At 69.4% G+C, this 56,173-nt stretch carries 56 protein-coding genes and 1 riboswitch; of the genes, 28 read left to right on the top strand and 28 right to left on the bottom strand.

The genetic code is table 11. The features are described 5' to 3' along the window. Positions 1 to 202: 202 nt before the first annotated feature. Positions 203 to 1,258: a class I SAM-dependent methyltransferase gene (locus HKK74_RS32535; protein ID WP_222723001.1), complete on the top strand. Its 1,056-nt coding sequence runs from the start codon at positions 203 to 205 to the stop codon at positions 1,256 to 1,258. Between the two features lie 87 nt (positions 1,259 to 1,345). Here HKK74_RS32535 and HKK74_RS32530 read toward each other — a convergent pair whose 3' ends face one another. The 7 genes from HKK74_RS32530 to HKK74_RS32500 form a co-directional block, all read right to left on the bottom strand. Further along, on the bottom strand, positions 1,346 to 2,377 hold the full coding sequence (locus HKK74_RS32530; RefSeq protein WP_187247231.1) for an ABC transporter ATP-binding protein: 1,032 nt from the start codon (positions 2,375 to 2,377) through the stop codon (positions 1,346 to 1,348). Then, positions 2,374 to 3,243, bottom strand: coding sequence for an ABC transporter permease (locus HKK74_RS32525; protein WP_187247230.1), 870 nt, complete (start codon positions 3,241 to 3,243; stop codon positions 2,374 to 2,376). The genes HKK74_RS32530 and HKK74_RS32525 overlap by 4 nt, the downstream gene beginning before the upstream one ends. A 108-nt stretch (positions 3,244 to 3,351) precedes the next feature. Further along, positions 3,352 to 4,146 carry a molybdate ABC transporter substrate-binding protein gene (gene modA / locus HKK74_RS32520; protein ID WP_187247229.1) on the bottom strand — a complete coding sequence of 265 codons (795 nt, stop codon included), beginning with the start codon at positions 4,144 to 4,146 and terminating at the stop codon, positions 3,352 to 3,354. Positions 4,147 to 4,164: 18 nt separating this feature from the next. Next, complete coding sequence (locus tag HKK74_RS32515; RefSeq protein WP_187247228.1) at positions 4,165 to 4,566, bottom strand: TOBE domain-containing protein; 402 nt, start codon at positions 4,564 to 4,566, stop codon at positions 4,165 to 4,167. Between the two features lie 217 nt (positions 4,567 to 4,783). Then, positions 4,784 to 5,512 carry an SDR family NAD(P)-dependent oxidoreductase gene (locus HKK74_RS32510; protein WP_187247227.1) on the bottom strand — a complete coding sequence of 243 codons (729 nt, stop codon included), beginning with the start codon at positions 5,510 to 5,512 and terminating at the stop codon, positions 4,784 to 4,786. Between the two features lie 62 nt (positions 5,513 to 5,574). After that, entirely contained in the window at positions 5,575 to 6,513 is a 939-nt protein-coding gene (locus HKK74_RS32505; RefSeq protein ID WP_187247226.1) for a hypothetical protein, read from the bottom strand. A gap of 282 nt (positions 6,514 to 6,795) precedes the next feature. Beyond that, positions 6,796 to 7,878 carry an MGDG synthase family glycosyltransferase gene (locus tag HKK74_RS32500; RefSeq protein WP_187247225.1) on the bottom strand — a complete coding sequence of 361 codons (1,083 nt, stop codon included), beginning with the start codon at positions 7,876 to 7,878 and terminating at the stop codon, positions 6,796 to 6,798. Between the two features lie 29 nt (positions 7,879 to 7,907). Here HKK74_RS32500 and HKK74_RS32495 point away from each other — a divergent pair, with 29 nt between their 5' ends. The 8 genes from HKK74_RS32495 to hpnH all read left to right on the top strand — a co-directional run bounded on the left by HKK74_RS32495 (position 7,908) and on the right by hpnH (position 17,577). After that, positions 7,908 to 8,642 carry a polysaccharide deacetylase family protein gene (locus tag HKK74_RS32495; RefSeq protein ID WP_187247224.1) on the top strand — a complete coding sequence of 245 codons (735 nt, stop codon included), beginning with the start codon at positions 7,908 to 7,910 and terminating at the stop codon, positions 8,640 to 8,642. 323 nt (positions 8,643 to 8,965) lie between these two features. After that, positions 8,966 to 9,850, top strand: a complete 885-nt coding sequence (hpnC, locus tag HKK74_RS32490) for a squalene synthase HpnC (protein WP_187247223.1) — start codon at positions 8,966 to 8,968, stop codon at positions 9,848 to 9,850. After that, the gene (gene hpnD / locus HKK74_RS32485; protein ID WP_187247222.1) at positions 9,847 to 10,704 is read left to right on the top strand and encodes a presqualene diphosphate synthase HpnD; all 858 of its coding nucleotides are present in this window, start codon (positions 9,847 to 9,849) and stop codon (positions 10,702 to 10,704) included. Before hpnC ends, hpnD begins: the two co-directional genes overlap by 4 nt. Next, the gene (gene hpnE / locus HKK74_RS32480; protein ID WP_187247221.1) at positions 10,701 to 12,035 is read left to right on the top strand and encodes a hydroxysqualene dehydroxylase HpnE; all 1,335 of its coding nucleotides are present in this window, start codon (positions 10,701 to 10,703) and stop codon (positions 12,033 to 12,035) included. Before hpnD ends, hpnE begins: the two co-directional genes overlap by 4 nt. Then, positions 12,035 to 13,048 carry a polyprenyl synthetase family protein gene (locus HKK74_RS32475; RefSeq protein WP_187247220.1) on the top strand — a complete coding sequence of 338 codons (1,014 nt, stop codon included), beginning with the start codon at positions 12,035 to 12,037 and terminating at the stop codon, positions 13,046 to 13,048. Before hpnE ends, HKK74_RS32475 begins: the two co-directional genes overlap by 1 nt. A gap of 1 nt (position 13,049) precedes the next feature. Beyond that, the gene (shc, locus tag HKK74_RS32470) at positions 13,050 to 15,080 is read left to right on the top strand and encodes a squalene--hopene cyclase (RefSeq protein ID WP_246492193.1); all 2,031 of its coding nucleotides are present in this window, start codon (positions 13,050 to 13,052) and stop codon (positions 15,078 to 15,080) included. Further along, a complete protein-coding gene (gene ispH / locus HKK74_RS32465; RefSeq protein ID WP_187247219.1) occupies positions 15,077 to 16,573 on the top strand; it encodes a 4-hydroxy-3-methylbut-2-enyl diphosphate reductase in 1,497 nt (498 codons plus the stop codon). The genes shc and ispH overlap by 4 nt, the downstream gene beginning before the upstream one ends. Before the next feature lie 5 nt (positions 16,574 to 16,578). Then, entirely contained in the window at positions 16,579 to 17,577 is a 999-nt protein-coding gene (gene hpnH, locus HKK74_RS32460) for an adenosyl-hopene transferase HpnH (protein ID WP_246492192.1), read from the top strand. A gap of 21 nt (positions 17,578 to 17,598) precedes the next feature. On the opposite strand, the gene HKK74_RS32455 is transcribed toward hpnH, so the two are convergent. Beyond that, positions 17,599 to 19,392 carry a thiamine pyrophosphate-requiring protein gene (locus tag HKK74_RS32455; RefSeq protein WP_187247246.1) on the bottom strand — a complete coding sequence of 598 codons (1,794 nt, stop codon included), beginning with the start codon at positions 19,390 to 19,392 and terminating at the stop codon, positions 17,599 to 17,601. A 233-nt stretch (positions 19,393 to 19,625) separates the two neighbouring features. Here HKK74_RS32455 and HKK74_RS32450 point away from each other — a divergent pair, with 233 nt between their 5' ends. From HKK74_RS32450 to HKK74_RS32435, 4 genes are all read left to right on the top strand, one after another. After that, positions 19,626 to 20,096: an SPW repeat protein gene (locus HKK74_RS32450; RefSeq protein ID WP_187247217.1), complete on the top strand. Its 471-nt coding sequence runs from the start codon at positions 19,626 to 19,628 to the stop codon at positions 20,094 to 20,096. A 209-nt stretch (positions 20,097 to 20,305) separates the two neighbouring features. Then, complete coding sequence (locus tag HKK74_RS32445) at positions 20,306 to 21,406, top strand: enolase C-terminal domain-like protein (protein ID WP_187247216.1); 1,101 nt, start codon at positions 20,306 to 20,308, stop codon at positions 21,404 to 21,406. Positions 21,407 to 21,648: 242 nt separating this feature from the next. Then, positions 21,649 to 23,001 carry a sensor histidine kinase gene (locus HKK74_RS32440; RefSeq protein WP_187247215.1) on the top strand — a complete coding sequence of 451 codons (1,353 nt, stop codon included), beginning with the start codon at positions 21,649 to 21,651 and terminating at the stop codon, positions 22,999 to 23,001. Positions 23,002 to 23,071: 70 nt separating this feature from the next. Beyond that, positions 23,072 to 23,503 (top strand): DUF4240 domain-containing protein, encoded by a 432-nt coding sequence (locus tag HKK74_RS32435; RefSeq protein ID WP_187247214.1) that lies wholly within the window; start codon positions 23,072 to 23,074, stop codon positions 23,501 to 23,503. A 109-nt stretch (positions 23,504 to 23,612) separates the two neighbouring features. On the opposite strand, the gene HKK74_RS32430 is transcribed toward HKK74_RS32435, so the two are convergent. Continuing rightward, positions 23,613 to 23,804 (bottom strand): DUF397 domain-containing protein, encoded by a 192-nt coding sequence (locus tag HKK74_RS32430; RefSeq protein ID WP_187247213.1) that lies wholly within the window; start codon positions 23,802 to 23,804, stop codon positions 23,613 to 23,615. Further along, positions 23,792 to 24,598, bottom strand: a complete 807-nt coding sequence (locus HKK74_RS32425) for a helix-turn-helix domain-containing protein (protein ID WP_187247212.1) — start codon at positions 24,596 to 24,598, stop codon at positions 23,792 to 23,794. The genes HKK74_RS32430 and HKK74_RS32425 overlap by 13 nt, the downstream gene beginning before the upstream one ends. Before the next feature lie 126 nt (positions 24,599 to 24,724). Between HKK74_RS32425 and HKK74_RS32420 the strand changes: the two genes are divergently transcribed. After that, entirely contained in the window at positions 24,725 to 25,255 is a 531-nt protein-coding gene (locus tag HKK74_RS32420) for an ATP-binding protein (protein ID WP_187247211.1), read from the top strand. Further along, entirely contained in the window at positions 25,252 to 25,827 is a 576-nt protein-coding gene (locus HKK74_RS32415; protein WP_187247210.1) for a hypothetical protein, read from the top strand. Before HKK74_RS32420 ends, HKK74_RS32415 begins: the two co-directional genes overlap by 4 nt. 33 nt (positions 25,828 to 25,860) lie before the next feature. On the opposite strand, the gene HKK74_RS32410 is transcribed toward HKK74_RS32415, so the two are convergent. From HKK74_RS32410 to HKK74_RS32400, 3 genes are read right to left on the bottom strand one after another with little or no spacing between them, the layout of a single operon-like run. Then, on the bottom strand, positions 25,861 to 26,559 hold the full coding sequence (locus tag HKK74_RS32410) for a DUF6082 family protein (RefSeq protein ID WP_187247209.1): 699 nt from the start codon (positions 26,557 to 26,559) through the stop codon (positions 25,861 to 25,863). Further along, positions 26,556 to 27,131 carry a DUF6879 family protein gene (locus HKK74_RS32405; protein WP_187247208.1) on the bottom strand — a complete coding sequence of 192 codons (576 nt, stop codon included), beginning with the start codon at positions 27,129 to 27,131 and terminating at the stop codon, positions 26,556 to 26,558. The genes HKK74_RS32410 and HKK74_RS32405 overlap by 4 nt, the downstream gene beginning before the upstream one ends. After that, positions 27,131 to 27,370: a hypothetical protein gene (locus HKK74_RS32400; RefSeq protein WP_187247207.1), complete on the bottom strand. Its 240-nt coding sequence runs from the start codon at positions 27,368 to 27,370 to the stop codon at positions 27,131 to 27,133. Before HKK74_RS32400 ends, HKK74_RS32405 begins: the two co-directional genes overlap by 1 nt. Before the next feature lie 273 nt (positions 27,371 to 27,643). Here HKK74_RS32400 and HKK74_RS32395 point away from each other — a divergent pair, with 273 nt between their 5' ends. Next, positions 27,644 to 29,521, top strand: a complete 1,878-nt coding sequence (locus HKK74_RS32395; RefSeq protein WP_187247206.1) for an AAA family ATPase — start codon at positions 27,644 to 27,646, stop codon at positions 29,519 to 29,521. Between the two features lie 23 nt (positions 29,522 to 29,544). Here the strand turns inward: HKK74_RS32395 and HKK74_RS32390 are convergent, their stop codons facing one another. From HKK74_RS32390 to hisS, 6 genes are all read right to left on the bottom strand, one after another. After that, positions 29,545 to 30,021, bottom strand: a complete 477-nt coding sequence (locus tag HKK74_RS32390) for a hypothetical protein (protein WP_187247205.1) — start codon at positions 30,019 to 30,021, stop codon at positions 29,545 to 29,547. Positions 30,022 to 30,208: 187 nt separating this feature from the next. Then, the gene (locus HKK74_RS32385; RefSeq protein ID WP_187247204.1) at positions 30,209 to 31,873 is read right to left on the bottom strand and encodes a DUF262 domain-containing protein; all 1,665 of its coding nucleotides are present in this window, start codon (positions 31,871 to 31,873) and stop codon (positions 30,209 to 30,211) included. A gap of 9 nt (positions 31,874 to 31,882) precedes the next feature. Next, a complete protein-coding gene (locus HKK74_RS32380; RefSeq protein ID WP_187247203.1) occupies positions 31,883 to 32,827 on the bottom strand; it encodes a hypothetical protein in 945 nt (314 codons plus the stop codon). After that, entirely contained in the window at positions 32,817 to 34,088 is a 1,272-nt protein-coding gene (locus tag HKK74_RS32375) for an AAA family ATPase (RefSeq protein ID WP_187247202.1), read from the bottom strand. Before HKK74_RS32375 ends, HKK74_RS32380 begins: the two co-directional genes overlap by 11 nt. A gap of 158 nt (positions 34,089 to 34,246) precedes the next feature. Further along, positions 34,247 to 34,582, bottom strand: a complete 336-nt coding sequence (locus HKK74_RS32370; RefSeq protein ID WP_187247201.1) for a transposase — start codon at positions 34,580 to 34,582, stop codon at positions 34,247 to 34,249. Between the two features lie 651 nt (positions 34,583 to 35,233). After that, complete coding sequence (hisS, locus tag HKK74_RS32365; RefSeq protein ID WP_187247200.1) at positions 35,234 to 36,550, bottom strand: histidine--tRNA ligase; 1,317 nt, start codon at positions 36,548 to 36,550, stop codon at positions 35,234 to 35,236. Positions 36,551 to 36,648: 98 nt separating this feature from the next. On the opposite strand from hisS, the gene HKK74_RS32360 reads away from it, so the two are divergent. Next, the gene (locus HKK74_RS32360; protein ID WP_187247199.1) at positions 36,649 to 37,113 is read left to right on the top strand and encodes a hypothetical protein; all 465 of its coding nucleotides are present in this window, start codon (positions 36,649 to 36,651) and stop codon (positions 37,111 to 37,113) included. A gap of 176 nt (positions 37,114 to 37,289) precedes the next feature. Beyond that, complete coding sequence (locus HKK74_RS32355) at positions 37,290 to 39,233, top strand: SUKH-4 family immunity protein (protein WP_187247198.1); 1,944 nt, start codon at positions 37,290 to 37,292, stop codon at positions 39,231 to 39,233. Positions 39,234 to 39,409: 176 nt separating this feature from the next. Here HKK74_RS32355 and HKK74_RS40480 read toward each other — a convergent pair whose 3' ends face one another. After that, the gene (locus tag HKK74_RS40480) at positions 39,410 to 40,693 is read right to left on the bottom strand and encodes a D-alanyl-D-alanine carboxypeptidase family protein (RefSeq protein ID WP_312882005.1); all 1,284 of its coding nucleotides are present in this window, start codon (positions 40,691 to 40,693) and stop codon (positions 39,410 to 39,412) included. An 88-nt stretch (positions 40,694 to 40,781) separates the two neighbouring features. On the opposite strand from HKK74_RS40480, the gene HKK74_RS40475 reads away from it, so the two are divergent. From HKK74_RS40475 to HKK74_RS32330, 5 genes are all read left to right on the top strand, one after another. Next, positions 40,782 to 40,976 carry a hypothetical protein gene (locus tag HKK74_RS40475; RefSeq protein WP_246492190.1) on the top strand — a complete coding sequence of 65 codons (195 nt, stop codon included), beginning with the start codon at positions 40,782 to 40,784 and terminating at the stop codon, positions 40,974 to 40,976. 108 nt (positions 40,977 to 41,084) lie between these two features. After that, positions 41,085 to 42,026 (top strand): D-2-hydroxyacid dehydrogenase family protein, encoded by a 942-nt coding sequence (locus HKK74_RS32345; RefSeq protein WP_187247196.1) that lies wholly within the window; start codon positions 41,085 to 41,087, stop codon positions 42,024 to 42,026. 182 nt (positions 42,027 to 42,208) lie between these two features. Next, positions 42,209 to 42,278: riboswitch (guanidine-III (ykkC-III) riboswitch) on the top strand. Between the two features lie 35 nt (positions 42,279 to 42,313). Next, positions 42,314 to 42,634 (top strand): DMT family transporter, encoded by a 321-nt coding sequence (locus tag HKK74_RS32340; RefSeq protein ID WP_187247195.1) that lies wholly within the window; start codon positions 42,314 to 42,316, stop codon positions 42,632 to 42,634. A 105-nt stretch (positions 42,635 to 42,739) separates the two neighbouring features. Beyond that, a complete protein-coding gene (locus HKK74_RS41675; RefSeq protein ID WP_187247194.1) occupies positions 42,740 to 43,891 on the top strand; it encodes a CobW family GTP-binding protein in 1,152 nt (383 codons plus the stop codon). Between the two features lie 129 nt (positions 43,892 to 44,020). After that, the gene (locus HKK74_RS32330; RefSeq protein ID WP_187247193.1) at positions 44,021 to 44,329 is read left to right on the top strand and encodes a GNAT family N-acetyltransferase; all 309 of its coding nucleotides are present in this window, start codon (positions 44,021 to 44,023) and stop codon (positions 44,327 to 44,329) included. A gap of 126 nt (positions 44,330 to 44,455) precedes the next feature. Here HKK74_RS32330 and HKK74_RS32325 read toward each other — a convergent pair whose 3' ends face one another. Both HKK74_RS32325 and HKK74_RS32320 read right to left on the bottom strand, forming a co-directional pair. Continuing rightward, entirely contained in the window at positions 44,456 to 45,832 is a 1,377-nt protein-coding gene (locus HKK74_RS32325; protein WP_187247192.1) for an alanine racemase, read from the bottom strand. Beyond that, the gene (locus HKK74_RS32320; RefSeq protein ID WP_187247191.1) at positions 45,829 to 46,056 is read right to left on the bottom strand and encodes a hypothetical protein; all 228 of its coding nucleotides are present in this window, start codon (positions 46,054 to 46,056) and stop codon (positions 45,829 to 45,831) included. The genes HKK74_RS32325 and HKK74_RS32320 overlap by 4 nt, the downstream gene beginning before the upstream one ends. A 218-nt stretch (positions 46,057 to 46,274) precedes the next feature. Here HKK74_RS32320 and HKK74_RS32315 point away from each other — a divergent pair, with 218 nt between their 5' ends. Further along, positions 46,275 to 47,570, top strand: a complete 1,296-nt coding sequence (locus HKK74_RS32315; protein WP_222722999.1) for a PP2C family protein-serine/threonine phosphatase — start codon at positions 46,275 to 46,277, stop codon at positions 47,568 to 47,570. Between the two features lie 23 nt (positions 47,571 to 47,593). Here HKK74_RS32315 and HKK74_RS32310 read toward each other — a convergent pair whose 3' ends face one another. Beyond that, entirely contained in the window at positions 47,594 to 48,700 is a 1,107-nt protein-coding gene (locus HKK74_RS32310) for a carboxylate-amine ligase (RefSeq protein ID WP_187247190.1), read from the bottom strand. Between the two features lie 179 nt (positions 48,701 to 48,879). Between HKK74_RS32310 and HKK74_RS32305 the strand changes: the two genes are divergently transcribed. Together HKK74_RS32305 and HKK74_RS32300 are read left to right on the top strand one after the other, a co-directional pair. Next, positions 48,880 to 49,479, top strand: a complete 600-nt coding sequence (locus tag HKK74_RS32305) for a GVDTG sorting domain-containing protein (RefSeq protein WP_187247189.1) — start codon at positions 48,880 to 48,882, stop codon at positions 49,477 to 49,479. A 218-nt stretch (positions 49,480 to 49,697) separates the two neighbouring features. Then, positions 49,698 to 50,162: a class F sortase gene (locus tag HKK74_RS32300; protein ID WP_222722998.1), complete on the top strand. Its 465-nt coding sequence runs from the start codon at positions 49,698 to 49,700 to the stop codon at positions 50,160 to 50,162. A 203-nt stretch (positions 50,163 to 50,365) separates the two neighbouring features. Here the strand turns inward: HKK74_RS32300 and HKK74_RS32295 are convergent, their stop codons facing one another. The 5 genes from HKK74_RS32295 to HKK74_RS32275 all read right to left on the bottom strand — a co-directional run bounded on the left by HKK74_RS32295 (position 50,366) and on the right by HKK74_RS32275 (position 54,167). Further along, positions 50,366 to 51,025 (bottom strand): response regulator transcription factor, encoded by a 660-nt coding sequence (locus HKK74_RS32295; RefSeq protein ID WP_187247188.1) that lies wholly within the window; start codon positions 51,023 to 51,025, stop codon positions 50,366 to 50,368. Continuing rightward, positions 51,022 to 52,515, bottom strand: a complete 1,494-nt coding sequence (locus HKK74_RS41670) for a sensor histidine kinase (protein ID WP_187247187.1) — start codon at positions 52,513 to 52,515, stop codon at positions 51,022 to 51,024. Before HKK74_RS41670 ends, HKK74_RS32295 begins: the two co-directional genes overlap by 4 nt. Beyond that, positions 52,436 to 52,780 carry a hypothetical protein gene (locus HKK74_RS32285; RefSeq protein ID WP_187247186.1) on the bottom strand — a complete coding sequence of 115 codons (345 nt, stop codon included), beginning with the start codon at positions 52,778 to 52,780 and terminating at the stop codon, positions 52,436 to 52,438. Before HKK74_RS32285 ends, HKK74_RS41670 begins: the two co-directional genes overlap by 80 nt. 113 nt (positions 52,781 to 52,893) lie before the next feature. Further along, positions 52,894 to 53,610 carry a DUF8692 domain-containing protein gene (locus tag HKK74_RS32280; RefSeq protein ID WP_187247185.1) on the bottom strand — a complete coding sequence of 239 codons (717 nt, stop codon included), beginning with the start codon at positions 53,608 to 53,610 and terminating at the stop codon, positions 52,894 to 52,896. Positions 53,611 to 53,657: 47 nt separating this feature from the next. Continuing rightward, positions 53,658 to 54,167, bottom strand: coding sequence for a hemerythrin domain-containing protein (locus HKK74_RS32275; RefSeq protein WP_187247184.1), 510 nt, complete (start codon positions 54,165 to 54,167; stop codon positions 53,658 to 53,660). Between the two features lie 313 nt (positions 54,168 to 54,480). Between HKK74_RS32275 and ldtCP the strand changes: the two genes are divergently transcribed. Then, a complete protein-coding gene (gene ldtCP, locus HKK74_RS32270) occupies positions 54,481 to 55,335 on the top strand; it encodes a protein-sorting L,D-transpeptidase LdtCP (RefSeq protein WP_312882002.1) in 855 nt (284 codons plus the stop codon). 165 nt (positions 55,336 to 55,500) lie between these two features. After that, on the top strand, positions 55,501 to 56,148 hold the full coding sequence (locus HKK74_RS32265; RefSeq protein ID WP_187247183.1) for an APAP(6x)LPVTG-CTERM sorting domain-containing protein: 648 nt from the start codon (positions 55,501 to 55,503) through the stop codon (positions 56,146 to 56,148). Positions 56,149 to 56,173 lie beyond the last annotated feature (25 nt).

Genomic DNA, 56,173 nt, shown 5'->3' with positions numbered 1-56,173 from the left:
GTAAGTGCGACGTGCATTCTAGAATGCTTTTCTAAAACCTGGCCAGACCTGGGCCGCGGGACGGCGCGATGTCACTCACCATGATCGAGATATCACGCGGCGCAGCGCGGTAACGCATCGCAGGTTCGAGGCCGAATCGCCATTTCTGCTGGTGATTTCGAGCTGATTGGCGGGATCTATATCGCCTGTGCATCATGTAGAGATGTCTGATGAGGCGGTACCGCGAGGGCAGGCGATGACCGATGCGCAGTCCGGCCGGTGGGAGGAGGTCCTGGCCGCGCTCGCCGGGATGCTCCCGACCGGTGCCGCGTGCGTGGTGGTCGACGGTGCCGGTGACCACGCCGCCCAGGTCGCCGACCGGCTGGCGCACGCCCTGTCGTCCGACGGACGCCTCTGCACCCGCCTGACCGGCGGAACATCGCCCCCGTCCGATGACACCTGGCACGCGGACCGATCCCCCGGCGCGGTCACGCTCGCCGATGGGCCGCGGCTGCGCGCCCGGCCGCCGGCCACCGGGTGGGACGTCGTCGTCTGGCTGTCCTGCCGGCCGACCGGCCACTCCCCGAACGTGGGCGGGGAACGTGACGCCGACATCGTGATCGACCTCCGGGACGAGACCTGGCCCGTGATCCGCCACGTTGCCCGCCGGCTGGCCGGGCACAGCCGCTGGTACATCACCGAGAGCCGGGCCTTCTTCGCCACCCGCGCCGCCACCTGGGACACCAAGTTCGGCGACGACATGCCCGCGTACACCGCCGCCGTCGACGAGGCCGGCATCCCGGTCGGCGCCGCCGTCATCGACGTGGGCTGCGGCACCGGCCGTGCCCTGCCCGCCCTGCGCTCGGCCGTCGGCCCCACCGGAGTCGTGATCGGCCTCGACCTCACCCCGCAGATGCTCGCCGTCGCCAAGGCCGGCGGGCGCGCACAGCACGCCGCCCTGCTCGTCGGCGACGCCCGCCACCTGCCGCTCGGCGACGCCAGCGTCCACACGGTCTTCACCGCCGGCCTGGTGAACCATCTGCCCCACATCGGCGAGGGTCTCGCGGAACTGGCCCGCGTCGCCCGTCCGGGCGGACGGCTGGTCATCTTCCACCCCTCGGGACGAGCCGCGCTCGCGGCCCGGCACGGGCGCACCCTCGACCCCGACGAACCCCTCGCGCGGAAACGTCTCGGCCCGCTGCTCGCCGGTGCCGGCTGGCACCTCGACGGGTACGACGACGCGCCCCACCGGTTCCTCGCCCTGGCCACCCGCCGGTGACCGCATCTCGCCGATTCGCCCCATCCCCCCGGCCGGGTGGCGCGTAACGGAGAGGGACGCGTGCCTCAGGCCGGGTAGGCATGCGTCTCAGGCCGGGTAGGCGTGCGTCTCGGTCGCCTTGACGGCCGCCCAGATCCGCTGCCCCGGGGTCAGATCGAGGTCGGCGACGGCGGCCGGGGTCACGTCGGCGGCCACCGCGATCGACCCGTCGAGATGGATGCGGACGTTGTCACCGTGCCGCTCGATGCCCTCGATCGTGGCCTCCCACAGATTCCGCGGAGTGCCGTCCGGCCGGGACCGGTAGAGAGCCACCGCGGCGGGTGAGAAGGCGAGGAACACCGGCCCCCGCAGATCCTCGGCGACGTTGAAGAGCACGTCGCCCACCGTGACCTTCCGCCCGTCGGCCGTCCCGCGATGCAGGTTGAGCCCCACGAGCCGCGCGACGTAGTCGGTGCGCGGCCGGCGGGCGACCTCGGCGGGTGTTCCCTGCTGGACGACCGTGCCGGATTCGATGACCACGAGCCGGTCGGCCAGCACCATCGCCTCCAGCGGGTCGTGTGTGACCAGGACGGTCGCCCCGTCGAACTCGGCAAGGTGACGGCGCAGCTCGGAGCGGACCTGGAGCCGGGTGTGGGCGTCGAGGGCGGCCAGCGGTTCGTCCAGCAGCAGCAACCGTGGCCCGGCGGCGAGCGCGCGGGCCAGTGCGACACGCTGGGCCTGGCCTCCGGACAGCCGGCGGGGCTTGGACCCGGAATGCTCGGCCAGGCCGACCCTCCGCAGCCAGGACGCGGCCGTCGCGCGCGCGTCCGACTTGGACGCGCCATGGCAGCGTGGCCCGAAGGCGACGTTGTCCAGTGCCGACAGGTGCGGGAAGAGCAGGTAGTCCTGGAAGACCATGCCGATGGGGCGGTCTTCGGTGGGGAGCGTGTGCAGGGGCGTGCCGTCCAGGTCGATGTGACCGCCGGTCAGGGCCACCAACCCGGCCAGAGCGCGCAAGGCAGTGGTCTTGCCCGCGCCGTTGGGGCCGAGCAGGGCGACGACCTCGCCGGCGTCGACGGCCAGGCCCAGGTCGAGGCGGAAACGAGGGCGTTCGACGACGAGGCGTGCCTGCAGGGTCATGGGCTGGTGACCCACCTGTCGCGCAGGCTGGCCAGGACCAGGATGGAGACGGCGAGCAGGACCAGGCTCAGCACGATCGCGGCCTCGGGCTCGGTCTCGAGCGCGAGATAGACCGCCAGCGGCATGGTCTGGGTCCGGCCAGGGAAGTTGCCGGCGAACGTGATAGTGGCACCGAACTCGCCCAGCGCCCGGGCCCAGCACAACACGGCCCCGGCCACGACGCCCGGCGCGATCAGCGGCAGCGTGACCCTGTGGAACACCGTCCAGCGGGAGGCGCCCAGGGTGGCCGCGGCCTCCTCGAACCGCAGGTCCGCCGCCCGGAGTGCCCCTTCGACGCTGATCACCAGGAACGGCATGGCCACGAACGCCTCGGCCAGCACCACGCCGGTCGTGGTGAACGGCAACGTGATCCCGAATGCGGAGTCCAGCCACTGGCCGACCAGCCCGCGCCGGCCGAGTACGAGCAACAGCGCGACGCCGCCCACCACCGGCGGCAGCACCAGGGGAACCGTGACCAGCGCCCGGACCAGGCGCCGACCGGGGAAGTCGACCCTGGCCAGCACCCACGCCAGCGGTACCCCCAGCAGCAGGCACAGCACGGTGGCCAGGGTCGCGGTGACCAGCGACAGCCGCAACGCCGTCAGCACCTGGGGCTCGGCCAGCCGCGTGGCCAGCGTCGACCACGGTGCCCGTACGAGCAGCCCGGCCAGCGGTGCCACCAGGAACACGAGCGCGACCAGGGCGGGCACCACCAGAACCCACGGAACACGGCCGGCCGGGCCGGAGTCGCGCCGCGCACGACCCCGGCCCGCTGATCCCTTCGACCCCGCCGAGCCCGAGCTGGAGCCCGGCCTCGGTGTCAGCATGCTTCCAACCAGGGGCATCCGATCAAGAGGGTCTTCCGGCCAAGGGCGCTTCCGGCTCCAGGGTCTCGGGTCGGCGAGGCCGGAGGCAAGGTGCGATCAAGGACTGGGTCAGGGGACGTCGAATCCGGCCTTGGCCATCACGCTCTTGCCCTGGGCAGACAGCACCAGTTGGACGAACTGCCGGGCAAGGTCGGCGGCCGGCGCCTTGGACAGGGCCGCGATCGGGTAGTCGTTGATCGCCTTGTCGGCCTCGGGGAAGCCGATGCCCTTCACCTTGCCGCCCGCGGCGAGCACATCGGTCCGGTAGACCAGCGCGGCGTCGACCTCACCGAGCTCGACCTTGGTGAGAGTGGCCTTGACGTCCTGCTCGAGGGTGACCGGCTCGACTTTCAGCCCGGCCGCGTCGAGTGCCTTGGCCGCCGCCGCGCCACAGGGGACCTGCTCCGCGCACAGCGCCACCTTGACCTTCGAGTCGGCCAGATCCCGCAGGTCGTCGACCTTCGCCGGGTTGTCGGCGGGAACGGCGATCTCGAGCCGATTGCGTACGAACGTCGCCGGGGCGGTGGCCAACGACGCATCGGTCACGGTCTTCATCGTCGCCGGACTGGCCGCCGCGAAGACGTCCGCCGGGGCACCTTGGGTGATCTGCTGGGCCAGCGTGGCACTGGACCCGAAGTTGAACCTCACCTTCGTGCCCGGGTGAGCGGATTCGAATGTCCGGCCCAGCTCGGTGAAGGATTCGGTCAGTGACGCGGCGGCGAACACCGTCAGCGTCTTACCGCTTCCGCCGGAAGCGGCGCCGGAAGCGCCTCCGGAGTCGTCGCCGCCGCAGCCGGACAGACCGGCCGCCAGGGCGAGGGTGAGCGGGACCGCGACGGTCCACCGGGACAAGCGTCTGAACACCAGGGCTCCTTTACCGACTCACCGCGTGAGTACCTCACTGATCTCCACGACGACATTGGTGGACTTGATCACAGCGACCGCCACCACCCCGACCTCCAGGCCCAGCTCATCGGCGGCCTGACGGCTCATCAGCGAAACCACCCGGAACGGCCCGGCCACGATCTCGACCTGGGCCATCACCGAATCCTTGATCACCGCGGTCACGATCCCCCGGAACCGGTTCCGGGCCGAGGAGACGCCCGACCCGTTCTCGGCGTCGATCCGGTCCCGCGCGAACCCGGCCAGATCCGCACCCGCCACCATCCGGTGGCCGTGCTCGTCGCGTTCCGCGGGAAGCCGACCGCCGTCGACCCATCGCCGCACGGTGTCCGGGCTGACGCCCAGCACCGCCGCGGCCTCGCTGATGCGAAACATCGTCACGATCAATCACCATACCCTCGCATAATCCGGTCAGGACAGATCCTCTCCCTGGCAAGCACGGTCCATATCTGCCATCAGCGCTCGCATTCGCGCGACGCCCGATGCCGGGAAGATCCAACCGGCGCGGGCCGACGTTGACTCGTGGCGTGTCGGGGCTTCCAGGTGCTTGGGAAGCCCGACACGCCACGAGTCAACGAACTGAAGGAACCCGAACGGCTCAGCCGAGCCGCCCGGCCAGCGTCCGGAAGACCTTCGGCGCGGCACCTCGCACGCGGGCCGGCAGCCGGAGCCAGCCCGGCACGTACGCCTCCGTGAGGTCGCGCTCGACCACGGACACGATGGCGCGCGCGACACGCTCGGCGGCTATCGGCGCCGGCCGCCGGCGACGATAGGGCGTTCCACGCCGGTCGAAGAACGGCGTGTCGACCACGCCGGGAAGCACGACCGACACGCCGACCTGGGACAGTTCGTGCCGTAGCCCCTCGGCAAAGATGATCAGACCTGCCTTGGTCGCGGAGTACACGGCCTCGTCGCGCACCCCTACCGCGCCGGCGATCGAGGCGACGAAGACGACATGGCCTCGGCCTCGCTCGATCATGCCGGGCAACAGCAGCCGGGTCAGCACGATGTGGGCGGTCAGGTTCACCGCGATCAGCCGCTCGATCGTGTCGTCCGGCATCTCCGCGAAGGGTCCGGCCCATCCCACCCCGGCGTTGGCGACCAGGACGTCGACCGGCCCGGCCATGGCCGCGAGCTCGGCGGCGCCGGTCGCCAGATCGGCCGTTAGCACCTGACCGCCGGTGCCGGCGGCCACCGCGTCGAGCCTTGGGCGGTCGCGCCCGGCCAAGACCGGCCGCGCCCGAGCCCTGGCCATGGCCCGGGCGGTCGCCGCTCCGATCCCGGAGGACGCACCAGTGATCAGTACACGACTGCCCGCAAGCCTCATGATCCGTTCAATTCCCGGTGGGCCGGGCCCGACACGGTCCACGGCGCAGGGCCCGGCCCGACCTACTGGGATCCCGACTTGCTCTCCGGCTGCCACGTCAGCCGGGCGATGGGAGGCTCGGCGGCGGGCAGGGTGCTCTTGGTCACCGGGCGGCCGAACTCGTACTCGACCCGGTGCATCTTCCACACGCCTCCGCCGGTCTCCAGCGTCTCCGAGTAGACGGGCAGCCGGGTCTCGGGGTCGATGTAGCGGACGATGTCCAGCGCTGACCCGCCACTGGCCAGGTAGCCGTACGGGTGAGTGAGCGAGTCAAGCTCGGTGTACTTGAACGCGTCCTGGTACAGGTCCGCGCCCACCGGGCGCCCCCCACCGGCGAGCTTCACCGGCTTCACCTTGATCTCGAGGCGCACGTACGGCTTGCCGTTCCGCGTAACGGAGCTCATCCCGCCCGCATTGATGAACCCCTTCAAGTCGCCGAGGTACCCGACGAAAGCGTCGGCTTGCTGCGCGGTCAGCCCGCCGACGCCAAGGCCGTCGTTGAGCCACGTCTGGTCGGTGAGGCTCGGGCACGTGGTGGACCTCTTCTCCCAGGGCCGGCGAACGCCGGAAGAATAGAACCAGTCCTCCGACCGACCCAGGCACCAGGTCCCCCAGGCCGTCGAGGTCTTCCCGTCCGCCACGATCACCTGTGATCTCTCCAGGCGCACGTTCTTGGTCCTGTAGTCGAACCCGGAGACCACGACGTCACGACTGCCCTCTGGATAGAACTTCTCCTGCCGGTAGTACTCATGCACCAGGTTGATGGATGGCTGCAGCGCCTGCTGCTTCAGTGACTCCAGATAGAGTTCGCGCGCGTCGATGGGCTCCTTGGCGCCCTTCGCGGAGGGCTCGGTCGCATCGGTGGTCTCTGCCGCCTTCGGGCGCTCACCCGAACCGGTCACCGCGCAACCGCACACCGCCGCCAGCAGGGCCACCGCGAGTCCTGCTCGGAAAAATCGCACTGCACACCTCTTTGGTCTATCGCTTTTCTCAGTCGGTGACTCTACGTTCGAGCGCCCTGCCGAACGTTCGCAGGGTTGGGAAACATGCGTACACCCGTCAACGCTGAGACTGATCTTCACGGCTTGTCCCAGCTCGGAGCCCTGCTCGCAGAACCCTCCTTACGAAACGCAGCAGTTGTGGGGATTTCTGCAACGGACGAACCGGGCGGATACGGCGCGCATGCCCTCTCTCAACTGGTCCTATGCGAGAGATCGAGAAGGCGATCCATGGCCACGGAGCCGTCAGACCGTCGGGTGCGCGAGCAGCGCCTCGGCCGGCGGTGAGCTGAACAGGGCGGTTCCACGGGCGATCTGACGGTCGCGCTCCGACGAGTCCGCCAGCCGGTCCAGTGCCCCCAGCAGACTCGCGGCGTCGGAGGCGTGGACGCTCAGCCCGGCCCGTGCCATCGCTCGCGCGCCGGCCCGGCCGTGACCGGGGATCGGCAGGTACGAGATGACGGGGACACCCGCCGCGAGCGCCTCCGTGCACGTCAGCCCCGCGGCGTTGTCCACGACCGCGTGAGCGGCGGCCATCAGTTCGGGCAGGTCGTCGCGCCAGCCGAGCGCGACGACACCCCCGCCCGCGCCGCGCAGGCGGCGCAGCAGCCGGCCGTTGTTCCCGCAGAGGACCACGGGCACGTAGCGCCCCGACCGGACAAGGACGCGGGCCGTCCGTTCGGCGCGTCCGACGCCCCAAGCGCCGGTCGAGATCAACACCAGGCGGTCGTCCGGTCGCGCGCCGATCCGGCTCCGTACCTGTGCGGGGTCGGCACCCGGCCGGCGGAACTCCTCGCGTACAACGGGCGCGTGGCAGGACGCCGGGCGTCCGGTCGCCGCGGTCACGCCGAGCGCCGCCGCCGCGGTCGGGCACAGGTAGCCGTCGTTGCCCGGGTGCAGCCAGAGCCGATGGACGGCGAAGTCGGTGAGCAGGACGGTGCTGGTGACCGACAGGCGGCCGCGTTCCCGCAGATGCCCGGTCACCTGCGCGGCCAGATGGAAGGTCGACACGACCGCTGCCGGCGGGCGACGGCGGACCAGCCGCTCCAGCCGGGCCGCCGCCAAGGCGGTCAACGGCGACGTCGACGGCGCCCGGTCGGACACGAAGAAGACCCGGTAGATGACGGCGTACAGCCACGGCGCGGTGCGCATCATCCAGCCGTACCACCAGCGCAGCGCCCCTCCCAGCCGCAGCGGGAGCAGATCCAGGACATCGATCACCTCGGCGTCGACCCCGCCCGTGGCGAGCCGCCGGGCCAGTTCACCGGCGACCCCATCGTGCCCCGCGCCCATGCTCGCGCTGAGGATCAGCAGCCGCCTCGTTGGCATCGCCCCGTCCCTCCCGCAGACTTGAGGTGATGAATCCGCTGGTACTCGGTATGACCGGCCTGGCCGCGCTCCACGCCGGGCCGGCGGCGACCTGGATGCCCACCGTGCGCCGGGGGCTGCCGGGGCTCTCGGGCGTCGGCGCCGGCGACCACGTGGCGCTGACGTTCGACGACGGGCCCGATCCGCGATCCACGCCGCGGTTCCTCGACGAGCTCGAGCGGCTCGGCTGCCGGGCCACGTTCTTCGTCCTCGGTGAACTGCTCGAACGCCATCCCGATCTCGGCCGCCGCATCGTGGCGGAGGGGCACGAGATGGCCGTGCACGGCTGGCGGCACGACAACGCCCTGCTGACCCGGCCCGGCCGGGTCACCACCGAGATGGGCCGCACCGCCGACCTCGTCACCGCGGTGGCCGGCGTTCGCCCGACCTGGTACCGGCCTCCCTACGGAGTGCTCAGCGCCGAGGCCCTGCTGGCGGCCCGCAGGTGGAGGCTGCGTCCGGTGCTTTGGAGCGCTTGGGGCAGGGATTGGACCGAGTCGGCGACCGCCGCGTCCGTCCTGGCCGCCCTGGCACCCGGTCTGCGCGGCGGCGCGACCCTCCTCCTGCACGATTCCGACCACACCTCCGCGCCGGGCTCGTGGCATTCGGCGCTCGGCGCCCTTCCGGAGCTCGTGCGGCATTGCCGTGCCGCGCGACTCGCCGTCGGGCCGCTGCGCGACCACCGGGTCGGCCGATGCCGACTCGACAATTCGAGTAACCGATGAACGCACAGCCGGACGCGACCCGCACAATTCTCGCCCACGCATGTTTCTCGCCTCTTTTTCAGCCGACCGCCCACCGCTCGGCCGCACCGCCCCATCGCCGCCGATCGCCGCCCATCCCAGTGTCCCTACCCAGGTCGGCATCGGTGGACACGAGGCAGCGGGCTTTCGCCACAATCGCCTCGAACCCCCATGACCGGCGCTTGATCAAGCTCCGAGAAGTCAAAAGAAACGCCTATTTATTTCGCCCCCCCGACCGGGCCTAATAAAGCTCATCCCAGCATTTCCCAGCGTTTATCCGGTCGCCTGATGGAAAGCATTCCCTCATGCTCTCCGGTGACGTCAGGGACATCGCGCTCAAGGCCCGGCGCGAGAACTTCCCGGTCGCCTCACGCCTGCTGCCGCGCCGGTATCGGTGCCATCTCATGGCGGTGTACGGCTTCGCCCGCTTCGTCGACGATGTCGGTGACGAGGTGGCCGACGCGGCAGGTGACGAGGGCGGTGACGAGACCGGACCCGGTGAGCGGCTGCGCCGGCTCGGCGACATCGACGCCGACCTGATCCGCCTGTACGCGGGGCAGGCTCCGCTGCTGCCGGTCGTCCGGCGGCTCGCCCCCACCGTGCGCCAGTGCTCCGTCCCGGCCGAGCCGTTCCACCGGCTCGTCGCGGCCAACCGGCGCGATCAGTCGGTCACCCGCTACGACACATTCGACGACCTCCTCGCCTACTGCGAGCTGTCCGCCAACCCCGTCGGGCACATCGTGCTGCACGTCTTCGGCGCCGCGACCCCGTCCCGGCTGGCCCTGTCGGACCAGGTCTGCTCCGCGCTGCAGATCATCGAGCACTGCCAGGACGTCGGGGAGGACTACGCGAGGGGCCGGGTCTACCTGCCGGGCGAAGACCTCCGCCGGTTCGGCTGCACCGAGGCCGACCTGGGCGGGGCCACGGCCCCGGCACGGCTGCGCCGTGTCGTCGCGCTCCAAGCACGGCGGGCGATGCGGCTTCTTGAGGCCGGCGACCCGCTCGCCGCGTCACTGAGCGGCTTCGCCCGTACCGCGGTGGCGGGCTACATCGCAGGCGGGCGCGCCACCGTCGCCGCCCTGGAACGGGCCGGTCACGAGGTTCTCGGCCGGTCGGTGCGCCCCCATCCCGCCCGGCTGCCACTGGAGTGGTCGCGGGTCCTGATGAGAGGGAGCGAGGCGGTCAAGTGAGCGTGTCCGTCGCCTACCGGCACTGTGAGCGGGTCGTCCGCACGCGGGCACGGAACTTCTCCTATGGCATCAGGCTTCTGCCGCCGCCCAAACGACGCGCACTCAGCGCCGTTTATGCGTTCGCCCGCCGGATCGACGACATCGGGGACGGCGAGGGGCCGGCGCCGCAGCGGCTGGCCCGCCTGTCACAGGCGCGATCCGCGCTCCGCGAGGCGGTACCGGACCGGTCCGACCTCGTCCTCGTGGCGTTGCGTGACGCCGCCATCCGCTATCCGATTCCGCTGAGCGCGTTCGAAGAGCTGATCGACGGTTGTGCCGCGGACGTGCGCGGATCGGTCTACGCGAGTCCCGACGACCTGGTGGCGTACTGCCGGTGCGTCGCCGGGTCGGTCGGCCGGCTGTCACTCGGCGTCTTCGGTGCCGAGGATCCCCCGGCGGCCGCGCCATTGGCCGACGCGCTCGGCGTCGCGCTGCAGCTCACGAACATCCTCCGCGACGTACGAGAGGACCGGCGGGTCGGGCGGATCTACCTTCCCGCCGAGGACCTCAGCCGGTTCGGATGCACCCTGGACGTCGACGCCGACGGCGGGTTCACCGACACGCCGCAGCGGCTGACCGAGCTGATGCGGTACGAGGTGGACCGGGCGCGGGAATGGTACGAGCGGGGCGTCCGCCTGCTGCCCCTGCTCGATCGCCGCAGCGCGGCCTGCACCGCGGCGATGACCGGGATCTACCGGTCGCTCCTCGACCGGATCGCGGCCGACCCGGTCGGGGCGCTCGGCACCCGGTTCGCGCTGTCGCCATGGGACAAGACGCTGGTGGCGGCGCGCGCGCTCACCGGAGCGGGGCGATGAACGGCGCTTCGGCGCCGCCGGTCGCGATCGTGGGAGGTGGGCTGGCGGGCATCGCCGCGGCCCTGGCCCTCGGCGAGATGGGCCGCCCGGTCACTCTGTACGAGGCGCGGCCGAGGCTCGGCGGCGCCACCCACTCCTTCAGCCGGGACGGGCTGATGGTGGACAACGGACAGCATGTGTTCCTTCGCTGCTGCACCGCGTACCTGGGACTGCTCGCCCGGCTCGGCGCGGCCGGCCACGTGTGCGTTCAGGACCGGTTCGACGTCCAGGTGCTCAGCCCGGCGGGGCGGGAGGGGCGGCTGCGCCGGTGCCGGCTGCCCGGTCCCTTCCACCTGCTGCCCGCGCTGGCGCGATACTCCCTGCTCGCCCCGGCCGACCGGTTGCGCGCTGTACGGGGGTCGTACGCGCTGAGCAGGCTCGATCCGGCCGACCCGGCACTCGACCGGATGGATCTGGACGGCTGGCTGGCCACCCACGGGCAGCGTGGCCCGGCACGGCGCATGTTGTGGGAGTTGTTCGCGCTGGCCGCCCTGAACATCGAGATGCGGGAGGCCGCGGTGGGCGCGGCGGCGCTGGTCTTCCAGACCGCCCTGCTCGGCCGGGCCGACGCGGCCGACATCGGCATTTTCGTGGCGCCGCTCGGCGAGTTGCACGACAGGGCGGCGCGAGCCGCGATCGAGGCCCGCGGCGGTGAGGTTCGCCTGTCGGCGAAGATCAAGGCCATCGAGCCCGGGCCCGCGATCGTCGTGGACGGCACCAGGGTCGAGGCGTCCGCCGTCGTGGTCGCGGCACCGCACGAACACGCCGCGGCACTGGTCCCCCCGGACGCAGTGCCCGACCGGGACCGCTGGAGCGGCCTGGGCGCGAGCCCGATCGTCAACGTGCACGTCATCTACGACCGGCGGGTGACCGATCTGGCGTTCGCCGCGGCGGTCGACTCCCCCGTGCAGTGGGTCTTCGACAAGACCCGGGTCAGCGGGCTCCAGGAGGGTCAGTACCTGGCCGTCTCGGTCTCCGCGGCACAGCGATGGATCGACCTGCCGACCGCCGAGATCCGCTCGGTGTTCGTCACGGCGCTGGAGCGGCTCCTGCCCGCCGCGCGCGGGGCCAGGATCATCGACTTCTTCGTCACCAGGGAGCGGCGCGCCACCATCCGCCAAGGCCCGGGCAGCGGCGCGCTCCGTCCTCCGGCGACTACCCGGTGGCCCGGGCTCTACCTCGCCGGCGCCTGGACCGACACGGGCTGGCCCGACACGATGGAGGGAGCCGTGCGCAGCGGTCTCAACGCGGCCTGCCTGGTCAGACGGCATCTGACAAGGGACGCCGGCTGATGACCGCGGCTCTCCCGCCGTCCGTGACGGCCGCCCGCGACCTCGTCGAGCCCGTCCTGCGCGAGGCCGTCGACCGTCTCGATCCGCTGTCGGCGCGGGTCGCCGCCTACCACCTCGGCTGGGTCGATCCGGCCGGCCGGCCGGTCGACGCGGGCGGCAAGGCGCTGCGGGTCGCGCTCGCGGTGCTGTCGGCGCGAGCCGCCGGAGGAGACGCGCAGCGATGCGCGCCGGCCGCCGCAGCCGTGGAACTCGTGCACGCGTTCTCGCTGCTGCACGACGACATCATGGACGGCGACCACATGCGCCGGCATCGGCCGGCGGCCTGGACCGTCTTCGGCGGCTCGGCCGCCATCCTGGCCGGCGACGCCCTGCTCGCTCTCGCCACCGAACTGCTCCTGCGGGACGGGACCCGTGGCGGCGTGCGTGCGGCCCGCCGCCTTTCCGCCGCCACCCGGCGGCTGATCGCCGGGCAGGCCAGTGACCTGGAGTTCGAGAAGCGCCCGGACGTGAGCCTCGAAGAGTGCCGGCAGATGTCGGCGGACAAGACCGGAGCCCTGCTGGCCTGCGCGTGCTCCATCGGCGCGACGCTGGCGGAGGCGCCCGAGCCGCTGGTCACGGCGCTGACGGCATTCGGCGCCGATGCCGGCCTGGCCTTCCAGCTCACCGACGACCTGCTGGGTATCTGGGGTACCCCGGAGAAGACCGGCAAGCCGCAGATGTCGGACCTGCGGGCGGGGAAGAAGACGCTGCCGATCGTCGCCGCCCTCACCAGCGGTACGGAGGCGGGCGAACGGCTCGCCCGGTCGCTGGTCGTCCCGGGGCCGAGGTCGCAGGCCGACCTGCACGAGGCCGCCCGGTTGATCGACGAGGCGGGCGGCCGCGCGTGGGCCGAGAAGGAGGCGGAACACCTCTTCGACCTCGCCGAGGGCCACCTCGCCGAAGCCCGGATGCCCGCCGACGTCCGCGCCGAGTTCCTGGCCATCGCCCGTTTCATCACATCCCGGGATCACTGACATGACCGCACTCGACGCACCTCCGTCGGCGTCCCGCGCCGAACTCGCCGCCACGGCGGCATGCGAACACCTGCTCGGACTGCAGGCGCCGGCCGGGTGGTGGAAGGGCGAACTGCAGACCAACGTCACGATGGACGCCGAGGACCTGCTCCTCCGGGAGTTCCTGGGCATCCGCGAACAGCGGGACACCGCCGAGGCGGCCCGCTGGATCCGCGGTGAGCAGCGCGACGACGGGACGTGGGCCAACTTCCACGGCGGGCCCGGCGACCTGTCCACCACCATCGAGGCCTACACCGCGCTGCGGCTCGCGGGCGACCCGGCCGACGCCGCGCACATGCGCTCGGCCGCCGCGTTCGTCCGGCAGGCCGGCGGCATCGAGTCCAGCCGCGTCTTCACCCGGATCTGGCTGGCGATGTTCGGCCGGTGGTCGTGGGACGAACTGCCCGTCCTGCCCCCCGAACTCATGTTCCTGCCGCCGTGGGTCCCCCTGAACATCTATGACTGGGCCTGCTGGGCCCGGCAGACGATCGTGCCTCTCACGGTGGTGAGCGCCCGGCGGCCGGTGCGTCCGCTCCCGTTCGACCTGCCCGAACTGCGTACGGGACGTCCCGTACGGCCGCGCCCGTCGGTCGGCTGGGATGGGGCGTTCAGGACCCTCGACCGTGTCCTGCACCGCTACGGCCGGCGGCCGATCCCGGGTCTGCGGCGGGCGGCGCTCAGGCGTGCCACCGACTGGATCGTCGCGCGGCAGGAGGCGGACGGTTCCTGGGGCGGCATCCAGCCGCCGTGGGTCTACTCGCTGATCGCCCTCGACCTGCGGGGGTACGGCCTCGACCATCCGGTGATGAGGAAGGGCCTGGCCGGGCTGGAGCGGTTCACGATCCGCGACGAGCGGGGCCGCCGGCTGGAGGCCTGCCAGTCCCCGGTGTGGGACACCGCACTCGCGATCAACGCCCTGGCCGACGCGGGCGTCAGCGAGGATCATCCGGCTCTGGTGCGGGCCGCCGGCTGGCTGGTCGGCGAGGAGGTCAAGGGTTCCGGCGACTGGGCCGTGCGAAGGCCGTCGCTGGCCCCCGGGGGCTGGGCGTTCGAGTTCGACAACGACGGCTATCCCGACACCGACGACACCGCCGAAGTGATCCTCGCCCTCCGCCGCGTCCGCCGTCCGGGCACCCGGCCGGCGATCGAGCGGGCGGTGCGCTGGATGACCGGCATGGCGTCCCGTGACGGTGGCTTCGCGGCCTTCGATGCCGACAACACCCGCGAACTGTGCACCAGGCTGCCCTTCTGCGACTTCGGTGCCGTGATCGACCCGCCGTCCGCCGACGTCACCGCGCACGTCATCGAGGCGCTGGCCGCCGAACGACCCGGTACGGCCGTCATCGGACGGGCCGTCACCTGGCTGCTGAAGGCGCAGGAGGCCGACGGATCGTGGTTCGGCCGGTGGGGGGCCAACCACCTGTACGGCACCGGCGCCGTGCTCCCCGCCCTCATCGCGGCCGGCATCCGGCCGGATGCGAAGTGCGTGAGACGGGCCGTCGCCTGGCTGGAGGCCCATCAGAACGACGACGGCGGCTGGGGCGAGGACCTGCGCTCCTACGACGACCCGGCCTGGATCGGCCGCGGTGCCTCGACCGCGTCGCAGACCGCGTGGGCGCTCATGGCCCTGCTCGCCACGGGCCGGCGCACGCCGACGATGGACGGGGGCATCGCCTGGCTCGTCGAGCATCAGCGCGCGGACGGCACCTGGGACGAACCGCACTTCACCGGGACGGGGTTCCCCGGCGACTTCTACATCAACTACCACCTCTACCGGCTGGTCTTCCCCATCAGCGCCCTCGGGCGCTATCTGCGCCTGCGCCCGGACCTCAGGTCGCAGGGAGATCTCGGCTCGGCCCCCGAGCCGGAGCCGAGGCCGGAGCCGGAGCCGAAGCCGGGGCCGAAGCCGAAGCCGGGGCCGGGGCCGAGGCCGGGGCGGGGGCGGGCCCAGGACATGGATCCCGTGGACCCGATCGCGGAGATACCGGCATGACGCGCCTGCTGATCTGCACCGCGCTCGGCATCGAGGCGCGGGCGCTGCGGCGCGGCCTGCCCGGCGATCCGGCGGAGGTGACGCTGATCCGCACCGGAATGGGTCCCGTCCGTGCCCGGCGCGCCGGGGCGCTGCTGCCCGGTTTCGGGGCACTCGCCGTGGCCGGGGTGGGCGGTGCCCTCGACGAGGACCTCCGGCCGGGAGAGGTGCTCGTGGCTAGCGAGGTGCGCTTCGGCGGCCGGGTGGTCCCCTGCCCCTCGGCCGCGCTCCTCGCGGGAGAGCTGGTGCGCGCCGGGATGCGCGCGCAGATCGGCCCGCTCGTCACCAGCGACCACGTCGTGACCGGAGCGGAGCGCCGGCGGCTGTCGGCCGCCGGCGCGCGGGCGGTCGACATGGAGGCCGGGCCGCTGGCCGGTGCCGCGGCAGGCCGGCCGTTCGCGGCGGTGCGCGTCATCGTCGACACTCCGAACCACGCGATGCTCGGCCCGCACACCCTGACCGGCGGCCTGGCCGCACGCCGCACCCTCGCTCGCGTCGGCCCGGTCCTGGTGCGCTGGGCCGCGGCCGCCGGGCCCCGGCGGGTACTGCTCGCCGCGCCGAGATCGTTCTGCGCCGGGGTCGACCGGGCCATCGAGATCGTCGTCCGGGCCCTGGAGCGGCACGGGCCTCCTGTCTATGTCCGCAAGCAGATCGTGCACAACAGGCACGTGGTCGAGGAGCTGGAACAGCAGGGCGCGATCTTCGTCGAAGAGCTGACCGAGGTCCCGGCCGGGGCGGTCACGATCTTCTCGGCGCACGGCGTCGGACCGGCGGTGCGAGAGGACGCCGCGCGGCGCGGCCTGCAGGTGATCGATGCGACCTGCCCGCTGGTCGCCAAGGTGCACGCCGAGGCACGCAGGTTCGCCGCCCGCGGCGACCTCGTGGTCCTGATCGGCCACGCCGGGCACGAAGAGGTCGAGGGCACCCTCGGCGAGATACCGGGCCGTGGCGTGCTCGTCGAGAACGTCGACGACGTGGCGACCCTGCCGGGCGATCGGCGGATCGCCTACCTCATGCAGACCACTCTCGCCGCGGATGAGGCCGGGCACATCGCGGCGGCGATCCGGCGCCGGTTCCCCGATGCCGAGGGTCCGCGCACGGATGACATCTGTTACGCGACGACCAACCGGCAGCGCGCCGTACAGGCGGTGGCCGGCGGCGCCGACCTCGTCCTCGTCGTCGGGTCCGCCAACTCGTCGAACTCCCGGCGGCTCGCCGAGGTCGCCGCCCGCGAGGGCACCGTCGCCCACCTCATCGACGGCCCGAGCGACATCGCGCTGGACTGGCTCGCCGGCGCCCGCACGGTCGGCCTCACGGCGGGCGCGTCGGCCCCGCCGTGGCTCGTCGACGCCGTGGTGGCGGAGCTGCGGGGGCTGGGCCCGGTGACCATCGAGGAGAATCCCGTGGCCGAGGAGACCATCAGCTTCACCCTGCCTCTGCGGGTTCGATCCTGATGGCGATGCCGATCCGCCAGAGCCTGCGCGTCGGCGGCTACATCCTCTGGCAGAAACTGCGCCGGCGGGCGAGGTTCCCGCTGCTCGTCGAACTCGAGCCGCTGTTCGCGTGCAATCTCGCGTGCGCCGGCTGCGGGAAGATCCAGCATCCCGCCGACGTACTGAAGCGGCGCATGCCGGTCGAGCAGGCCGTGGCCGCGGTGAAGGACGCCGGCGCCCCGATGGTGTCGATCGCCGGTGGGGAACCGCTCATGCATCCGCAGATCGGACAGCTGGTCCGGGAACTCATCGCCCTCAAGAAGTACGTGTTCCTGTGCACCAACGCCCTGCTGATCCCCAAGAAGATCGAGCAGTTCGAGCCGTCACGCTACTTCGCCTGGACGGTGCACCTCGACGGGCTGCGCGAGCGCCACGACGCCTCGGTGTGCAAGGAGGGCGTCTTCGACGAGGCCGTGGCCGCGGTCCGCGAGTGCCGGCGCCGGGGTTTCCGCGTGACCACCAACACGACGTTCTTCAACACCGACAGCCCGCAGACGGTCATCGACGTGCTCGACTTCCTCAACGACGACCTGCGGGTCGACGAGATGATGATCTCTCCTGGGTACGCGTACGAGAAGGCACCGGACCAGGACTGCTTTCTCGGCGTCCAGGAGACCCGGCGGCTGTTCCGCAAGGCGTTCGCCGACGGCAGGCGGCGCAGATGGCGGTTCAACCACACGCCGCTGTTCCTGGACTTCCTCGAAGGAAAGGTCGATTTCCCCTGCACCGCCTGGGCCATCCCGTCCTACTCCCTGCACGGCTGGCAGCGCCCCTGTTACCTGATGGCCGACGGCTACGCGCAGACCTACCAGGAGCTCATCGACGACACCGACTGGAGCTCGTACGGTCGCGGGCGCGATCCCCGCTGTGCCAACTGCATGGCGCACTGCGGATACGAGCCCACGGCCGTACTCGCCACCCTCGGCTCCCTGAGGCAGTCACTGCGGGCACTGCGCCACGGCTGAGGCCGTACGCACTGTGCCTACTCAGTCGCCCCTGCGGCCGAAGAGCTCCTGGGCCTTGGTCCTGAGGCCCTTGGCGACGATGCCGAACGCGTCGGGATCGCCCTTGATGATGGCCTCGGCGGCATCCTTGATCTGCTCGAAGTCCGCGTGCGGCGGGATGGGCGGGATGTCGGGGTCGCAGTGCACGTCGAGGACGACCGGCCGGTCGGCGGCGAGCGCCCGGTCCCACGCGGGCCCGACCGCCTCCGGCTTGTCCACCTCGATGCCCACGAGGTCGATGGAGCGCGCGAAGGCGGCGTACGACACGTCGGGCAGCGCCTGCGACTGCTCGAACTTCGGCGCGCCGGCCATGCCCCGCAGCTCCCAGGTGACCTGGTTGAGGTCGTTGTTGTGCAGCACCGCCACGATCAGGCGGCGGTCGGACCACTCCTCGAAGTAGCGTTTGATCGTGATTAGCTCGGCCATGCCGTTCATCTGCATGGCGCCGTCGCCGACGAAGGCGATGACCGGACGGCCGGGATGGGCGAACTTGGCCCCGATGGCGTACGGCACGCCGGACCCCATGGTCGCCAGGTTGCCCGACAGCGAGCCGCGGACACCGGCCCGGAACCTCAGGTCACGGGCGTACCAGTTGGCCGCCGAGCCCGAGTCGGCGGTCACGATCGCGTCGACGGGCAGCCGCGAGGACAGTTCCCAGAACAGCAGCATCGGGTTGATCGGGTCGGCCGGCACCTTGGCCTGTCGTTCGACGATGCCCCACCAGCGGTCCACGTTGCGCTCGATGGTCTCCCGCCAGGACCGGTCGGCCTTGCGGCGCAACCGGGGGATCAGGGCCCGCAGCGTCTCGGCGGCATCGCCGACGAGGTTGGCCTCGGTCGGGTAACGCATCCCGATCAATCGGCCGTCGATGTCGATCTGTACCCCCCTGGCCTGGCCGAACGGCGGCAGGAACTGGGTGTAGGGGAAGTTGGAGCCGATGATGAGCAGGGTGTCGCAGTCGCGCATGAGCTCGTACGACGGGCGGGTGCCCAGCAACCCGATGGCTCCGGTGACGTAGGGCAGGTCGTCGGGCAGGACGTCCTTGCCGAGCAGCGCCTTGGCGACGCCGGCCCCGGTGAGGTCGGCCAGCTGCTTTACCTCCTCCGCCGCCCCGCGTGCGCCCTGTCCCACGAGGATGGCGACCTTCGAGCCGGCGTTGAGCACCTCGGCGGCGCGGGCGATCTCGGTGTCCGGGGCCCGGGTGATCGGGGGCACGTAACCGGGCGTCGACGAGGGCACCTGCTTGAACGCGTGCTCCGGCGGTTCGTAGGCCTCATCCTGCAGGTCGGCGGGGATGATGAGGCAGGTCGGAGCGTGTTCGGCCAGCGCGATGCGCATCGCCCGGTCGATCAGGTTGGGCAGCTGGGCCGGAACGGTGGCCATCTGCAGGTAGGCGCTCGCGACGTCCTTGAAGAGGGAGATCAGATCGAGCTCCTGCTGATAGTTGCCGCCCATGGCGGTGCGGGCGGTCTGGCCGGCGATCGCCACCACCGGCACGTGGTCGAGTTTGGCGTCGTACAGCCCGTTGAGCAGGTGGACGGCCCCCGGCCCGCTGGTGGCGACGCAAACACCCGGCCGGCCGCTGAACTTGGCGTATCCGACGGCCTGGAAGGCGCACATCTCCTCGTGCCTGGCCTGGACGAACGCGGGCCGGTCGCCGGCTCGGCCCAGCGCCGCGATGATCCCGTTGATGCCGTCTCCCGGGTAACCGAAGAGACGTTCCACGCCCCACTGGCGCAGCCGTTCCAGCAGATAGTCCCCGACCGTACGCGGCATGGTGACGTCTCCCTCCATGCGTATCGTTCTCCTGGACATTCCCTGATAAATCGACCAAACCCGTGATGACGGTAATAAAGCTCCACGCGGCAGGCGGCCCCCGTGACAGGCGGGGTTCCGGGCGCTCGCGCGAGCCCAGGTACATGAAAACTTTGCCTTGACCAGCGTGGAACACCGATTCGGCCGGGGTACGGGGGATTTGTCAGTTCCGCGAACTAAGGAGGCCGAGGTCAATGACTCGACCAGGCCTTGAACGGCATCCGGACATCCTCGAGCTGAGGGACAGATACGAACGGGCGTCATGCACTCCGGCCGCCCAGGCGGTCGACGGGTTGACCATGCTTTCCGGCCTGTATCTGGCGATATCCCCATGGGTGGTGGGCTTCCAGGGCCTGTCCCGGCTGTCCGTCAGCAACCTCATCACCGGCCTCGCCGTAGCGGCTCTGGCCCTCGGCCTGGCGTCGGCCTTCGGGCGCATGCACGGGCTGACCTGGATCGCACCGCTCATCGGCGTGTGGACGATCATCGCGCCATGGGTGATGCACTCGGCCACGAGGGCGAGCATCTGGAACAACGTCGTGACCGGAGCCGTGATCCTCCTGCTGGGGCTGGGGGCGATGGCCGTCGGCATGCGCCAGAAGGGGCAGAAGGGGCGGCCGAACATGTTCCAGCACGAGAGAGAGCCGGGGCGCGGCGAGCGTTAGCGACCGTGAGGCCCCGCCCGGCCCGACCGGCGACCGATGGTCCGCGTAACGCTGTGACCTGCTATGACCAGGGATCTGGAGATGGCGACCGGGGGACGCCGTGGCCGCGGTGGTGTGCCGCCGCCACGGTGCACCGGTGATCTCGCAGGGCGGTACCCGATCCGGGCGCGGCGGGAGAGAGGCCGGCTCGGCGCCGGGCGACATCGGCTGTGAACACGGGCGAGCGGATCGATGACGTGGGCGCCGCCGCCTACACCGTTCCCAGCGAAGACCCTGCGGCCGACGGCACGTTCACCCGGTCGGAGACCACCCTGGTGCTGGCCCGGGCGCATGCGGGCGACGTCACCGGGATCGGGTGGACCTACGGCCCCTCCGCGACGGCCACGCTGATCACGCACCAGCTGGCCCCCGTCGTGCGCGGTCGGCCGATGCTGGACGTCCCGGGGTGCCATGAGGCGATGTGCCGGGCGGTGCGCGACGCCGGCCGAGTCGGCATGTGCTCGCTCGCGATCTCGGCACTCGACTGCGCACTATGGGACCTCAAGGCCCGGTCGCTGGACCTTCCCCTGCACCACCTGCTCGGCGTCGTGCGCGCGGAGGTCCCGGTGTACGGCTCCGGCGCGTTCACCACCCTCGGAGACGACCGGCTCCGCCGCCGGCTCGAGCACTGGGCCCACGACCTGCGGATTCCCCGAGTCAAGATCGAGATCGGGGAAGGCCGGGGTGCGAACGAGGAGCGGGACCTCGCCCGGCTCCGGTTGGCGCGCGAGATCGTGGGTGCGGGGGTGGAGCTGTACGCCGACGCCAACGGCGCATACTCGGTCAAACAGGCGATCAGAGTTGCCCGCGCCGCCGAGGACCTCGATCTGCGGTGGCTGGAGGAACCGGTGCCCGCCGACGACCTGCCCGGCCTACGGGCGGTCGCGCGGGCCGTCGCCCCCGAGGTCGCGGCGGGCGAGTACGGCTTCGACCTTCCCTACTTCGCGCGAATGATCGGAAACGTCGACTGCCTCCAGGCGGATGTCACCCGCTGCGGCGGGATCACCGAGTTCCAGCGCGTCGCCGCCCTCGCCCGTGCGAGGGGGCGTGAGCTGTCCGGGCACCGCGCCCCCCATCTGCATGCCGCCGTCATGTCGTCGACCCCGGTCACGCGGCACATCGAGTGGTTCCATGATCACGTCCGCATCGAGGAACGGCTCTTCGACGGCACCCTGTCGTCCGCCGGCGGCACAGTGCGTCCCCGCGACGACGCTCCCGGCCTCGGCGTGACGCTCAAGTACCCCGACGCCGAGCCGTACCGGGTGAGATGAGTCCCCGAGCGGTCCCACTACCACGAACCATGGCAGGCCTTCAATAGGAAGCCATGAAGGGACTATGATGTGCTTTAGCGACAAGCTCTGACATATCTACCGAATCAGGGCAAATCTAGTGCGCTTCTGTGGCAACCCGCGCGCCTACGGGCATCCCAGCAGGCAGGCGGACGCCCGTTGCCGGACGCCCGCAGTGATAGAGGCGTACTCGAGGTGGAGGAGCAGCTCCTCCGGGAGTCCGGATGCCGGCCTGGAACCGATCATCACTACGAGCCCGCACCACGTGGGCGACCGGTGCCGTCGCGGCACTGGTGTGCATCGGGTTCAGCATGCTGTTCCTCGTCTTCGTCGGCAACCAGGAGAGCGAGTCGGCCGAGACCCGGGCCACCGCGGGCTGGGACCGGGTGCTGCCCATCATCAAGCTGGGACAGCTCCCCTCCGTACTGCCGGAGAGCAGGGGCGATGCGATCCAGGTCCTGAACGCGCACGGCCGGGTGGTCTCGGCGACGCATCAGCTCGTCGGTCGGCCGCCGATCGCCACACTCCCACCGGGGAACGACGCGGCCGTGCGCAGCCAACGGAGTCTGTGCCATGTGGACGGGCTGACCGGCTGCAAGACCGTCGTGCTCTTCAAGGTCTTCCAGCCGGACGGGATCTGGCTCGTCAACGTGGCGGTCCCGGGCGTCCCCTGGTACGGGAACCGCACTGTGCTGTCCCTGGTGATCGGCATGTCTCTGCTGATGACCACGATGATGGCGGTCGGCGTCTCGCGGGCGGTCGGCAAGACCCTGGGTCCGGTCGACGCCATCCGCACCGAACTGAAGGAGATCACGGGCACCGGACTGCACCGGCGGGTCCCGGTACCCCTCAACCAGGACGAGATCAGGCTGCTGGCCGAGACGGTGAACGCCACCCTGGACCGCCTCGAAGGCGCCTACGAGCAGTTGCGGCAGTTCACCTCCGACGCCTCCCATGACCTGCGCAGCCCGATCACCGCCATGCGGGCCCAGGTCGAGGAAGGACTGATGTACCCCGACGACACCGACTGGCCACGAACCGCCACCGAGGTACTCACCGGAATAGACCGCCTGCAGGCGATCGTGACCGATCTGCTCAACCTCGCCAAACTGGACGCCGGGGTCATGCTGAACCGCAGGCCGACCGACCTGGCGAATATGATCGCCGCTGAACTGGACCGCCGGACCTACCGGGTGAGGATCGTCCGGCGATTCTCCCGTTCCGTGGTCGTCGACTGTGACCGGCTGCGCGTCATCCGGCTGCTCACCAATCTGCTCGACAACGCCGAGCGCCACGCCGACGAACAGATCACCATCATCGTCCGGGCCGACGGCCCCATGGCCGTACTCGAAGTCCTCGACGACGGCGCCGGAATCGCCCCCGAACACCGCGAGACCGTCTTCGACCGCTTCACCCGTCTGGAGGCCTCCCGCAGCCGCGACGCCGGAGGAACCGGCCTCGGCCTGCCCATCGCCCGCCAGATCGCCCAAGCCCACGACGGCACCCTCACCATCGACGACAGCGCACAAGGCGCCCGCTTCGTCCTCCGCCTCCCCCGCTGCGACAACAGCCACTAAGACGTCGCTTCTTACGACGGCGCGGCGTTCCGCCGGCCCCTTATCAGAGCCGTCCGTCATGCTCTGAGGCATGGACGAGAACACCTTCTGGCAGCTCATCGACGACTGCAGACCTCCCACGCCTGATCCCGACGCGGAACATCTGGCCGCCACCCTGACGGCTCGTCTGTCCGCCGGTCCGCTGGCGGCGGTCATCGGGTTCGCCGAACAGCTGTCGTGGGCCCTCTACCGGCTGGACCGCAAGGAGTACGGGTGGGACCTGTCGAGCGACAGCTTCCTCTACACGCGCGCCGCCGTAGTCGCCGCCGGCCGCGAAACGTACGAGAACGTGCTCCAGATTCCGGCGCACTTCGTTCCGTACGCCACCAATCTCATCTGGGCCGAGAGCCTGCTCTACGCGCCGGACAGGGCGTACGAACACATCACCGGCGAGGAGTGGGATCGCAGCACTCGCTACTCCTATGAGTCCTACTCGAACTCCGAGGGATGGGCCGATGCGTAGCCGCATAAGCGCCCGCGACCAGCGAAACCGCATAAATCGCAGACGCCATCCCACCACCCGCTGGCTGGGCAGTCGGGAACGCGAGCCGAGAAACAGAATTCGAACGATTTCACGAGTCCAGTAGGCCACTCTTGATCTCAGTGATGAATCGCCGCCAATCAGCGGACGAGATCCAAATGGTTCCACCATCGGGGTTCTTGCTGTCCCGTGCGGCGATCTGATGTGCGGCACGGGCTACCTCAACGCAGTTCCCACCGTTCGCTCCGCTGTGTGACGCCTTGCGCCACTTCAAGCCTTCCACTGTTCCGCCGCCCTAGTGATCAGTTCGATTGTTTCCCGCTGCGGGAGAGCGTCCGCTCTGAAGATCTCGAACATGCGCCGGAGTCGCACGACGTCCTCAGCACGCTCAACGACCTCGCCGCTGAGTTGGTTGTCCACATACGCCACATCGTTGCCGCCGTCGAAGTTGGCGATCACGAATCCGCCGAGAAATCCGGAACAGACCGTTGCCATCAGCGGAACAATCTGTACGACCACGTTGTCCCGCTGTGCCACTTCGGCAAGATGCAGCAACTGATCATGCATCACCGCAGCACCGCCAATGTTGCGTTGCAGCACGCTTTCATCCATGAGCGCCACGAGTACCGGAGCGTCTTCCTTGGCCAGGATCCGCTGCCGGTTCATCCGCGCAATGACCATTTCCTCTGTATCGGCAAGATGATTCGCTGCACGCAACACGGCACGCGCATAATCTTCTGTCTGCAGAAGGCCTGGAACAACGGCCAACTCAAATGACCATAAAGCTGTGGCCCTACCCTCGATCTCCACCCACTTTCCGAACCACTCCAGCGGGACCGTGACGCTCACGAGATCCTCAAGGAGGCGGGAGAGAACGCCACGTGTTCCGAGCACTCCCTCAAGACGATCTATCGCATCGGGCTTCGGAACGTACCTGCTCTTCTCCCATGCCGTGACGAGAGACTCCGAGGCGAAGACCGCTTTACCAAGTGCGGCCCGGCTCATCCCTTTTGCCTCCCGCGCGAGACGAATCTCCCTAGCAAGAAACGCTCGCGCTGTCAGGTGATTACCGGCCATCGTCCGCACATCTCCGTAGTTCTGCCGAGCAAACCTTGTGCAGGTGGGCTGCCTGTGTTTTGCCTATCTCAGGGTAGACCGTCCGCGAGACCCTGTGGATACCGATTTCACAGGTGAGGACAGGGCATGAAGCCAATTGATCAGCTTCCATCCGGGCAGCCGAGCCCGCATGCGCAGTGCGGCATCGGCGGCGGTCCCATCGTCCTCGGCTCGATCGATTTCCCGGCTGAAGCCCATCAGGTCCGCACCGCACGGCACTGGCTCCGTGAACTGCTCGGTAAGAACCACCCGGCAGTGTCCGAGGTCGAACTGCTGGGGAGCGAACTGATCACCAACTCGATCCTGCACTCCGACTCGGCCAGGCTCGACGAGTGCGGACGCCCCGGGTTCGTGTCGGTCACCGTACTCTCCACCAGCCAGACCATCCGGGTCGAGGTGACCGACGCCGGATCGGCGTCCAGCATCCCGCGCCTCGTCGACGGCGGGCCTGACGCGGTCAGTGGCCGTGGCCTGCGCCTACTGCGAGAGATCACGGGCGGGCGGTACGGCATGCGCACCCATGAAGCGGGCCGCACCATGTGGTTCGAGCTCGACTGCTCCCCCGCCGTCGGCACGGCGGAACACTGCGCCTCTGCCCGCGCGCGGACCTCCCGATGATCCTCTGGTACGACCCGCCCCTGTGGTGGATTCCCGAGTACGCGAGCGCGCCCGACGAACACGGCGGCCCGCTCACCCCCGGTCCGGGCGGGCGACGCCGTCCGGGTGACGCCGTACGGCCCGGCTGTCGCCGGAGCAGCAGGACCGCCGGGCCGTACGACCCCCGAAGCCGGCGCGGCGGCGCGGTCGAGCCCCCTGCCCCCGAGGAGCCTCCCGCACCGCCGCGCCCCGAGGAGGTGCGCGACCGCTCCGTCCGTTCGCCACCCCGTATCGCCACCGCCGCCCCACCTGATCTCACCAAGGAGACCACCGCCGTGCCACCGCCCGTCGAGCACCTCAGCGACCAACAGCGCCAGGCCATCGACCTCGCAGACCGCCTCCGCCATCGACTCGGCCACTGGCTCGCCCGACGCGGGATCATCACCGCGACCTTCGGAATCTCCCCCTACGTCGACCCCGCAGGCCGGCCCAGCGCGCTCGTCTGCATGAACGACCATGCCGCCGAGGCCTTACTCCTCGCCCTGGACGATGGCGGCGCCACGCCTTCGCGGCATGGGTGTAACGGACGATAGAGCGCCTATCGCTGAGCATCGCAGGGGCGGCGCTCAGCGCCTTCCATGACGGCCGGCGCGCCACTGGGCGACCGCACGGCGAAGGAGCCGCATGAGCGACTGGGGCGGCTGGGGCGAAGCGGCCGTGAACGCCCTGTCGATCTCGGTGGTGAAGAAGTCCTCGGCCTCGTCCCCACTGGTCACATTCGCGCGGGCGGTTCGTGCCTTCTCCCAGAACAAGTACATGTCGGGACTGCTCATCAGATAGGCGAGGGCGCCTCTGAGCTCCTCCAACTCGATCGTCCCGGTCTCGTACGCCACTTTCTGAAGATTGAGAATGAGATTGCAGTAATGGTCCTTCTTGGTCTCCTCCACTCCGGGAACGAGTTGTGGCCAGACTTCACGAAGCTCAGGGTCGTCGATGGCCATCTTGATGAGGTCAGTGTGCAGTTGGCGTAGCGCGATCTCGCTGCTGCGCTGCTGCTCCTCGCGGGCGATGGTGAGCTCTTCGCGCTGGTTGTGGAGCTCGCGCCGTTGCAAGAACAGCGTCAAGGTGATGCCGATGAAGGCGATCCCGGAGAAGAAGACACCGACAGGTGAGACGGCCTGCCCGATCTGTGACCACCTGTCGAGTGTCCGATCATCGGCTTGGAGCAACAGCAAGGCCGGTATGACAAGACTGGCGGCCACCAGAGCGATGCCGCCGAAAAGAGCCGCGGCCGTGAGCGCTGTGCGCAGGACGCGCCTATTCACCGAGCGTATTGGTCGATCGGCACGGCGGTCTCGCGGAGCGCAAGTAGGGTCCGTTCAAGGGATTCGATCGTTCCGGGGTGGCGGGTCATCCACCCGCCGGACTGCGCACCGCTCTCTCCGTAGTCGTGGATCAGGGCCACGTACCGGTCGAACAGCAGAAAATCAAAGTAGTCCTCGTTGGGGAGCGCCAGTTCTCCCGGCACGCGGACGACCTCGATGTTCTCTCCCATCGCCTGACGGATCTCGTAGCTGATCAGCTCGTACCGGAGATACGGCGACAGTGGCTCTTGGACGAGCCGGATGCGAGCGTAATCGATACTCTGCTTGATCACGTCCTCGTACAGCGGCCGATCCGCCTCGGCCTCGACGCGCAGCAGTTCTCTCGCCTTCTCAATGTCGCCGCTCTCATAGGCGGCCTGCGACTCGTTGGTCTCGATCTCTCGATAATCCTGGCGGCACTCGAGCTTGAGAAACCGGGACGTCAGCGCCGACCACGCCTCGGAGAACCAGCCGGAGAACTCATCGAGATCAAGGCGTTCACTCTCCCGCAGGGCCCACGCCGGCGGCCGCATCAGCTCTCCAACACATCCTTCGCCGCATGAAGGAGCGTGTTGCGGGGGATGCGCACGATCCGCTCATCCGGCGCACACCTGGCGTCGCGCAACGGCTGGCGTCCGAGTTCGTCGGTGATGTCGGTGCCGATGACTCCGATGGAACCATCGTCCAACTCGATGATGTCCGGGGACCCGCTGACGCCCGTGGTGTTCCCGAGTTCCGCCGGGGTCCTGCCCAGCCGTCGAACGGCCCTCATGAGCGCTCCCTACTCCGCGAGACCTCCCTCAGGGTCTCACCGAACACCTCGACCGGCAAGGATGATCCGTCGATGCCGTCATAAGCAATCGAGCACTCTAAAGCGAGACATATCCGGCTTGGAATACTTGACGGCTATTCTCGCGAAGTGCACTAAATCCCAAATAACGCCTGAATCAAATCATGGCCACGCGCAGCCCGTAATTCATTCTCCGATATCGAGTTGCGTTGTGACCGCTGTTACCGCTGTGCTAGATGGGTGAGAATTCAACGAGTGAGGATCCAGGGGTACCGCTGTCTCCGCGACGTGGACATCCCGTTCGACGACATCACGACCTTCATCGGGCCCAACGGGGTCGGCAAGTCCTCCGTACTCCGCGCGCTGGACTGGTTCTTCAACGGCGACCGGGCCACGACCCTCACTCACGACGACGTCTCCGTCGGCATCACACCTGAACGCATCACCGTCGAGGTGGAGTTCGGGCACCTCACCGACCTCGACCGGACCGCCCTCGGCAAGTACGCCGCTGACGGTGCACCGACCGTGCGGCTCTGGCGCCGCTGGGAGAACGGCGTGGACAAGCTCTCCGGCCGTGCCATGAGCTTTCCACCATTCACCGAACTCCGAGAGATCGCCGGCGCAATGGAGCGGCGTACCCGCTACAACGAGTTGCGCAGGGAACGTCCCGAGCTGAACCTGCCGGCGGTTCGCAGCGCCACTCAACTCGAAATCGCGCTGTCGCAGTGGGAAAAGGAGCACCCCGGCAACCTGACGAGCACGGAGTTGGAGGCCGACACCCACTTCTTCGGCTTCGCGGGACAGGCCAAGATGACCGGCCTGTTCGACTACGTCTTCGTCAGCGCCGACCTGCGCGCCGGTGAGGAGGGCCGGGACATCAAGGGCTCGATCATCGGCCGGATCTTGGAACAGGCCGTCGACCGTACGCAGGCGGACGTGGAGATGGCGCAGCTCAGCGACCTTGTCACGGTCAGCCGGGAGAACATCCATACCGAGCACTTCAGCGAGCAACTGGACACCCTCTCCGAGAGTCTCACCTCGGCGGTCGGGGAGCTCACCAGCGGACGCAGCATCAATGTCACGCCCGTCGTACCCGAGTTCCGCCTGCCCCAGGTGCAGTTCTCGGTATCGGTCGTGGACGGCCGTGCCCGCACGCGCATCGACCAGCAGGGGCACGGATTTCAGCGCGCGCTGCTCATCTCGGCACTGCGGTTGCTGGCCGAGAGCAAGGAGACAGAGCTCGACCGTACGATCTTTTTGGCCATCGAGGAGCCGGAACTGTTCCAGCACCCCATCCAGGCGCGGGCGTTCGCGACGGTGCTGCGCAAGATCTCAAGTGTGACGGGCCGCGGCGTGCAGGTGGCCTATGCCACCCACAGCCCCTACTTTCTGGAGTCCGAGGGCTTCGACGAGATCCGCCGGATGACCCGGACGATCGTGGACGGCGGTGCGCCATCGGTTCGGATCGCGGCGGCCACAGCCGAATCTGTCGCTCGGCGGCTCGACGGGGTGGTGAAGCCGGACCAGATTCATCGCCAGCTCATGCGCGTCTGCCTGGCCTCACTCCCTGAGGCGCTGTTCGCCCGTGTAGCGATCCTGGTGGAAGGTTCGACGGAACAAGGGCTCCTCGAAGGCTGCGGACTCCGGCACGATCCGCTCAATAAGAACGGCGTGATCGTGGTCGAAGTCCAGGGAAAGGGCAACATCCCGCTCGCCCATGCGATCCTGACGGAACTCGGCGTTCCCTGCTTCGTGGTCTTCGACGGCGACGCGGGCTGCGAACAGCGAGCTCAGGACTCGGGCAAGGAACCCGCCAAGGTCGCACCCATCGGGGCGAAGGAGAAGGCGGAGAACCGCAGAGTGCTCGCATACCTTGGCGCAGTGCCCGAGGACTGGCCGCAGACCAAGGTGCACGACACCTACGCGGTCCTGCGCGACACCTTGGAGACCTACCTGGAGAGCGAGTGGCCCGAATGGTGTTCCGCTCGCCAGAAGATCGTCGCGGAGGGCCGCGGTAACGAAGGGAAGAATTTCGTCACCTACCGGCAGGCCGCCATCGAGGCTGTGACCACCCCGCCGGCCTGGCTCAGCGACATCATCGTCCGGGTGATGGCCCTGTGCCCGGAGGGTTGACCGCAGCCGCCGGACGCCGACGGCTACTCCGCCTTGTCCTCGGCATCCGGCCTGTCGTGCTCGCTCAACCACGCGTCGAGTCGAAGAGCCAGGCGGTGGAGGACATCAGAGCGAGTCTGACCGGTCTCCTCGGCCAACCAGTCCACGAGGAGCAGGGTGACGAAGGCGTGCACCTTCGTCTCCCTGCTCCGCAGCCTGGAGTTCGCCCGCGTCGTCTCAGTAAGCGTGCGCGCCTCGCCAGGCAGCAACGGGGAAACGATCGATATGTGGTCGACCGTCATCTGGTTCACCTCAGCGATCTCAGCCAGCAACTCCTCGGGCGTACGGCCGTCAGGGTGGGCGATTATCGTCAGCCCTCGCAGCCATTCATCGACTATCTCCCGCTGCGTCTTGGCATCGAGCCAACGCCACGGTGGGTCTACCGGACCGAACACCGCATCCGCGTGGGACTGGCACAGTGCCCGCGCTTTGCGGTCGCCGGGCAGTCTGCCTCCGCACACGGCCGGACGGTCGCACATCGAACAGGACCGCTTTGGTGCTGGGACCCGCTCCACACCCATGCGGCCAGCATCCGTTACGCCCAAGCGCCCGTCAACGGATTGAGCGTGCACACTTTCGTCTCACGACATCACGAATAAGCGCGCGTAGCGGCATTCGGACACCGGGTCGCAACAATGAACATCTGCTTCAAGTGGTGTCGATATCCGCTTCGCCGATGGCGTCCGGGCTGGCGTAGACGCCGAAATTCGCCATGAAGGCGGCCTCTCGCTCGGCGAGCGTGGCCCTGCGGGTCTCGATGAATCCCTCATCATTGCCGACGGCGAGTCGCTGCAGCGCGAGTGGCGGAATGCCGTGGCTCGCTAGCACGTCGGCACGGATGGAGTCCGGCAGGTTCAGCAGTGCTCTCTTCAGGGAGACCCGCGGCGGTGTCGGCATAATGAGCCTGTTCGCCGGACTGGAGGCGGCAGCCATCCCGGCCTTGTTGACCACATGTCGGTAAGCCGATGTCGCCCCCCTCGCGAGCACGTCCACGGCCGAGATCTGTTCGCCGGTCACGGTAAGCCGTTGCGGAAAAGCCGCAAGTTCCCAAATGATGAAAGCGCGCACTCGGGCGCTACGCAGATCGAACCGATCGGGAAAGGGCCGTGGCCGCTCATCGATCAGCGAGAATTTTCCGCCATCACGGGCGAATTTCTTCATCTCGATCAGATCCTGCTTGACCTGCGTCGAGTTGGCCCCGGCGAAGTAACCCGACCACGATGTGGTCCAGAACCAACGGGTCAGCTCGTGGCGCTGACTTGGTGTCGGGTTCGGACAACCATGAAAGAACGTGGTGAGAAGCATCAACTGAGCGTCGTAGGGAACCAGCCTGGCCAGTGGAACGCGGACCGTCTCCCGCAGGAAGGCCACGGCGCGGATCAGCGCCTCCTCGGTGTCGTCGACCGCTTCCTGAACCGAGTCCTTGACCCGGCGTGCCAGCACGTCCCAGCGCGCCTCCTGCACGTTCTCCTCACCGGTGACGGCCAGAACCGCACGGAACACCGCATCGGCGGAGACCTCACCGAACCCGGTGTCGGCGACCTGTTCCAGCAGACCGTCCAGCCGGTCCGCCAGGCTTTCCCGGCCGCCGGCCTGGTAGGTGAGGGCCGAGACCATCTGCGCCGGACGCATCGGCTGCCCCGTGCTGTTGACCCGCGAGAAGACCTCGACGGCGTCTTTGAGTTCGCCGCCGACCAGCCGTACCACCGCCAGCTTGTACGACTTAATGCGCTGGGCAACGACCTCACCCTCACTCGTCAGCCGGTCGACGTCCATCTCGGCAGAAGCATCCCTCGCGAGGTCGCGGGCGTAGGACAGGAAATCTCGCGTGCGCAGCACCGACCGAACCGGGAGGTAGTTGGCCGGCGGCGGATTCGACGACCTCCAATGCCGGTACCGGTTCGCACCCTCGTCAGCATCGCCCAGAACCCGGTAGGGCCACCACATCCAGTCACGCTGCTCCGTGGAGCGGGGAGCGTCGACCGGCCGGCGGAGCGTCGCGAACAACGTCGACAGCCGCTGATGGCCATCGAGCACGTACGAGACGGGCAGCCCCGGCCGTGCCTCGGGGACCTCCAGGTCGCCGATGCGGTCGAGGCTGGCCAGCTTCTCGTAGGTCTCCCAGATCAGCAGGCTGCCGATCGGATAGCCGCGTTCGATGCTGTCGAAGAGGTCGAGCATCTGCTCCGGCCGCCAGACGAACGGCCGTTGGAACTTGGGGATCCGCAGAGCGCCGGACATCAGGGGCTCGAGAACCTGCTCCATGAGCATGATCTCGGGCCTTACGTCGATCTCGTAATCTTCGGCGGCCATGCACCATCCCTAAACGATCTTTCGCAACATCTCAAGGATGCTCCGCAGCTCACGACACACGTCCGGACCCAAGCCCGCGAAGTCGGTCTCGCTCAGAGTGTCGGCCCTCTCGCCGAGCTGTTTGATGACGTCGCTTCCAAATCCCTGGCCGAGCTTCGCGATGACCTGGGACGGCACCCCTGCGAACAGTACCTTCTGAGAGTCAGGGACCCCCGAAGTCTTGTCGAAGCCACGCTTCATGTCGAAGTGACCGCGCTGCTCGTGGGACAGTCGCTTGAGAGCGTCGATCCGTGGGTGAATCAGGTGATAGGGCTTCAGGGTGTGCAGCACACGGTTGGGGATGTAGTTCTCAGCCTCACGGAATTCGAGCACATGGACCAAGATGTCGTGCCCTCGTAGCCGCTCGGCCAGTGCGTGAGCCTTCTCGCTGGAGGCCGGAACCATCCGGTCACTGTCGAAGAGCGCCGCGACCCGCGGAATAAGCCGGAACTTCCCCCGTTCCTCTTTCGCCCGGCGGCCTGCGCCGGCCAGCCCACCCCCGTTGTCGATCACCAACCAGTCCCGCTTCACGGCCAGCAGAATCTCCGGCGCTCCGAAGACCTTGGCGATCACTTCGAGGAAACAGCGGTCGGACCGGTTGTTCTCGACCGCCACGATCGCGGGGCGTTCCAGGTCGGCGACGTGATCGCTTAATTCCTCGGGTTGGATTCGAACGAGCGGCCGTGCATCTGCGACACTCCATGCCGCGTGATTGACCGCAGCCTTCCGTGCAAGTTCGGAGTAGCCCTTCGCGAGTCCCTGGGCATGACTGTCCAGATAGTCCGCGACGGTGTCAGTGTCGATGGGCGAGACGACCCACTCGTGACGGCCCTGCGCGAAATGACGCAGCAGCGCAAGAACCTCTCCGACGTGTTCGCCTTGTACAAAGATTTTAGTTGTGAGTTCAACCCGCATTGTCATCCTGCCGGTCGAGCTGCGCGAGGGTCAGCGCCCTCGTCTCCTCGAAATCTTCGGCGAAGACGCCCTGTGGCCAGTAGTCGACGTTGCCGAGCGGATCGACAGCGATGCGGTGGGCGACCGCACCTTTTCCATTCTTTTCCACAAAATAGAGAGCGAGCCGGTCCGGATGCAGACGCCCCTCGGCGACCCTGCGACGGAGCCGGAGTAGGAAGGTCTCACTGTGCGTCTCGATGAGGAACCGCACCTTGGTCCGTTCGATGGCGACGAGATAGAGATCAGCCAACTCGGCCTGCGCGGACGGATGGAGATGCAGTTCCGGCTCTTCGACGATCTCCAGGATCGGTCGCTTCGGCGGGTCGAGTTCGTCCAAGGCCCGGCCAACAAGAATGGGCAGAACCTGGGCGACTCCCGTGCCGGCGTCGGTAAGGTTGACCCATAGCGTCCGTTCCGTTTTGGATCGCAGCCCGACCGCGTAAGCACTGTATTTCGGAACCACGTCCAATTCCCAGCCGGGCAGGTGACCATCGATGTACTCATTGATCTTGGTGATCAATCGGCCACCTCGCCGGACATGATCGTAAATCAGGAGGCTTGCGGCATCGCGGCCGATGTCGCCGTCCCGCCCGGGGGGCTTGGCGGACAACCGGCCCGTACGGCCAGGCCTGGTTCGAAAGGGGCCAAGGTAACGTATCTGATCGAATTCCAAGCGGATGATGTCCCGGAATAGCATCAGCTCCACATCCAGTTGCCCGGAAATGAAGGGAAGCAGCCCCTCAAAACGCACCATCACCTGCTCGCCGTTCAGCGGACCGGGCCCGGCGAAGCGGTAGGGACGTTCGTCCCCGTCCGCATGGTCCTCACTGTCCAACCAGTCAAGCGAGAATGACCCGTCCCCTGCCTCGAGAAGCCAACGGCTCACCACCTGGGTATGCCACTCGTCGATGTTCTGAACGGTCGCTTCCAGCCGAAGCGGCTGAATGTCGGCCGCGAACTCCAGACCGACGGTGATGTTGCCATGCTCGAGGTGCCCATGAACGAGGTCGACGAAGTCGGGAGGCTCCTCGCCGAGCAGCGAGAGGTCCAGCGGGAGAGGGGAGTCATTCCGAATACCAGTGGACATGACTCTGGGGGCTCGCACCAACGCGCTCTTCCCGAAATTGTTCTTGCCCAAGACGACCGTAAGCGGACGTATCTCTAGATCTTGCCGTTGGGAAAAGCATCGATAGTTCTCGACGGTCAGGCGGGTCAAGGGCATGATGCCACCTTAGCGAGTGGGGCGACACGTGGAGATGCCTGAACACCGACAAGGAGAACCCCTGATGCCCCAATTACAGGATATGTACCATCCGAATCCTGACGATTGGCTAGGCTTGGGATAATTCAGCGGCAACTCCAGGCCCATACCGCCGCGCGTCATCCTGGCTCTTCGAAGTTAAGCGGGGTTGAGGTGTCCGCGGGCTTTTCGGGTTGCGCAGCGGGTGCGCAGGCGTTGGTTTCCGCAACCCCAGCGGACTTGAACACGCTGCACATGTCGATCGCGATCACCTTCACGGCGTTCTTCCATTCAGTGCCACGCGCCTCCAGCCAATCCACCACCGACGCCTTCGTACGGCCTTCCACCTGGCCGAGCAGCCCTTGCCCACCGGCCAGATCGACGAATCCGACATGCCAGCGGTCCGCGACCACGATCCACGAGCCGAGCAGCGTGTTCCACACCCATTTCGGCCTGCCCCTGCGGGTCTCGTCCATCCCCAATGCTCCACCTGGGGTACTGGAACGGGGAGAACGCCAATACCGTGGGCGGTGAACGCGGCCGAGGCGATCGGCCAGGAGATCCGATGGTCGCGGGCCCCACAGCCCCTTCACCCGCAGGCGAACACCGGCCTCCGGACGCTCACACCCCGACCAAGTTCGAAGAGCCGGTATGAGCGACAAGCGTCGCGCTGAGTGATGCACTTTAGGCAACCGGCCTCGTAGCATCGGCGTCATTCGCCACAGCGGCAGGTTTCTGGCCATACCCCACATGCGACCTGCGCGGCCCATCCCTCGGCGCAGAACGCATCCGCTCGAGCTTCGTCTCAGGCAGGTCAACGGTCAAGGTAGAGCAGTGCCGTGATGGTTTTCTTGCAGATGTCGCAGTGCATTGGCGCTTCTTCGGAGACCAGGTCGCATTCGACAGTTGTGATGCGGTCCAGGACGCCGGTCGCATACTCGGTCTCGAATGCCTCACGCCATCTCAATTGCTCGCGATCAGGTCTGCGACGTAGCGGGCGGTCATCGCATAGAACGCACGGACGCCGTGATCTTTCATGTAGCGCCAGCTGAACTGCAGTGACAGCAGCGCAATGGGATAGGGGCGCGTGACGATCGGGGTCTGTCAGGCCGCCAGTGCGGTACGACCTACATCGCACATCGGTTCATCAGATGTGTAAAGACGTCGCTGACCGTGATCCGTTCCTGTTCCCCCGAGGACATGTCCCGGACGGTGACCACGCCGTCGGTGCGCTCGCTGGGCCCGGACAGGATCGCGAACCGCGCTCCCCGGTCGGCGGCCCATTTGAGTTGCTTGGCGAACTTACGACTGCCGCCGAGGTACACCTCGGCAGTGAGGCCGGCACGGCGCAGGCCGCCGACCAACCGCGTCGCCTCAGTAGAGTGCTCCTCCTCCATCACAGTGACCGCAACATCGATAACGGCCGCCCCTTCGTCACCGTCCATGAGGATCCCCAGGATCCTCTCTACACCCAACGAAAACCCGCACGCCGGGAGATCTGGGCCGCCCAGCGTCTCGATCAGATGGTCATAGCGGCCCCCGCTGGCGATCGAGCCAGGCATCCCGGGCGCGGTCACCTCCCAGATGGCACCCGTGTAGTAATCCAGCCCTCGCACGAGGCTCGGCGCGAACCGGATCCGCTCCTGGCCGATGTGCGGGCCCGCCAGTTCCAGGAGCCGGTCGACCTCCGCCAGCCCCACCCGACCGGCCTCGTGGTCGGCCAAAACCTTCCGCATGCGCGCGACCGCGTCCTCGGCGGTCAGGTCCTCCACCAGGCTGGACGCGGTCGCCTGCGCCAACCCGCGGCCCTCGACCAGCTCTGCCACGACCTGCGCAGGCGCGAGCTTGTCCAGCTTGTCCAACGTAATGAGCGCGGCGGGCGCCAACTCGGCGGGTACGTCGTACACCTCCATGAGGCCATTCAGCGCCTGGCGCGAGTTGATCAATATCGTGTAGGCGGTGACACCCATCGCGTCCAGCGCGTCCGCTCCCGCGCACACGACCTCGGCCTCCACCAACGGCGACCTCGACCCCACCACGTCGACATCGCACTGGGTGAACTCCCGGAACCGCCCCTTGCCCGGGCGATCGGCCCGCCAAACCGGCCCGATCGCGTACCGCTTGTACGGGCTGGGCAACCTGCTCCCATACGCCGCGACCACTCGCGCCAGCGGAACCGTCAGGTCGTACCGCAACGCCAGGTCCGCCTCACCGGAGGCCTCATGTTCACCCCGACGCAAGATCTTGAAGATCAGCTTGTCGCCTTCGTCCCCGTACTTGCCCGTCAGCGTCTCAAGCCGCTCGAACGCCGGCGTCTGCAACGGCTCGAACCCGTACCGCTCGAACACGCCCCGCGCCGCCGCGAACACCCGCTCCCGCCGCCGCAACTCACCGGCCAGAAAGTCACGCGTACCCGACGCGGGATCGAACTGCTTGGACGCCATGAATGCACTCCTTCGCCACCAATGGGACAGGCGCAACACGGGCACCCTTGCCCAACGTAGCCGACACCCCCAACTGCCTGCAGGCAACGTCAGCTCATATGCCCTACGGTGTCGAGATCACGCTACTCACCCAGCGTATTGTTCAATCGGCAGGGCGGTCTTACGAAGCGCAGCAGTTCTCTGGCTTCGTCAACGTCACCGCTCTCATAGGCGGCTTGCGACTCGTTGGTCTCGATCTCTCGATAACTCTGCCGACATTCGAGCTTGAGGAACCGGGACGTCAGCGCCGACCATGCCTCGGAGAACCGCATGGAGAACTCATTGAGATCGAGGCGTTCGCTGTCACGAAGGGCCCAAACCGGCGGCCGCATCAGCTCGCCAACATATCCTTTGCCGACGTTTTCTCGCTGACTTTATGTGATCTTGCCGTGTTCGAAGTGGGTGACGACAAGTGCCGCTTTGGCGATGTTGCCGATTCGGCTGGGCTGCGGGTGGGCGGCCGCCGCGCCACCGTCTGGACAGCGGGCGGACTAAAGTGTGGCCGCTATGGACGCGCCAAGTAGTCTTCCTCGCGCACTCGCTGCCGCCTTCTATGCTGTCGGACTCGCCTGGCCGGATCTGCGGATGGCCCGCTACGAAGGCCTGCTGACCGAACTCGGCCGGATCGCCCCAGGGACCGAGAACAGACCCAACGGCCATCGAAAGACTGGAGAGACGTCTGACCGAGTTCGTGCGGGTGATGCGCAAGACCGAGCGTCGGTTCTTCGACGACCTCGAAGAGCTCATCGACAGGCACGAAGGCAGTGCGATCCGCGTCAGCCAGCACCGTGATCGTGCCTGCGTGGCCGAAGTCCGGGAGAAATGGGAGCACATCTGCGATCAGGCCGTGGACTTCCACGCCCTGGTCGAGGAGGAGTACGCGCGGCCTGCGGCTCGCCTGCTCCGGCGTGCCGCCGCCGTGCCCGCCGTCCCCGACTACTTTCGCGGCGCCTCCCCCGCCTGGATCGCGGGGTGCCCCGATCCGGGCACGCGGCCGGAGTACACCGCCGGCCGCACGCCCGCCGCGGAGGCGCTGCTCCGCTGGCGGGAGGACCGTTACGGGCCGGACGTCTGCGTAGTCACTGGTTCGCCGGGCTCTGGCAAGTCGCACCTGCTGTCCTGGTTCACCATGTCCACCACCAAGAGTTGGTCCGCGTCCGGCACCGGCTCGGGGCCGACGATGGTCGCCACCTCGCTTCGGGTCATGGGCGTCGAGGACTGCGCCCGTCATCTCGCCGCCCAGTTGGGTATCGAGGTTGAGACCGCCGGTGACCCCATCGCCGCCGTCGCCGCGACGACCGTGCCCGCCCTCATCACCCTCGCCGAGCTGCACGAGAGCCTCGACCCCGGGCGTGTCATCTCCGAACTGATCCGTCCCCTGGCCGCCAACGGGCACGTCGCACTGGTGGTCGAGGCCCGTGACTCCGGCGCTCTCGGCCTCACTGACGCGCACTATGTGCTGGACCTGGACGACCCGCGCTGCACCGACCCCGAGCTCTTCAACCGGTGGTACGCCGAGGAGTGCCGCAGCGCGCCCGGCGCCTCGCCTTTCACCGCCGGTCAGGTCCACCCGAGCCCCGGTGTCGCAGTGATCGCCGCCCGTGCCCGGGGCACGGATCCCGGCCCCGGCCACCCCATCGCGGAACGGGCGGCACGGGCGTGGCTCAACGGGCTCTCCGAGACCGCCCGGGACGCCGCCGCCACCCTCGCTCTCGCCGTCGCCCCCATGGGCCTGGCCACCTGGCGGCTGCTGCACTGCGGCCGGCATCCCCACGATCCGCGAACGGCCTCCCGGGGCGTCGACGAGGCCGCCGCGCACCTGCCCACCGCCGAACTCGGCATCCCCGCCTACTTCCTGCGCATACCGAGCCTCATCGGGGCCGTGGCCCCGCCCGCCGCTGATCACGCCAGAGCACATCGGGAACTGGCGGCCATCATGCGGGGCTGGCCCGCCTCGGACGACCTGGGACCGGCCGACTATGTCCGCGAGCACCTCGATGACCACCTGCGCCTGGCCGGCGTCACCACACCTGAAGACGTGGCGGCGCTCAACCCGTGCCCACCGCCGGTGCGCGTCACCCGCGCGATGCTGGAGGCGGTGTTCGGCACCGACGGCCTGCTCAGACTTACCCCCGAACAGCTGCACCCCCACATCACCCACACCTCCACCCGCCGGTTCCTCACCAACGTGGGCGTGCCGAAGGACGGCGTGGTCGATGACTTCGTGGACGATGCGCCGCGCTTTCTCGAGCCCATCACGCGGTGGTGGGGCGAGGACTCCGTACGGAATCTGCGCGCATGCTCGGGATTGCCCGGCGACCTTGACTCGGTGTTCGTGCTGGACTTCATGCACACCTGGTATCTGCTGCTTGACGGGACCACCGGGCTCGTCCACGAGGTTTACGAGTCGTTGGAGGAGGCCTTCGTCACCCACCGGAACGTGGAGTCCTATACCTACTTCGCCTACGCGATCGCCCGTGATCGGGGGCTCTGGCGCGGCCGCGACGCGCATCCCGACGCCTCCTGCTGGTCTGGCGACAACCTGATCCTGGAACTGCGCACCTATGAATCGCACGCCATGGCCGACCCGCGTCAGCTGTGGGGGCCGTTGCTGGAGGAGTTCTACCTGGACATGTGGCGGTGAGCACGCCGCACGACCGCAACTCCCAGTCCCCTAACTTCTTGGCGGCCGCTTCACTACCGGCGTTTCTGCGCGTAGTCCTTGACCGAAGGCGTCGTCGACGCCGAGGAGACGCTTCTCGACTACGTGATCACTGACGCCCTGGTGGAGAACATGGACGCGCTTCCGAGGGCTGGAGGTCAGGGGAGGCGCAGCAGCCGGTGCTCCACGGACGGGCCGTCCAGCGGTCCGCCGAGGACGAGCGGGAACCGCCTGGCGCCCGCGGTCAGTGAGCCGAGCCGGTCGCCCTCGGCGGCGGGCCGCGGGACCACGCCGTCCAATCGCAGCCGTACGGTCAGACCGGGCCAGCCGATCACGGTGACCGGTGCGGAGGCGACCAGCGGGGTACGGCCGCCCAGCCCGTCGTCCACGACCGCCACCCGATCGCCCGGTCGGGCCAGGGTCGCCGCGGTGAGCGCGTCGCCGGCCGCGGTGATCAGCCCGCGGCCTGCCTCGACCGCCGACGCGGCGCTTGTGATGGCCGGCTGGCCCATCACGGCGCCGACGATGAGCGTGTGGACGCCGCCCACGCGCCTGCGAGCGGCGAAGACGTAGTTCCCGCCCGCCGCGCTCGTGAAGCCGGTCTTACCGCCGATGACGCCCCCCTGCCCGAGCAGGGTGTTACCGCCCGTCCGCGCCAGGCCGCCGTCGGAGGGCACGTAGACGCGCTCGCCCACCACCTCGGCGAACGCGGGGATCCGCATCGCCGCGCGGAGCAGCTTCACCTGGTCGGCCGCGGTGCTCACGGTGCCGGGGTCGAAGCCGCTGGGGTCGGTATAGGTCGTGGCGGTCATCCCCAGGCTGCGGGCCGCGGCGTTCATCTTGCGTACGAAGGGGGCGAGGCCGCCGGTGTCCCAGCGCGCCATCTCGTGAGCGATGTTGTTCGCCGAAACGATCATCAGCGCCTCGAGGGCCTCGCGCTCGGTGAAGGACTGGTTCGCGACCACGTCGATGTGGCTCTCCCCGCGGGCTTTGCGTGCCGGGAGTTGAGCCGCCTCGGCGGGCGAGATGGTGTAGGTCGGACCGTCCGCCCCGGCGGCGAGCGGGTGGCCGCGCAGGAAGACGTACGCGGTCATCACCTTGGCCACGCTGGCGGTCGGCGTCGAAACGGAGCCGCCCGAGGAGCCCATGGCGCCGAGCCCTTCAACGTCGACCGCCGCCTGCCCGCCGGCCGGCCACGGCAGCACCGGGGCGGCGCCCTCGAAGGTGTGCGCGGCGGAGGCCGTCAGCCGTACGACGGGATCGGGTACCGGGCGGACGAGCTGCACTGTGGTCAGCGCCGCCAGCAGGACCGGCACCAGCGCCGTGACGATCAGAATCCGCCACCGGGTCGCGCGAGATGGCGGAACCGCCCGCCCGGCGCTTCCGGCCGGCCGTCCGTCCGCCGGAGGCGGGACCGGCACCGGCCGCCTGGAGTAGGGCACCGGCGGTCCCTCCAGGAGTGACGTGTTCCCGGAAGGAACCTCCGCCGGTACGGCCGGCGGTGGTTGGAGGGAGCACTCATCGGAGGAGGTGGAGCGCGAGGAAACAGAGTCCGAGGAAACAGAGCCGGAGGAGATCGAGTCCGAGGAGATCGAGCCTGAGGAGATCGAGCCGGTGCAGATCAAGAGGGAAGCGGAGGAGGAATGGGGGTGGGGGGGCCGGCGACGCGCGGACTGCGGCGGCGGAGAGGCGGGCATGGCCGGTCCTTCCGGGCAAAAGAGCTGACACCATGTATTGCCCGATAGGCCGGAAACAGTTCCCGCGGCCCTCGCTGGGGCCCCACCGGTTCACCCGCTTGGACGTCCCCGGCCGCGCGTGAACTACCGTACGGTCATGAAGATCGCCATCCTCGACGACTACCAGAGCGTCGCCCTCGGCTGTGCGGACTGGGACTCCCTCGGTGCCGAGATCGAGGTGTTCACCTCCCCCATCAGTGACGCCGACGAACTGGTACGGCGGCTCGCCGGAGCCGAGGTCGTGGTCGCGATGCGGGAACGCACCCGCTTCCCGGCCGAACTGCTGGCGCGGCTGACCGATCTGAGGCTCCTGGTGAGCACCGGCCGCCGCAACGCGGCGATCGACCTGGAGGCGGCCCGGCGGCACGGCATCGTGGTGTGCGGAACCGGATACCTCCCGTACCCGACCGCCGAGCACACCTGGGCGTTGATCCTGGCCGCGGCCCGAAACCTGGCGACCGAACTGCCCGCGATGCCCCAAGGGGGGTGGCAGACCACTGTGGGCACCGGGTTGCACGGCAAGACCCTCGGACTGCTCGGACTCGGCCGGCTCGGGTCCATGGTGGCGACCGTGGGACAGGCGTTCGGGATGGAGACCATCGCCTGGAGCCAGAACCTGACCCCGGAGCGGGCGGCCGAGCACGGCGTGACGGCGGTCGCGAAGGAGGAGCTGTTCCGCCGGTCCGACGTGCTGTCGATCCACCTCGTGCTCAGTGGCCGCACCCGCGGCCTGGTCGGGGCGGCCGAGCTCTCCCTGATGAAGGCCGGCGCGATGCTGGTGAACACCTCCCGGGGCCCGATCGTCGACGAGGCGGCCCTGATCGCCGCGCTGCGGGACGGGGAGATCGCTTGTGCGGCGCTCGACGTCTACGACACCGAGCCGCTGCCGGCCGACCATCCGCTGCGCGCCCTGCCCAACGTGACACTGACCCCGCACCTCGGCTACGTCACCCGGGAGGTGTACGAGATCTTCTACCGGGACGCGGTCGAGGACATCGCCGCCTACCGGGCGGGAGACCCGATCCGGGCGATGACCTGACGCGATGACCTGAGTGGGACCTGACGCGGGCCGTCACCAGGGTGCCGCCGGCTTCAGGTGATACAGAGCGAGATACCCACTGGCGACCCGCCGCGCGCTCGTCACATGTTCGGTGCGGTGAGACGCGTCACCAACAGGCGGCCGAGCTTGCCAAGCGGTGGCTTCAGGGGGTTTCGTTGAAGCGTGCGGAACCCGCTGCGGTTCCGCCCCGGACGAGACGCGCCGTACCCGGTCAGGCGAAGACGACGCGACCCACATCAGTCGTCTCTGTCCGGAAGGTGGCCACCATGGCCTGGATCCTCATCATCGTCGCAGGCCTGTTCGAGGTCGCGATGGCCCTCTCCCTGAAGCTGAGCAGGGGCTTCACCGTGCTCTACCCCTCGTTGGGCTTCGTCGTCTTCGCCGGCGTCAGCTTCGGGCTGCTCAACCTGGGGTTGAAACAGCTCGAGGTCAGCACCGCGTACGCCGTCTGGGTGGGCATCGGCGCGGTCGGCACCGCGCTGGCCGGCATGCTCTTCATGGACGAAAGCGCCTCCCCGCTCAAGATCGCGGCGCTCACGCTGATCACCGTCGGAGTGGTCGGGCTCAACCTGGCCGGCGAGCACTGACGGAATCTCGTATCCGCTCGTCCCCGCACCTCGCATGCCGGGGACACGTACGGACTCTGTCATGATGGCGATAACGGTTTTCATTTTGTTCATGGAGGTGGACACGTGTCCGTCCCTGTCGTCGTCGTCTCCGGGTTCCACGGCCCGGCCCGCACCGCCGTCGTCGACCGGCTGCTGCGGGAACACCCCCGCTCGCTCGCGATCCACCACGACCTGCGCGGCGTCACCACCGGGCTCGTCGTACGGATCGTCCGCGACGCCGCCATGGTGGTGGAGCACGCCGTCGTCCGCCTGGACCACGGCTGCGCGACGTGCACGATCCGCGAGGACCTCATCCGGCAGTTGCGACGGCACGCCGCTCACGCGCGCACGCTCATCGTGGATCTGTGGGACTGCGTGGAACCCCGATCGGTCGCCGAGGCACTGGACCGCACCGACCTGGGCGAGGAGCTCCGGCTCACCGCCGTCCTGGTCGCGCTGGACGCCGAACTGACGCCCACCGACGTCTGCCGAGGCGAGCGGCTGGCCGACATCGGCAGATCCGGCGCCGTCGGCGACGACCGCCGCCTGGCCGAGGTGCTGACCCGGCAGATCGAGTACGCCACCGCGCTAGTGCTCCCCGAGGTGCTGCCGCCGCCGCTGCCGAGCGTGACCGACGACGACCTCGATCTCTGCCGTGAGGTGCTCGACCATCTCGCCCCCATGACGCCGGTCACGATGCCCGGCGAGTCGCCGCCGGCCTTCTCGCACGCCACGCTCTGCACGCGAGAGCTCGCCGCGCGCGTCGACCAGCCCACGGCGCAACTGCCCTGCGACAGGCACACGCCCGCGGCGGACACCGTGGTCTGGCGCCGGACCCGTCCACTGCATCCCCTGCGCTTCTTCGACGCCATGGACCGCCTCGCCGCCGAGTCGATCCGCAGCCGGGGCCGGTTCTGGCTCGCCAACCGGCCCGACCGGCTGCTCGCCTTGGAGGCGGTGGCCGGCGTCGTGACGGTCCAGGACACCGGCCCGTGGCTGGCCGCACTGCCCGAGGCGGCCTGGGAGATGGTGCCGCCGGCCCGCCGGGTCGCGGCCGCCCTCGACTGGTCGGCCGGCCACGGCGATCGCGTCCAGCATCTCGTCTTCACCGGGCCCGGCCTGGACCGTGACCGCCTCCACGCCGAGCTCGACTCGTGCCTGCTGGATCCAGACGAACCGGCGGTGGGCCTCGACGACCCCTTCGCCGACCTCCTCAACGTCAGGGAGGCCGGGTGAGGCCCCGGGTCCGCGTCCGGGGCCGCGCATCGGGTGCGCCGTGAGGCGAGGGGTGGCGGGCGGCGCGGCGGAAGGCGATATCGTCATTTGCGCCCATGCGGGCCACAGGCGTACGGAAGGGGGTAGCCGATGACCACCGATGTCACGGTCACCGACGCTGAGAGCGGCAGCCGTTTCGAGGCGCGCGTTGATGGCGAGCTCGCCGGATTCGCCGAGTACATGCGCACGGACCGCCTGGTCGTCTACCCGCACACCGAAGTCGATCCCGCCTACGAGGGCCGTGGCGTGGGCAGCGCGCTGGCCCGTGCGGCGCTGGACGACGCACGCCGCCGCGACCTGCCGGTGCTGGCCACCTGCCCGTTCATCAGCGGCTGGATGAGCCGTCACCCGGAATACCAGGACCTCGCCTACCAGAACCGCAGCAAGGTCACCGACTGACTCCACCGGACGGGACGGCCACGGCGGACCGGACGGCGCTCCACGTGGCACGGCCGCCACGCAGGCACAGCCGCCCCGTACGGCACACTCGCCCCGCAAAGCACAGCCGCCCCGCAGGGCACGGGCTCAGAACAGCGTCCGCGCCGCTCCGATCAGCCCACGGTCGGCGTCGACCACGGGGATGAGCCGCCACTTGTCGAACGTGGTGCAGGCGTGCGAGATCCCAAAGCCGACCAGGTCGCCGACCTGGAGCTCCAGCGGCGCCGGCTCCGCCGCGTCGAGTGGCTCCAGAAAGGCGTGCTGATCGTTCAGCGCCGTCACCCTCACCGCGGGCGCCGGCTCGATCGTGGTCTCGCCGCACCGGATGACGTGCTGCGGCACCGGCATGCCCGTGTCGGTGCCGGTATCGCGCTTGCCGAAGTCGACGATCGCCAGGCCCGGCTCCGGTCTGGACAGCACGCGGGCCCACAGTTCCAGCGCGGGCCTCAGCTCGAGGGGCTCGCAGCGGTACGCCATCAGCCGCCGGTAGTCCTGCATGGCCACGGAGTCGTGCGCGACGTAACAGCCGCTGCGCAGCACCGGTCTGATCGGGCGGCCGGCCCGCCACCGTACGTCGAAGACGTCCCGTACCAGCTCGAAGTAGGCACTGCCGCCGGCGGTGACGATGAAGTCCTCGCCCTCGTGGAGACCGTCCTCATGGAGACCGTCCTCGTGCAGGCCGAGGGCGAACACGCTGTCGGCGGCGTCCCGCATCGCCCGCAGGTAGGTCTCGACCTCGTCGAGGTCCTCGGGCCGGAACGACCCGCCGATGAGACCCTCATAACCGCCGACCCCGGCCAGGCGGAGCCATCGCGACCGGCCGACCCGCTCGGCCAGCCGCACCACGTCCGCCACGTCCCGCAGCCCGGCGCGGCCGCCGGCCCTTCCGAGCTCCACGATCACCGGCAGGGGCCTCCGCTGCCCCCTGGCGTCGAGTGCCTCTTCCAGCACCCGGACGCCCGCCTCCGAATCGGCATAGCAGTAACCGGTGAAGCCGTCCTCGTCATCGAGTTGCCCACCCAGCCACGAGACCGCCGCCGGGTCGACCAGCTCATTGGCGATCAGTATTCGCGGCACGCCGACGGCGCGCAGCGCCCTCGCCTGGGTCACCGTCGCGACCGTGACGGCCCACGCACCGCCGTCCAATTGCCGGCCGATGATCTCCGGCGACATGGTCGTCTTCACGTGCGGTGACAGGGAAAGGCCCGACTCGTCGCACATGCCCTGGAGCGCGCGCACATTGTGATCCATCGCGGCCGAGTCGAGCAGCAGCACCGGGGTCAGGAATCCACCGGCCGCCAGCCGCAGGTTTCCGCGCAGCTCGCCCACCGGCCGGCCCACTGCGTGGGCGGGGAAGCCCTTGTGGTGAGCCTGGACGACGACGTCGGCGCCCTCCGGGAGCGGGCCGCCGTACCTCATGAACGCCCCGCCTTCCGGTGCCGCCTGGGCGGGTCGTGCGGTCATCGGCCGTGCTCTTCGGCGAGGCGGAAGTCCCGCAGCCGCTCGCCTTCCAGGACGGCGGTCAGTTTACGGCCGGGCAGCTCGTCGATCGGCAGGCCGACGTCGTCGGCGATCTCGGCGGCCGGCACCCGTAGCGGCTCCTTCGGGCCGCGCATGGGCGTGACGAGCTCGGCCTGGTCGCCCACGGTCAGCAACACGGTGATGGGCACGCGGGTGGATGCGGTCATCGATCCGTCCAATCTCGAGACTTGCGACGAGGGCCGTCTTACGAGCGAACGTCTGCCTGGTCCATGGCGGATTCTTCCATGCCGGGCGGCCCGAACCCCGTCGCGGCGTTCGGCCCCACGGGTCGCGCCGAGGTGTCGGTGCCGCCTGCGCGGGTAGGAGCAGCCCGGTGGTCGGGTCGGGCCGTACGGCACCCTGGATCGGACGGAGACCCGCACTGATGGCGAACTTCTCGGACCCGGCAGTCTCCGGCGACTCCGCCGGCGCGTTCGACGGGGCCAATGCGGTCGAGCGGGTGATGGCGGGCCTGCTCGAGGACGCGCACCTCATGCCGCTGGAAGCGCTGGCCGACACATTCGGTGAGCGGGCGCGCCCTCTCGGTGTGCTGCAGCTGGACGTCTACCTCGCCGATCTGCAGCAGCGACATCTGCGGCGGCTGCCGTCCAAGCGGCGGGACGGGCCGGATGAACCGCCCGCGACGTTGCCCATCGACACGACACTCGCCGGGCGGGCCTTCCAATCGATCACCGTGCACAAGGTTCAGGACGACGAAGGGCTCTATCGCCTCTGGGTCCCCGTCCTCGATGGCACCGAGCGCCTGGGCGTGCTCGAACTGATCGTCACCGACGTCGGCGAGGCGACGCTGCGCCGGTGCCGGATGCTGGCCTCGCTCGCCGCACTGGTGATCGTCAGTAAGAGCGCGTACAGCGACGTGTACTCCCAGGTACAGCGCACCCGCCTGTTGGCGATGCAAGCCGAGATGGAATGGGCCTTCATGGCCCCGCCGACCTTCGCCACCGAGCGGGTTCTCGTGGCGGCGGCATTGGAGCCGGCGTACGAGGCGGGCGGTGACGCCTACGACTACTCGCTGCTCGGTGACCGGCTGAGTGTGGCGGTCATCGACGCGGCCGGCCATGATCTGACCGCCGGACTGATCGCCAGTGTCGCCATGGCCGGTTGTCGCAACACCCGCCGGTCGGGCGGTGACCTGCTCGACCTGGTCGACTGCGTCGATCATGCGATCGCCGGTCAGTTCGACGAATCCCGGTTCGCCACCGCGCTGATCTGTGAGCTGGACATCGCGACCGGTCTCCTGACGTGGGTCGTGTGCGGCCATCCGCCTCCCCTGCTCATCCGGGAGAACCAGGTGGTCAAGGAACTGGTACGCGAACCGCATCTGCCGCTCGGCATCCGCTGTGGGGACGTCCCGCCAGTGGTCCACAGTGAGCAACTGCAGCCCGGTGACCGGCTCCTGCTCTACACCGACGGGGTCGTCGAGGGCCGCGGCGCCGACGGGCGGCAGTTCGGTCTCAAGCGGCTCAGTGACTTCGTCATCCGGAACAGCGCCCGCGGCATGTCCGCACCGGAGACCGTGCGCCGCCTGACCCACGCGGTCGTCGACTATCAGCAGGGCCGGCTCTCCGACGACTCGACGATTCTGCTGCTGGAGTGGATGTCCGGTGATGCGGGGCGCCAGTTGACGTTGCGCGGGGACGAGGCCCTCGGGAGCCCCTGAGACGCTCGTCAGGTCAGGTCAGGTCAGGTCAGGGTCCGAGAGACGGCCGACCGCACCACCATCGCCAGGTCGCCCGTACGTTCGTGGACGGCGCGCTGCAGGTCGGCGCCGGTTCCGCGGCGCAGCGGCCCACGGAGCAGTTCCCGCACGGTGTCAAGATCTCCGCTCCGCTCCAACGCCGGCGTGACATGTTCCACGAGGGCGCGCAGCACGTCGGCCGCTGGAGCCGGCCGGTGGCCGACCGGATGCACCAGCTCGCCCCGCAGCCCCGAGCGACCGGCCCGCCACATGGCGAGCCTGAGCACCTCGGTGCGTACGGGATCCGGCGGCTCACCCTGGCACCAGGCGGCGGCCGCCGTCTCCACCAGTGCCCTGGCCAGCGCCGCCAGCAGGACGGTGTCGTCGGCGACCAGGCACACGTCCGCGACCCTGATCTCCACCGTCGGATAGTGCCGGGAGAGCCGGGCGTCGAAGTAGACCATTCCTTCGTCCAGCAGACCGCCCGACCTCAGCATGGCGTCGACGGTGTCCCGGTAGGCCTTGATCGAATCGAACAGCCCCGTCGGGCCCGCCGAGGGCCACCGGTCCCACAGCTGCTGCCGGAAGCTGGCGTACCGGGTGTCGCGATCCTGCCAGAACGGGGAATTCGCGGTCAGGGCCAGCAACGACGGCAACCACGGCCGGATGCGGTTGAGCACCCCGACTCCCTCGTCCGGCGACTCCACGTTCACATGCACATGGCACCCGCAGGTGAGCTGCTCGTCGGCCGTCTGGCCGTACGCGCGGGCCATCCGCAGATACCGGGAGGACGGAGTGACGGACGGCCGGACCGCCACCGGCGAGGTGGCCAGCGCCGCGATCTCGGCCCCAACCCCTTGCGCCGCTTCGGATGCGGCCCGCCGCGCGTCGCGGATGCGCCCGGCGAGTTCGTCCAGGGAGCGGCTCGGCCGGGTGATGGTCTCGAGCTGCTCTCGCTGAAACTCCGCTTCGAGCGCTTCGGCACCGTGACCGTCGTCGCGGTCCTCCCCAAGGTTCTGGGCGAAGTCGATGACCCCGCCCGCGACCGCGCAAGGAATTCCAGTGTCCGGATCTACGAGTAGTAGTTCCTCTTCCACCCCGAAACTTCGCATTTCCACAGCTCAGTTGTGCCCACCATGCGCGGGTTACACCTCGATCGCCCGGCACTCGTCGCGTCGGGAAGCCCGCATGAGGACCGTCTCACCGTCACCTCACGCCAGGCCCATCTGCGCTCTCCAGCCTAGGCAGCGAGGCCGCGGAGACGCCGCGGCCCTCTCCTCGGGAGGTTGGCATGGTGGCAGTGCTCCAGCGGTTCCTGCTGGTGCTGGCTCTGGGCTTCGGCCTGTCGGCGGCCGTCGCCGCGGTCACGACCACGACCGGCCTGGGCGGGCCCGGCGTGTCGGCCGTCGCGCTCGCCGACGATGACGACGACGGCGACGACGACCCCGACGACGACGGAGGTGACGACGACGGTGATGACGGAGGTGACGACGGAGCTGATGACGACGACGGCGGAGACGACGACGGCGGCGGCGCCGGCGCCGGCGATGACGACGGTGACGACGACGGCCGCGACGACGACGGCGCCGGCGGAGACGACGGCGGGCGCGACGACGACGGCAACGGCGGTGGCGCCAAGCCCGCCTCCGACGACGATGACGACGACGACCGGCAGCCGCGCGGTGGCGTCGACACCGGCCTCGGCGGTGCCCTGGACGATGACGACGACGAGCAGCCGCGTGGCGGCGTCGACACCGGCCTCGGCGGCACGGCGGGCACCGGTTCCGATGGCGAGCTGACCGCGCTGTCGATCAGCGCGCTCATCGGCGGGTCGCTGCTGACCGGCGGTGGCGTGCTCCTGTGGCTGCGACGGCGCGGCATGGCGAGCTGACCGTGGTCACATCGGCTCGAAACCATGGCGGTCGCGAGATCATGATCCTCGCGGCCGCCATGGCGGTCGCCGCGCTCAGTGCTTGTACGGGCGACGGGGTCCCGGCGGCGTCCGGGCCCCCGGCGGCTCCGGAGACACCGGCGTCCTCGGCAGGCCCCGCGTCTCGAGAGTCGCCGGGATCACCGGGCGGAACGGCGGCGCCGGCCTCCTCGAAGCCCGTGCGGCCGTCTGCGTCCGGCCGGGACGCCGCGGCCCCGGAACGGGTCCGCATCCCGGCGATCGGCGTGTCGGCGCGGATCATCTCGCTGCCGATCGACCGATCCGGGAGGCTCGTCGCGCCGAAGGCGTTCGACGTGGCCGGCTGGAACGAGGCGGGGCCGGAGCCCGGCGAGAACGGCACCGCCGTCATCGCCGGGCACGTCGACTCACGCAGCGGCCCGGCGGTCTTCTTCCGTCTTCGCGATCTGCGCCGGGGCGACCGGGTCGACGTCGACCGGGTGGACGGCAGCACCGCCCGGTTCTCGGTGACCCGGATCGCCCGCTACCGGAAGACCGGGGTGCCCGCCGGGGTCTATCGGGCCACGCCGGGCCCGGAGCTCCGGCTCGTCACCTGCGGCGGCGCGTTCGACCGCGGCCGCGGCAGCTACCGCGACAACATCGTCGTCTACGCCGTCGAGCGCTGATCGCGACGTGGCGACGCCTCAGCGGGCAGGACGCCCGGTTCTTCCGGCGCCCTGCCCGCCCGAGTGCCCCGCCCGCGTGTTGCCGGACCGTTCTTCCACGAATAAATGCATGATCACGGCCGGAGTTTCTCCGCCGTGATCATGCATTTATTCGCGGTCCGTCGACGCCTCGAGCGCCCTGCCCGCCCGAGTGCCCCGCCCGGTCAGGCGCGAAGTCGGTAGCCCATGCCGCGGACGGTCTGGATCACATCGGCGCCCAGCTTCCGCCGCAGATAGCCGATGTAGACGTCCACGACGTTCGAACCGGGATCGTGGCTGACGCCCCAGACCCGGTCGAGTATCTGCTCCCGGCTGAGCACCTGGCCCGGGTGCCGCAGGAACGTCTCGGCGAGCAGGAACTCACGTGCGGTCAGTTCGGCCTCCTGGCCAGCCACGGTCGCGCGGCGCGCCACGAGGTCGAGCCGGACCGCTCCGGCCTCCAGCACGGTCGACGCCGGCGCTCCCCGGTCGCGCAGCCTGGCCCGTACCCGGGCGAGCAGTTCCTCGAAGCTGAACGGCTTGGTGACGTAGTCGTCGGCACCGAGATCGAGGCCGGCGACACGGTCGGCGACCCCGTCCCGCGCGGTGAGCACGATCACCGGCAACCGCTCGCCGCGCGACCGGACCTGCCCCAGCCCGGCGAGGCCGTCCTGACCGGGCAGCCCGAGATCGAGGATGAGCAGGTCGAAGTCGTCGTCGCGGGCATAGGCCACGACGTCCACGCCGTTGTCGATCACGGTCGTGGAGTAGCCGGCCGCCCGCAGGCCCTTCTCCAGGAACGAGGCGATGCGCGGCTCGTCCTCGGCGATCAGCACCCGGTTCACCGCACGACCTCTCGAGGGATGGCCAGTGTGAAGGCCGAGCCGACTCCCGGGGCGCTTTCCACGGCGATCGTGCCGCGGTGCGCCTCCGCGATCGCCCGTACGATCGCCAGCCCCAGACCGGCGCCCTCGGACCGGGCGCGGCCCGCGTCACCCCGCGCGAACCGCTCGAAGATCCTCTCCTGTTCGGCGAACTCGATGCCGCTCCCGGAGTCCTGAACGGTGAAGAGCACCTGGTCGCCGGAGGCCTCGGCGGACAGCTCGATGCTGTCGGCCGGCCCGGTGTACTGCACCGCGTTCTGCGTCAGCTGCATCAGCGCCTGGGTGAGCCGCTGCCGGTCCGCCGGGAGCGTCGCGTCGGCCAGTGGGCCGAGACGCCAGTCACGGTCGCCGAGGGCCGAGGCCTTGGCGAAGACATCGCGGACGAGGTCCGCCACGACCACGTCCTGGACGTGGAGGAAGTCCGGCTGCTCCGCTTTCGCCAGGACGAGGAGGTCGTCGACCATGCGGTTCATCCTGTCCAGTTCGTCGGTCACCAGCGCGATGGTGTCGCGCCGCTCCTGCGGGTCATCGCCCATCAGTTCCAGGTGCCCCCGGACGACCGTGATCGGCGTGCGCAGCTCGTGCCCGGCGTCGCTGACGAACGCCCGTTGTACGTCGAAGGCCCGTTCCAGGCGGTCGAGCATGCCGTTGAACGTGCGCGCCAGATCGGCGACCTCGTCGGCGCCGTCGACCTCGATCCGCCCGGACAGGTCGGTCTCCTCGATCTCCCGGGCCGTCTCGGTGACCGTGCGCAGCGGGCGCAGAGCACGCCCCATCGAGGCGTAGCCGCCCCCCGCCGCGAGCACCAGCACAAGCAGGCAGGCCACCGCCATGAGCCGTACGGCCGAGTCGATGGCCTCGCGGGAGGCCCCGGTGAACTGCGCGACGACGAAGTGCCCCCGGACCTGCCCGTTGACGACGATGGGCACCACGAGCCAGCGCGCGGGCCCGGCGGAGGCGTCCACGACCTCGCCATAGCGCGACCGGGTCGAGCGGGTCCACTGGCGGGTCAGATCGGCCCGTGCCGCGAGGTCGGCCGGTGGGCCCTCGGTGCCGTTGTAGAACCGCCCGCCGACGAACGTGAACACCGCCTCGCCGTCGTGCGGCGCGTTCCGGTCGAGGTACCGGTCGACCGCCGTGCGGAGGTTCTCCCCGTACGGACGGCCGGTCGCCGGGTTCTCCTCGTAGACGACCCGGCGGAAGTCGCCGGTCTCCTGACGCAGATCCGCGGTCACCCGGTTCTCCAGCTGGTTGACCAGTACCTGCCGTACGACCACGAGCGAGGTCAGCGTCGCCAGCGTCAGCAGGACGATCGCCCAGCCCAGCAACCTGAGCCGCAGCCCCAGCAACCGGCGGCGTGGCGGCGGGCGGTCAGTCGTCCCCGTCGTCGGGTCCGTCGTCGTCCCCGCCGTCGTCATCACCGTCGTCAGCGGCGCCGTCGTCTCCGTCACCGCTCACCGGACCCCTTCGCGGTCGATCATCGCGATCGTCATCCTGCTCGGCCGTGCCCGTGGAGACTCGCCCGCCACCGTCATCGGCGTCATCGTCAGTGTCGTCGGCGCGTACGCGGGGGGCCGGCGGATCCCCGGCCACCGGGACCACCACGTTGATCGGCGCGACCGCTTCCGGCTGCTGCAACACCGGCAACCCGACCCCGAGGAACAGCCCGCCCAGTGCCCCGATCGAGGCGACGGTCGCGATCCACTGTACGTTCACCCGTCCCAACCTCTCCGTCGCGGATGAGCCGCCGGTAAGGCCACGATGAGAACCCTCTCATCCGCTCCTCACCGGAGAACGCCCGCAAAGGCCCGCACATGGGGCCCGAGCCGTCAGCGCAGGCGAACCACGATGCGGTTCGAGCCGGGGTCGCGGGTGTGGATCACGAGGCGGGCGAGTACCGCGACGGCCAGCAGGCACGCCCCCATCTCCATCGCCTCCTCGAGGCTCGTGCCGAACGCGTAGACCGCGTTCGCCCCCTGCCTGCGCGCCCAGCCGTTGAAGGCCTCGACGACGAGCGCGCCGGTGAGGTAGATCGCCAGGGCGCCCAGAAGGCCGAATCGCACGTCACGCGGGAAGCGACGGGCCCACAGGACGGCGCACACCGCCCCGGCCAGCGCCATGACCGCCCCTGGCAGCACCCAGGCGTACGTCGGCAGGGACACGCCCAGGCCGCGTGCCCATTCCTGCCCGGGCCCGGCGAGACGCTCGTGCACCTGTATCGACTCGTCGAGGCTCAGCCACGCCGCGACCACGGCCAATGCCAGCCACGACCACCGGCCCGGCCGGGCCGTCCGCCCGGTGAGCACTGTGGCGACGATCGCCATGCCCGCCACCGTGAGCAGCAACGTGCTGTTCCACCACGCCGCCAGGTTGTTCTCGGCGCCGACGTTGAAGATCGCCCTCAGGGCCGGTACCGGCTCGACGTACTCGTGATAGCTCCTGATCGCGAAATCCACGACGATGAGGCACGCGGTGGCGCCGGCAGCGGCCGGCAGCACGCCCCGCGAGAGAGCCACTGCCTCAGGGGTCCCTGGTCCGTTGGTCATGGCGGGCAAAGCTAGCGACCGTTGATGAGAGGTCGGTCGCGGCGGTGTCAGTCGCGGCCGGGTCCGTCGCGGCCGAGGTGGTCACGCACCCGATCCGTCAGCCCCTCACCGGGGGCCTCCCGCTTGGCGGACTCGATCCGCTCGCCGAGCCGGACCAGGTCGTCGGACTCGAAGTGATCGGTGAGCGAGGGGAACAGGTAGTTCTCCTCGTCGCGGATGTGCGCGTCCAGGTCTTCCATCAAACTGGTCACGAGGGGTTCGAAGTCCGCACCTGACAGGTCCGCCGTCGCGAGCCGGTGCAAGTGCTTGTCGACCTCGGTTTGGTCGATGATCACCTTGTCCGCGATCTCAGTCCCACCCGGAACCCGCCGCCGCACCTCAGGGTAAAGATGTCTTTCCTCTATGACGGAGTGGCGTAAGACCTCGACCGTCAGCTCGTCCGCCAGCCGCCGCCGTTCCTGCGGTTCGGACGTGGAGGTCAGCTCACTGAGCAACGCCTCGAGCCGGCGATGATCGCGAGTAAGGACCTCGATCACGTCATTTTGCTTTTCGGACATCGCAGCAGGTCCTTCCAAATCGGCATTTCGGTCATTTCACTACCCCTGACCGTAGGACGCAACCGGGACCCGATGATCGCCGGGCCGCGATGACCAGGCCCGGTACAAGAATCTTCCGAATGCCGTGCAACCCATGCCGGGGCCCATGCGTATGGACGGTACGGAGAAGGCCCAACGGGAAGAGGCGAGCTGCGTGACAAGGACCGATTTCATCGGCGATTTAACCCGTGCCGCTTCATTCCTCACGGTGGGACTGTTCCCGGCCGGCGGACTTCCCGCGCTTCACCCGAATTCACGATCTCTTGGAGCTTTCGTGAGCAATATTTTCAAACGCACACCTCCAGGCGGTGAGACGCCGGCGCCTCCTTCCGCCGGCGCCTCACGCCGTGCCGTCGCGGCCACCGCGGCGGTGGCGTCCGTCGTGCTCCTGGCGGCGGGCTGCGGAGGGGACGATGAAGGGAAACGGTCGCCGCAGGGCGGGGCGGCGGCCCCGGCGGCCCCGGCCGCCACCGCGAAGTTGCCGCAGGCGACGACCTACACCGACATCAAGGGCATTCCCCAGGACCCGGCTCCGTTCGCCGACAGCGACGGGACCGTCGTCCATCCGACGGCCGCGGTTTCCGTGTCGGCGAGCCCTGGCGGGCCGCCCGTCGCGACACTGCCCGTCACGCAACTGGGCGGCCCCACCTGGGTACCGGTGGTGGAGACCAAGGCGGGATGGCTGCGGGTGCTGCTGCCCAGCCGGCCCAACCGGGCCACCGGGTGGATCCCCTCGGGCGGCGGGCTGCAGACGGCGCGCAGCTCGCACGTGGTCAAGGTCGATCTGAGCGCACGGCGGCTCACGCTCCTCGACGCCGGCCGTACGGCCGGGACGTGGAGCGTGGCGGTGGGCGCGGCCAAGACGCCCACCCCCACCGGGCGGACGTTCATGCTCGCCTCACTGGCGCCCGCCAAGAAGACCCCCAGCCCGCTCATCCTCCCCGTCGGCGCGCACTCCGCGACGCTCGACACCTTCGGCGGCGGCCCTGGCACGGTGGCGTTCCATGGCTGGCCGACGAGCTCGGTGTTCGGCCGGGCGGTCACCCACGGCTGTGTACGGGTACCGCCGGACGCGCTCAAGCGGCTCTCCCGCGTACCGCTCGGCACGCCCGTCCTCATCACGGACTAGCCGCTCGGCAGCACGGCGCCCGAGGCGGGCGGCTCACGCGCGACCCCCCGAAGAGCCACCCCCCGAAGAGCACCCCTGAAGAGCAGCACCGTCGAAGAGCCCCACCCCATGAGCACCACCCGAAAAAGCACCACCACAAGAAGAGAACCCCCCGAGGAGATAACCATGCGTCTGACACAGTTGACCAAGGTCGCGGCGGTCTCGGCCGTGATCGCCGCACCGCTCGCGGTCGGCACCCCGGCCGCGCACGCGAGCACCGGTGCGGCGTCCTCCGCCTACGGCATCGCGGCCAGCGGACTCGTGTCCCTCCCGCCGACCCCCGCCGTGGCGTCCTCAGGACAGCCGGCGCGGGCGAGCATCGTCGACCTGCCGGCCAACCCGCTGCTCAAGGCATCGGTCCTGAGCACCACGGCCGCCCCCGGCCGGGCCCGGGCCAGTGTCGCCGACCTCCGCTCCGGCAAGCTGGGTCTCAGCGCACACCTGATCACCGCACGGTGTGAGAACGGCGTCGGCACCTCCGCCCTGGCCAAGGTGGTCCTGGGCGGCCGACCGCTGAAGGCCGACGCCGCCCCCAACACCGCCCTCACCGTCGGGCTCGACGGGATCGGCGGGGCCTCGGTCATCCTGAACAAGCAGGTCCGCGACTCCAGCGGACGCCTCACGGTCACCGCCCTCGAGCTGAGTGTGGGGCTCGCGCCCGGCAAGTCTCAGACGATCAGCATCGCCTCAGCGACGTGCGGCCCGGTCAGCACACCAGAGGGCGAGGCCCCCGTGCCGACCCCGGTGCCGGGAGACCTGCCCGTCACCGGCTGAACGACCACACCGGTTAGACCGGCCG

This window comes from Actinomadura alba (assembly GCF_014323705.1).
Taxonomy (GTDB): Bacteria; Actinomycetota; Actinomycetes; order Streptosporangiales; family Streptosporangiaceae; genus Actinomadura_C; species Actinomadura_C alba.
The sequence above is the reverse complement of the archived record's forward strand: the minus strand, read 5'-3'. Positions and strand labels throughout refer to the sequence as shown.

Bases quoted from the DNA above. Each gene is read 5' to 3' on its own strand.
- HKK74_RS32535 (WP_222723001.1), top strand. From the start codon at position 203: ATGTCTGATGAGGCGGTACCGCGAGGGCAGGCGATGACCGATGCGCAG.
- HKK74_RS32530 (WP_187247231.1), bottom strand. From the start codon at position 2,377: ATGACCCTGCAGGCACGCCTCGTCGTCGAACGCCCTCGTTTCCGCCTC.
- HKK74_RS32525 (WP_187247230.1), bottom strand. From the start codon at position 3,243: ATGCTGACACCGAGGCCGGGCTCCAGCTCGGGCTCGGCGGGGTCGAAG.
- HKK74_RS32510 (WP_187247227.1), bottom strand. From the start codon at position 5,512: ATGAGGCTTGCGGGCAGTCGTGTACTGATCACTGGTGCGTCCTCCGGG.
- HKK74_RS32500 (WP_187247225.1), bottom strand. From the start codon at position 7,878: ATGCCAACGAGGCGGCTGCTGATCCTCAGCGCGAGCATGGGCGCGGGG.
- HKK74_RS32495 (WP_187247224.1), top strand. From the start codon at position 7,908: ATGAATCCGCTGGTACTCGGTATGACCGGCCTGGCCGCGCTCCACGCC.
- hpnC (WP_187247223.1), top strand. From the start codon at position 8,966: ATGCTCTCCGGTGACGTCAGGGACATCGCGCTCAAGGCCCGGCGCGAG.
- hpnE (WP_187247221.1), top strand. From the start codon at position 10,701: ATGAACGGCGCTTCGGCGCCGCCGGTCGCGATCGTGGGAGGTGGGCTG.
- HKK74_RS32475 (WP_187247220.1), top strand. From the start codon at position 12,035: ATGACCGCGGCTCTCCCGCCGTCCGTGACGGCCGCCCGCGACCTCGTC.
- shc (WP_246492193.1), top strand. From the start codon at position 13,050: ATGACCGCACTCGACGCACCTCCGTCGGCGTCCCGCGCCGAACTCGCC.
- ispH (WP_187247219.1), top strand. From the start codon at position 15,077: ATGACGCGCCTGCTGATCTGCACCGCGCTCGGCATCGAGGCGCGGGCG.
- hpnH (WP_246492192.1), top strand. From the start codon at position 16,579: ATGCCGATCCGCCAGAGCCTGCGCGTCGGCGGCTACATCCTCTGGCAG.
- HKK74_RS32455 (WP_187247246.1), bottom strand. From the start codon at position 19,392: ATGCCGCGTACGGTCGGGGACTATCTGCTGGAACGGCTGCGCCAGTGG.
- HKK74_RS32450 (WP_187247217.1), top strand. From the start codon at position 19,626: ATGACTCGACCAGGCCTTGAACGGCATCCGGACATCCTCGAGCTGAGG.
- HKK74_RS32440 (WP_187247215.1), top strand. From the start codon at position 21,649: ATGCCGGCCTGGAACCGATCATCACTACGAGCCCGCACCACGTGGGCG.
- HKK74_RS32435 (WP_187247214.1), top strand. From the start codon at position 23,072: ATGGACGAGAACACCTTCTGGCAGCTCATCGACGACTGCAGACCTCCC.
- HKK74_RS32425 (WP_187247212.1), bottom strand. From the start codon at position 24,598: ATGGCCGGTAATCACCTGACAGCGCGAGCGTTTCTTGCTAGGGAGATT.
- HKK74_RS32420 (WP_187247211.1), top strand. From the start codon at position 24,725: ATGAAGCCAATTGATCAGCTTCCATCCGGGCAGCCGAGCCCGCATGCG.
- HKK74_RS32415 (WP_187247210.1), top strand. From the start codon at position 25,252: ATGATCCTCTGGTACGACCCGCCCCTGTGGTGGATTCCCGAGTACGCG.
- HKK74_RS32405 (WP_187247208.1), bottom strand. From the start codon at position 27,131: ATGCGGCCGCCGGCGTGGGCCCTGCGGGAGAGTGAACGCCTTGATCTC.
- HKK74_RS32400 (WP_187247207.1), bottom strand. From the start codon at position 27,370: ATGAGGGCCGTTCGACGGCTGGGCAGGACCCCGGCGGAACTCGGGAAC.
- HKK74_RS32385 (WP_187247204.1), bottom strand. From the start codon at position 31,873: ATGGCCGCCGAAGATTACGAGATCGACGTAAGGCCCGAGATCATGCTC.
- HKK74_RS32380 (WP_187247203.1), bottom strand. From the start codon at position 32,827: ATGCGGGTTGAACTCACAACTAAAATCTTTGTACAAGGCGAACACGTC.
- HKK74_RS32375 (WP_187247202.1), bottom strand. From the start codon at position 34,088: ATGCCCTTGACCCGCCTGACCGTCGAGAACTATCGATGCTTTTCCCAA.
- HKK74_RS32370 (WP_187247201.1), bottom strand. From the start codon at position 34,582: ATGGACGAGACCCGCAGGGGCAGGCCGAAATGGGTGTGGAACACGCTG.
- hisS (WP_187247200.1), bottom strand. From the start codon at position 36,550: ATGGCGTCCAAGCAGTTCGATCCCGCGTCGGGTACGCGTGACTTTCTG.
- HKK74_RS32360 (WP_187247199.1), top strand. From the start codon at position 36,649: ATGCCCTACGGTGTCGAGATCACGCTACTCACCCAGCGTATTGTTCAA.
- HKK74_RS32355 (WP_187247198.1), top strand. From the start codon at position 37,290: ATGCGCAAGACCGAGCGTCGGTTCTTCGACGACCTCGAAGAGCTCATC.
- HKK74_RS32345 (WP_187247196.1), top strand. From the start codon at position 41,085: ATGAAGATCGCCATCCTCGACGACTACCAGAGCGTCGCCCTCGGCTGT.
- HKK74_RS32340 (WP_187247195.1), top strand. From the start codon at position 42,314: ATGGCCTGGATCCTCATCATCGTCGCAGGCCTGTTCGAGGTCGCGATG.
- HKK74_RS32330 (WP_187247193.1), top strand. From the start codon at position 44,021: ATGACCACCGATGTCACGGTCACCGACGCTGAGAGCGGCAGCCGTTTC.
- HKK74_RS32325 (WP_187247192.1), bottom strand. From the start codon at position 45,832: ATGACCGCACGACCCGCCCAGGCGGCACCGGAAGGCGGGGCGTTCATG.
- HKK74_RS32320 (WP_187247191.1), bottom strand. From the start codon at position 46,056: ATGACCGCATCCACCCGCGTGCCCATCACCGTGTTGCTGACCGTGGGC.
- HKK74_RS32315 (WP_222722999.1), top strand. From the start codon at position 46,275: ATGGCGAACTTCTCGGACCCGGCAGTCTCCGGCGACTCCGCCGGCGCG.
- HKK74_RS32310 (WP_187247190.1), bottom strand. From the start codon at position 48,700: ATGCGAAGTTTCGGGGTGGAAGAGGAACTACTACTCGTAGATCCGGAC.
- HKK74_RS32305 (WP_187247189.1), top strand. From the start codon at position 48,880: ATGGTGGCAGTGCTCCAGCGGTTCCTGCTGGTGCTGGCTCTGGGCTTC.
- HKK74_RS32280 (WP_187247185.1), bottom strand. From the start codon at position 53,610: ATGACCAACGGACCAGGGACCCCTGAGGCAGTGGCTCTCTCGCGGGGC.
- HKK74_RS32275 (WP_187247184.1), bottom strand. From the start codon at position 54,167: ATGTCCGAAAAGCAAAATGACGTGATCGAGGTCCTTACTCGCGATCAT.
- HKK74_RS32265 (WP_187247183.1), top strand. From the start codon at position 55,501: ATGCGTCTGACACAGTTGACCAAGGTCGCGGCGGTCTCGGCCGTGATC.